General features: G+C 30.2%; 49 protein-coding genes, 1 other RNA gene and 1 pseudogene (1 of these 51 running past the window's edge). 28 read left to right on the top strand and 23 right to left on the bottom strand.

All coding sequences use genetic code 11. The features are described 5' to 3' along the window. Positions 1 to 139, bottom strand: the beginning of a protein-coding gene (locus KO494_RS11420; protein WP_215967742.1) for an HD family phosphohydrolase. The gene continues 1,910 nt to the left of window position 1, outside the view; 139 of the gene's 2,049 nt are visible here — the first part of the coding sequence; it begins with the start codon at positions 137 to 139; its stop codon lies off the left edge, out of view. Between the two features lie 123 nt (positions 140 to 262). Here KO494_RS11420 and KO494_RS11415 point away from each other — a divergent pair, with 123 nt between their 5' ends. Both KO494_RS11415 and KO494_RS11410 read left to right on the top strand, forming a co-directional pair. Next, positions 263 to 1,441: an acetyl-CoA C-acyltransferase gene (locus KO494_RS11415; RefSeq protein ID WP_215967741.1), complete on the top strand. Its 1,179-nt coding sequence runs from the start codon at positions 263 to 265 to the stop codon at positions 1,439 to 1,441. 60 nt (positions 1,442 to 1,501) lie between these two features. Continuing rightward, positions 1,502 to 2,251, top strand: a complete 750-nt coding sequence (locus KO494_RS11410) for a C40 family peptidase (RefSeq protein ID WP_215967740.1) — start codon at positions 1,502 to 1,504, stop codon at positions 2,249 to 2,251. A gap of 59 nt (positions 2,252 to 2,310) precedes the next feature. Here KO494_RS11410 and KO494_RS11405 read toward each other — a convergent pair whose 3' ends face one another. Next, a complete protein-coding gene (locus KO494_RS11405) occupies positions 2,311 to 3,555 on the bottom strand; it encodes a lipopolysaccharide assembly protein LapB (protein ID WP_215967739.1) in 1,245 nt (414 codons plus the stop codon). 30 nt (positions 3,556 to 3,585) lie between these two features. Beyond that, positions 3,586 to 6,135, bottom strand: coding sequence for a DNA gyrase subunit A (gene gyrA, locus KO494_RS11400; RefSeq protein WP_215967738.1), 2,550 nt, complete (start codon positions 6,133 to 6,135; stop codon positions 3,586 to 3,588). Positions 6,136 to 6,397: 262 nt separating this feature from the next. On the opposite strand from gyrA, the gene KO494_RS11395 reads away from it, so the two are divergent. Then, entirely contained in the window at positions 6,398 to 8,941 is a 2,544-nt protein-coding gene (locus KO494_RS11395) for an ATP-dependent Clp protease ATP-binding subunit (protein WP_215967737.1), read from the top strand. Between the two features lie 83 nt (positions 8,942 to 9,024). Next, positions 9,025 to 9,420 (top strand): hypothetical protein, encoded by a 396-nt coding sequence (locus KO494_RS11390; protein WP_215967736.1) that lies wholly within the window; start codon positions 9,025 to 9,027, stop codon positions 9,418 to 9,420. Here KO494_RS11390 and hutH read toward each other — a convergent pair. Continuing rightward, on the bottom strand, positions 9,417 to 10,943 hold the full coding sequence (hutH, locus tag KO494_RS11385) for a histidine ammonia-lyase (RefSeq protein ID WP_215967735.1): 1,527 nt from the start codon (positions 10,941 to 10,943) through the stop codon (positions 9,417 to 9,419). The two genes, KO494_RS11390 and hutH, sit on opposite strands and share 4 nt — an antisense overlap. Before the next feature lie 205 nt (positions 10,944 to 11,148). Between hutH and KO494_RS11380 the strand changes: the two genes are divergently transcribed. Continuing rightward, positions 11,149 to 12,198, top strand: coding sequence for a TlpA disulfide reductase family protein (locus KO494_RS11380; RefSeq protein ID WP_215967734.1), 1,050 nt, complete (start codon positions 11,149 to 11,151; stop codon positions 12,196 to 12,198). Positions 12,199 to 12,281: 83 nt separating this feature from the next. Here the strand turns inward: KO494_RS11380 and KO494_RS11375 are convergent, their stop codons facing one another. Continuing rightward, positions 12,282 to 13,841 (bottom strand): NAD(P)H-hydrate dehydratase, encoded by a 1,560-nt coding sequence (locus KO494_RS11375; protein WP_215967733.1) that lies wholly within the window; start codon positions 13,839 to 13,841, stop codon positions 12,282 to 12,284. Between the two features lie 123 nt (positions 13,842 to 13,964). Here KO494_RS11375 and thrA point away from each other — a divergent pair, with 123 nt between their 5' ends. From thrA to KO494_RS11305, 14 genes are all read left to right on the top strand, one after another. Then, positions 13,965 to 16,409, top strand: a complete 2,445-nt coding sequence (gene thrA, locus KO494_RS11370; RefSeq protein ID WP_215967732.1) for a bifunctional aspartate kinase/homoserine dehydrogenase I — start codon at positions 13,965 to 13,967, stop codon at positions 16,407 to 16,409. Between the two features lie 76 nt (positions 16,410 to 16,485). Next, complete coding sequence (locus KO494_RS11365) at positions 16,486 to 17,415, top strand: homoserine kinase (protein WP_215967731.1); 930 nt, start codon at positions 16,486 to 16,488, stop codon at positions 17,413 to 17,415. 86 nt (positions 17,416 to 17,501) lie between these two features. Further along, the gene (gene thrC, locus KO494_RS11360) at positions 17,502 to 18,794 is read left to right on the top strand and encodes a threonine synthase (protein ID WP_215967730.1); all 1,293 of its coding nucleotides are present in this window, start codon (positions 17,502 to 17,504) and stop codon (positions 18,792 to 18,794) included. Positions 18,795 to 18,877: 83 nt separating this feature from the next. Beyond that, positions 18,878 to 19,678, top strand: a complete 801-nt coding sequence (locus KO494_RS11355) for a DUF1853 family protein (RefSeq protein ID WP_252730377.1) — start codon at positions 18,878 to 18,880, stop codon at positions 19,676 to 19,678. Between the two features lie 124 nt (positions 19,679 to 19,802). Then, positions 19,803 to 20,573: an SDR family oxidoreductase gene (locus KO494_RS11350; protein ID WP_215967728.1), complete on the top strand. Its 771-nt coding sequence runs from the start codon at positions 19,803 to 19,805 to the stop codon at positions 20,571 to 20,573. 182 nt (positions 20,574 to 20,755) lie between these two features. After that, positions 20,756 to 22,225, top strand: coding sequence for a potassium/proton antiporter (locus KO494_RS11345; protein WP_215967727.1), 1,470 nt, complete (start codon positions 20,756 to 20,758; stop codon positions 22,223 to 22,225). A gap of 151 nt (positions 22,226 to 22,376) precedes the next feature. Continuing rightward, complete coding sequence (gcvT, locus tag KO494_RS11340) at positions 22,377 to 23,447, top strand: glycine cleavage system aminomethyltransferase GcvT (RefSeq protein WP_215967726.1); 1,071 nt, start codon at positions 22,377 to 22,379, stop codon at positions 23,445 to 23,447. 1 nt (position 23,448) lies between these two features. Beyond that, entirely contained in the window at positions 23,449 to 24,363 is a 915-nt protein-coding gene (locus KO494_RS11335; protein WP_215967725.1) for a glutaminase, read from the top strand. Positions 24,364 to 24,379: 16 nt separating this feature from the next. Next, positions 24,380 to 25,207 carry a sugar nucleotide-binding protein gene (locus KO494_RS11330; RefSeq protein ID WP_215967724.1) on the top strand — a complete coding sequence of 276 codons (828 nt, stop codon included), beginning with the start codon at positions 24,380 to 24,382 and terminating at the stop codon, positions 25,205 to 25,207. A 13-nt stretch (positions 25,208 to 25,220) separates the two neighbouring features. After that, a complete protein-coding gene (locus KO494_RS11325) occupies positions 25,221 to 25,520 on the top strand; it encodes a 4a-hydroxytetrahydrobiopterin dehydratase (protein WP_215967723.1) in 300 nt (99 codons plus the stop codon). Positions 25,521 to 25,543: 23 nt separating this feature from the next. Then, complete coding sequence (locus tag KO494_RS11320) at positions 25,544 to 27,586, top strand: carboxy terminal-processing peptidase (RefSeq protein WP_215967722.1); 2,043 nt, start codon at positions 25,544 to 25,546, stop codon at positions 27,584 to 27,586. Positions 27,587 to 27,591: 5 nt separating this feature from the next. After that, positions 27,592 to 28,629, top strand: coding sequence for a hypothetical protein (locus KO494_RS11315; protein ID WP_215967721.1), 1,038 nt, complete (start codon positions 27,592 to 27,594; stop codon positions 28,627 to 28,629). Between the two features lie 77 nt (positions 28,630 to 28,706). Continuing rightward, positions 28,707 to 29,429 (top strand): YebC/PmpR family DNA-binding transcriptional regulator, encoded by a 723-nt coding sequence (locus KO494_RS11310; RefSeq protein WP_215967720.1) that lies wholly within the window; start codon positions 28,707 to 28,709, stop codon positions 29,427 to 29,429. A gap of 167 nt (positions 29,430 to 29,596) precedes the next feature. Continuing rightward, entirely contained in the window at positions 29,597 to 31,087 is a 1,491-nt protein-coding gene (locus KO494_RS11305) for a carboxypeptidase-like regulatory domain-containing protein (RefSeq protein WP_215967719.1), read from the top strand. A gap of 254 nt (positions 31,088 to 31,341) precedes the next feature. Here KO494_RS11305 and KO494_RS11300 read toward each other — a convergent pair whose 3' ends face one another. The 12 genes from KO494_RS11300 to KO494_RS11245 all read right to left on the bottom strand — a co-directional run bounded on the left by KO494_RS11300 (position 31,342) and on the right by KO494_RS11245 (position 43,265). Further along, positions 31,342 to 31,788, bottom strand: coding sequence for a hypothetical protein (locus KO494_RS11300; RefSeq protein ID WP_215967718.1), 447 nt, complete (start codon positions 31,786 to 31,788; stop codon positions 31,342 to 31,344). Beyond that, complete coding sequence (locus KO494_RS11295) at positions 31,779 to 32,927, bottom strand: beta-ketoacyl-[acyl-carrier-protein] synthase family protein (RefSeq protein WP_215967717.1); 1,149 nt, start codon at positions 32,925 to 32,927, stop codon at positions 31,779 to 31,781. Before KO494_RS11295 ends, KO494_RS11300 begins: the two co-directional genes overlap by 10 nt. After that, complete coding sequence (locus KO494_RS11290) at positions 32,914 to 33,150, bottom strand: acyl carrier protein (RefSeq protein WP_215967716.1); 237 nt, start codon at positions 33,148 to 33,150, stop codon at positions 32,914 to 32,916. Before KO494_RS11290 ends, KO494_RS11295 begins: the two co-directional genes overlap by 14 nt. Next, positions 33,147 to 34,094 carry a C25 family cysteine peptidase gene (locus tag KO494_RS11285; RefSeq protein ID WP_215967715.1) on the bottom strand — a complete coding sequence of 316 codons (948 nt, stop codon included), beginning with the start codon at positions 34,092 to 34,094 and terminating at the stop codon, positions 33,147 to 33,149. Before KO494_RS11285 ends, KO494_RS11290 begins: the two co-directional genes overlap by 4 nt. Then, entirely contained in the window at positions 34,072 to 37,128 is a 3,057-nt protein-coding gene (locus KO494_RS11280) for a phasin family protein (RefSeq protein ID WP_215967714.1), read from the bottom strand. The genes KO494_RS11285 and KO494_RS11280 overlap by 23 nt, the downstream gene beginning before the upstream one ends. Positions 37,129 to 37,407: 279 nt before the next feature. Then, positions 37,408 to 37,917, bottom strand: coding sequence for a 1-acyl-sn-glycerol-3-phosphate acyltransferase (locus KO494_RS11275; protein WP_252730376.1), 510 nt, complete (start codon positions 37,915 to 37,917; stop codon positions 37,408 to 37,410). Positions 37,918 to 37,969: 52 nt separating this feature from the next. Then, positions 37,970 to 39,052 carry an iron-containing alcohol dehydrogenase family protein gene (locus tag KO494_RS11270; RefSeq protein WP_252730375.1) on the bottom strand — a complete coding sequence of 361 codons (1,083 nt, stop codon included), beginning with the start codon at positions 39,050 to 39,052 and terminating at the stop codon, positions 37,970 to 37,972. A gap of 46 nt (positions 39,053 to 39,098) precedes the next feature. Beyond that, on the bottom strand, positions 39,099 to 39,716 hold the full coding sequence (locus KO494_RS11265) for a CatA-like O-acetyltransferase (RefSeq protein ID WP_215967712.1): 618 nt from the start codon (positions 39,714 to 39,716) through the stop codon (positions 39,099 to 39,101). 3 nt (positions 39,717 to 39,719) lie between these two features. After that, positions 39,720 to 40,421 (bottom strand): HAD family hydrolase, encoded by a 702-nt coding sequence (locus KO494_RS11260; protein ID WP_215967711.1) that lies wholly within the window; start codon positions 40,419 to 40,421, stop codon positions 39,720 to 39,722. A gap of 35 nt (positions 40,422 to 40,456) precedes the next feature. Further along, positions 40,457 to 41,185: a 3-deoxy-manno-octulosonate cytidylyltransferase gene (gene kdsB, locus KO494_RS11255; RefSeq protein WP_252730374.1), complete on the bottom strand. Its 729-nt coding sequence runs from the start codon at positions 41,183 to 41,185 to the stop codon at positions 40,457 to 40,459. Between the two features lie 46 nt (positions 41,186 to 41,231). Beyond that, positions 41,232 to 41,798 (bottom strand): DUF4126 domain-containing protein, encoded by a 567-nt coding sequence (locus KO494_RS11250; protein ID WP_215967710.1) that lies wholly within the window; start codon positions 41,796 to 41,798, stop codon positions 41,232 to 41,234. Between the two features lie 36 nt (positions 41,799 to 41,834). After that, positions 41,835 to 43,265: an ATP-dependent RecD-like DNA helicase gene (locus KO494_RS11245; protein ID WP_215967709.1), complete on the bottom strand. Its 1,431-nt coding sequence runs from the start codon at positions 43,263 to 43,265 to the stop codon at positions 41,835 to 41,837. A gap of 125 nt (positions 43,266 to 43,390) precedes the next feature. Here KO494_RS11245 and KO494_RS11240 point away from each other — a divergent pair, with 125 nt between their 5' ends. The 4 genes from KO494_RS11240 (at position 43,391) to KO494_RS11225 (ending at position 46,367) form a co-directional block, all read left to right on the top strand. Continuing rightward, positions 43,391 to 44,128 (top strand): hypothetical protein, encoded by a 738-nt coding sequence (locus KO494_RS11240; RefSeq protein WP_252730373.1) that lies wholly within the window; start codon positions 43,391 to 43,393, stop codon positions 44,126 to 44,128. Further along, positions 44,112 to 44,930 carry a DUF3822 family protein gene (locus tag KO494_RS11235; RefSeq protein WP_215967708.1) on the top strand — a complete coding sequence of 273 codons (819 nt, stop codon included), beginning with the start codon at positions 44,112 to 44,114 and terminating at the stop codon, positions 44,928 to 44,930. Before KO494_RS11240 ends, KO494_RS11235 begins: the two co-directional genes overlap by 17 nt. Next, complete coding sequence (rsmD, locus tag KO494_RS11230) at positions 44,930 to 45,487, top strand: 16S rRNA (guanine(966)-N(2))-methyltransferase RsmD (protein WP_215967707.1); 558 nt, start codon at positions 44,930 to 44,932, stop codon at positions 45,485 to 45,487. The genes KO494_RS11235 and rsmD overlap by 1 nt, the downstream gene beginning before the upstream one ends. Positions 45,488 to 45,620: 133 nt before the next feature. Continuing rightward, positions 45,621 to 46,367, top strand: coding sequence for a hypothetical protein (locus KO494_RS11225; RefSeq protein WP_215967706.1), 747 nt, complete (start codon positions 45,621 to 45,623; stop codon positions 46,365 to 46,367). A gap of 61 nt (positions 46,368 to 46,428) precedes the next feature. Here the strand turns inward: KO494_RS11225 and rnpB are convergent. After that, positions 46,429 to 46,743: RNase P RNA component class A (gene rnpB, locus KO494_RS11220), an RNA gene on the bottom strand. Between the two features lie 275 nt (positions 46,744 to 47,018). Here rnpB and dnaX point away from each other — a divergent pair. The 3 genes from dnaX to KO494_RS11205 all read left to right on the top strand — a co-directional run bounded on the left by dnaX (position 47,019) and on the right by KO494_RS11205 (position 49,970). Continuing rightward, entirely contained in the window at positions 47,019 to 48,743 is a 1,725-nt protein-coding gene (gene dnaX, locus KO494_RS11215; protein WP_215967705.1) for a DNA polymerase III subunit gamma/tau, read from the top strand. Between the two features lie 77 nt (positions 48,744 to 48,820). Further along, entirely contained in the window at positions 48,821 to 49,387 is a 567-nt protein-coding gene (locus KO494_RS11210) for a hypothetical protein (RefSeq protein WP_215967704.1), read from the top strand. A 1-nt stretch (position 49,388) separates the two neighbouring features. Beyond that, positions 49,389 to 49,970: a tRNA-(ms[2]io[6]A)-hydroxylase gene (locus tag KO494_RS11205; RefSeq protein ID WP_215967703.1), complete on the top strand. Its 582-nt coding sequence runs from the start codon at positions 49,389 to 49,391 to the stop codon at positions 49,968 to 49,970. A 57-nt stretch (positions 49,971 to 50,027) separates the two neighbouring features. Here KO494_RS11205 and KO494_RS11200 read toward each other — a convergent pair whose 3' ends face one another. From KO494_RS11200 to KO494_RS11180, 5 genes are all read right to left on the bottom strand, one after another. Further along, complete coding sequence (locus KO494_RS11200) at positions 50,028 to 50,555, bottom strand: porin family protein (RefSeq protein WP_215967702.1); 528 nt, start codon at positions 50,553 to 50,555, stop codon at positions 50,028 to 50,030. Between the two features lie 70 nt (positions 50,556 to 50,625). Continuing rightward, positions 50,626 to 51,159 (bottom strand): porin family protein, encoded by a 534-nt coding sequence (locus KO494_RS11195; RefSeq protein WP_215967701.1) that lies wholly within the window; start codon positions 51,157 to 51,159, stop codon positions 50,626 to 50,628. A gap of 159 nt (positions 51,160 to 51,318) precedes the next feature. After that, positions 51,319 to 52,224, bottom strand: coding sequence for a Ppx/GppA phosphatase family protein (locus KO494_RS11190; protein ID WP_215967700.1), 906 nt, complete (start codon positions 52,222 to 52,224; stop codon positions 51,319 to 51,321). Next, entirely contained in the window at positions 52,225 to 54,282 is a 2,058-nt protein-coding gene (gene ppk1 / locus KO494_RS11185; protein ID WP_215967699.1) for a polyphosphate kinase 1, read from the bottom strand. A 72-nt stretch (positions 54,283 to 54,354) separates the two neighbouring features. Next, a complete protein-coding gene (locus KO494_RS11180) occupies positions 54,355 to 54,840 on the bottom strand; it encodes a histidine phosphatase family protein (protein ID WP_215967698.1) in 486 nt (161 codons plus the stop codon). A 343-nt stretch (positions 54,841 to 55,183) separates the two neighbouring features. On the opposite strand from KO494_RS11180, the gene KO494_RS11175 reads away from it, so the two are divergent. After that, positions 55,184 to 55,666, top strand: a complete 483-nt coding sequence (locus tag KO494_RS11175) for a hypothetical protein (RefSeq protein WP_215967697.1) — start codon at positions 55,184 to 55,186, stop codon at positions 55,664 to 55,666. Between the two features lie 10 nt (positions 55,667 to 55,676). Then, positions 55,677 to 57,671 (top strand): annotated as a pseudogene (locus KO494_RS11170) (hypothetical protein); the annotation flags it as partial.

Genomic DNA, 57,671 nt, shown 5'->3' with positions numbered 1-57,671 from the left:
GTTTACCTTGTTCAAAATTATATTTAAATTTTCCTTGTTTCGGAAACAAATAAACAATAAGTATGGTTGCACTAATAAAAAGCAGCACTTTATAAATTAATGCGTGATTTTTATATAAATTATTAATAAGGTCTTTCATAGAGATAATACTATTTTCAAATGTAATAAAATATCCTTTTTAAATACTTATAAAATGCGAATCGTATTCATTTATGCCAAAAAATGATTAATTTCGCAATAATAAAATTAAAAGCACATAATTATGAGTAAACAAGTAGTAATAGTATCTGCTGCAAGAACACCAATTGGTAGTTTTTTAGGAGCGTTATCTACAGTACCTGCGCCAAAATTAGGAGCAATAGCAATTAAAGGAGCTTTAGATAAAATAAATTTAAAACCAGAAATGGTAGATGAAGTTTTAATGGGTAATGTTGTTCAAGCAGGAACAGGACAGGCTCCAGCAAGGCAAGCTGCTATTTATGCTGGTATTCCAGATAATGTGCCTTGTACTACTATTAATAAAGTTTGTGCTTCTGGTATGAAAACCGTTATGCAAGCTGCACAAGCTATTGCCTTAGGCGATGCCGAAGTTGTGGTTGCTGGAGGTATGGAAAACATGAGTTTAATACCACATTATTTTCATGCAAGAACTGCAACCAAATTTGGTCCTGCAAAAATGGAAGATGGTATGCAACGTGATGGATTAGTAGATGCTTATGACCAAAATGCAATGGGTGTTTGTGCCGATGCCTGTGCCACAGAATATAATTTTTCTAGAGAAGATCAAGATGCTTTTGCTGTACAGTCTTACAACCGTTCTGCTGCTGCTTGGGAAGCTGGAAAATTTGATGAAGAAGTTGTTCCTGTTGAAGTACCGCAAAGACGTGGTGAACCTGTTATTGTTAATAAAGACGAAGAGTTTACCAATGTAAAAATGGATAGAATTCCTACCTTACGTCCTGCTTTTACTAAAGAAGGAACAGTAACAGCTGCTAATGCTTCTACTATTAATGATGGTGCTGGTGCCATGGTTTTAATGAGTAAAGAAAAAGCGGAAGCTTTAGGTTTAAAACCTTTAGCAACTATAAAAAGTTATGCTGATGCTGCTCAAGAACCAAAATGGTTTACAACTTCTCCTTCTAAAGCGTTACCAAAAGCTTTAGATAAAGCTGGGTTAACAATAGATGATGTAGATTATTTTGAGTTTAACGAAGCTTTTTCTGTGGTTGGTTTAGCAAACATGAAAATATTAGGTCTTGAAGATAGTAACGTAAACGTAAATGGTGGTGCTGTTTCTTTAGGACATCCCTTAGGATGCTCTGGAGTACGTATTATTATAACCCTATTAAATGTTTTAAAACAAAACAATGCCAAAATTGGTGCTGCATCTATTTGTAATGGTGGTGGTGGTGCTTCTGCTGTTGTTATTGAACGTTTGTAATAACTATATTTACCCAATAAATAAAACACTAATCAAGATACCTAACATCTCTATTTATTAATGCAATACGGAATTTGTAACTTAAGCATTGTTCCTTTAAGACTTGAACCTTCAGATAAAACCGAACTTGTTTCGCAAGTTTTGTATGGTGATTATTTTAAGGTTTTAGAACAACGTAAATCTTGGAGCAGAATTCGATTAGCATTTGACAAATATGAAGGTTGGATTGATAACAAACAGTATGTAGAAATTACCGAAGAGCAATACTATGGCTTGCATCAAGAATTTCCTATTCTGTCTAATGATTTAATTGAATTTGTTCAAGATAAAGACAAGCAATTATATCCTGTTACTTTAGGTGCTTCGTTAAACGGTTTACATCTTTTAGAACACACTTTTGATGGCTCTAAAATAAATACAATTTGCCCTAAAGAGCATTTAATAAATACCGCATTTTCATTTTTAAATGCTCCATATCTTTGGGGAGGAAAAACACCTTTAGGTATTGATTGTTCTGGATTTACACAAATGGTTTATAAACTTAATGGTTATAAATTATTGCGTGATGCTTCACAACAGGCAACACAAGGTGAAGCTTTAAGCTTTATAGAAGAAAGTGAACCTGGTGACTTAGCATTTTTTGATAATAATGAAGGAGAAATAATACATGTAGGTATTATCATGAAAGATAATTATATTATTCATGCGCATGGCAAAGTACGTATAGATAGAATAGATCATTCAGGTATTTACAATGCAGATAAACGCATGCATACACATAGACTACGAGTAATTAAAAAGATTATATAATTAACAAAAAAAGCCACTTTAAATAAAGTGGCTTTTTTTATATGTAATTGTTATAATTCTTAGTTTTCTATAGAATCAAGCAATGCTTTTATTGCATTTAACTTTTCCGTTTCACCAATAGCACCATAAATATTTAATAGTGTTTTAGCTACTTGAGAATTGTTAGGTTCTACTTCAATAACAGCCTCTAAATAAGGAATTGCACTTTCATATAATCCGGTACGTTTTTCTTTTAACTCATCATAACGAATGTTATCTGCATTAGAAGTACCAAGACCATTCATTTCATCAATTAATGCGTTTTCTTGTCCTAAAATTAATGCTGCCATGTTAGTAAGTGCATTAACATTTTTTGGCTCTAAAGAAATTACTTTATCATAGTATTCTTTAGCTTTTTCAATTTCTCCATTTTCTGAAGCTACAACACCTAAGTTAAATATTAAATCTGTATTTTCTGGATCTAACTGAATGGCTTCCTCAATTAGTTTTTTGTACGTTTCTTTATTACCGTTTTTATACTGTAAGTTCGCTTCAGACAAAATTAAATTAGAGTCTGTTGGGTCCATTTTTCTAGCTTCCTGAACTGCTGCTAATGCTTTTTCAGACTCTCCGTTATTTAAGTAAATAAATGCAAGATTTTTAACTATTTCTGCCGTTTTAGATTCTGAAACTCTTTCTGAAGGTTTTATATGTGAACCAGCTTTAACAAATAAATCTCTTTGTGATTTAGAAAACGCTTCTACTTCTCCTGTTTCTACATTAGTAGCTACATATTGTTTTTCAATTCCTGTATAGCCTAATTCTAATAATTTTTCGTAGTTTTTTATAGCAGAATCATAATCTTTTCCTGTAATAGCACTAGAAGCTGCATAATATAAATACGTAGTATCTGAAGGAATTAATTTATATAATTTTTCAAATCCTTTAACCGCATCTAAATATTGAGCAGATTGGTATTGCTCGTTAGAATCTGTTAAAAGTGTATTAATTAAATTTTGTTTAATTTCTCCTATTTCAACTTTATAAGAATCTTTTACATTATCAAAATTCTCAATTGCTAAATCTATATCTTCATCACTTCCTGCACCATTAGCATAAAATGCTTGACCTTTAAGAAAATAATATTTGTCTTTATATTTATCTTCCATGCCAGAAAGCATTGGGTCTAATTGTTCTAAAAGAGATTTAGCTACAGAAAAGTCATTATTTTTAACAGCTTTTTCTACAGTCTTAAGCTCTTTTTTTTGTGCAAAAGTAAATACACTAAACGCTAGTGCTAAAGCTACAATTACTTGTTTTTTCATTTTTTAAATTTGTTTTATTGTTCGTTTTATTTATTCTTCTTCACTAGTATCAAGAGTTATGCCATCTTCATTATCATCAGTAGGAGTAATAACTTCTGGAACTATTACATTTCCTTCTTCATCTAATTCTACTTCTTCTTCATCTTGCATTACTTTTGCAACTGCTGCAATAGAGTCATTTCCTTTTAGATTAATAAGTTTAACTCCTTGTGTTGCTCTACCCATTACTCTTAAATCTTTAACAGCCATTCTAATAGCAATACCTGATTTATTAATAATCATTAAGTCATCAGAATCTGTTACATTCTTGATTGCTACTAAGTTACCTGTTTTTTCTGTAATAGAAATAGTTTTTACACCTTTTCCTCCTCTATTGGTAATTCTGTAGTCTTCTAAGCTAGAACGTTTACCATAACCGTTTTCAGAAACCACAAGAATATTGCTTTCCATATCGTTTACAGCAATCATACCTATTACTTCGTCTGTTTTTTCGTCTTGTAATCTTATACCACGTACACCAGATGCGTTTCTTCCCATTGGTCTAGTTTTGGCTTCTTCAAAACGAATTGCTTTACCAGATTTAAGCGCTAACATTACCTGGCTTTCACCTGTAGTAAGTTTAGCTTCTAGTAATTCGTCATCCTCCTTAATAGTAATCGCATTAATACCATTAGTTCTTGGTCTAGAATATTGCTCTAAAGAGGTTTTTTTAACCTGACCTTTTTTGGTAGCCATGATTACATAATTACTATTAATGTACTCTTCGTCTTTTAAATCTTGGGTACAAATAAAGGCCATTACCTTATCATCTTGCTCAATATTTATAAGATTTTGTATTGCTCTACCTTTAGAGGTTTTACTTCCTTCAGGAATTTCATAAACACGCATCCAGAAACATTTTCCTTTTTGTGTAAAGAATAACATGTATTGGTGGTTTGTACCAACAAATAGGTGTTCTAAGAAATCTTCATTTCTTGTAGTTGATGCTTTTTGCCCAACTCCTCCTCTATTTTGTGTTTTGTATTCTGTAAGTGATGTACGTTTAATATAACCTGCATGCGAAATAGTAATTACTACTTTTTCATTAGGTATCATATCTTCAATGCTTAAGTCTCCTCCTGCATATTCAATAACCGAACGACGTGCATCTCCATATTTATCTTTTACTACTTGAAGTTCCTCTTTAATGATATCCATTCTACGTTCTTTCTTATCAAGAATGTCTTTAAGGTCTTCAATAGTTTTCATGATCTCTTCATACTCACTACGCAGTTTGTCTTGCTCTAAGCCTGTTAATTGGCGCAGACGCATTTCTACAATTGCTTTTGCTTGTATTTCTGAAAGTTTAAAACGCTCTATTAAATTAGTTCTAGCTTCATCTGCGTTAGAAGATGCACGAATAATTGCAATTACTTCATCTATATTATCAGAAGCGATAATTAAACCTTCTAATATATGTGCTCTTTCTTCTGCTTTACGCAACTCATAAGTAGTTCTTCTTACTACTACATCATGCCTGTGCTCTACAAAATAATGAATCAATTCTTTAAGATTCAATAATTGCGGTCTACCATCTACTAAAGCAATATTGTTTACACTAAACGATGATTGTAAAGCAGTATACTTGTATAATTTATTAAGTACAATGTTTGGTATTGCATCTCGTTTTAAAACGTAAACAATACGCATTCCGTTTCTGTCTGATTCATCTCTAATAGTAGAGATACCTTCTAGTTTTTTATCATTTACCAAGTCTGCAGTTTTCTTAATCATATCTGCTTTATTGACTTGATACGGAATTTCTGTTACAACAACACATTCTCTACCATGAACTTCTTCAATATTGGCATTACCACGCATAACAATACGCCCTCTACCAGTATGAAAAGCTTCTTTTACGCCATCATAGCCATAAATAGTTCCTCCTGTAGGAAAATCTGGAGCTTTAATGTGCTGTATCAGTTCATCAATTTCTATATCATTATTTTCTATGTAAGCAATAGTACCATCTACAACTTCTGTTAAGTTGTGTGGAGGCATGTTAGTTGCCATACCTACTGCAATACCAGATGCTCCGTTTACCAATAACCCAGGAATACGCGTTGGTAAAACGGTTGGTTCTTCTAGAGTATCATCAAAGTTTAATTTATGGTCTACCGTTTCTTTGTCAATATCTGCCAACATGTCTTCAGATATTTTACGCATTCTCGCCTCTGTATAACGCATTGCTGCAGGACTATCTCCATCTACAGAACCAAAGTTTCCTTGACCATCTACTAACATGTAACGCAAACTCCATTCTTGAGCCATACGTACCATTGCATCATAAACCGAAGTATCTCCATGCGGATGATACTTACCTAAAACTTCACCAACTATTCTTGCAGATTTTTTATGTGCACTACTTGCTCTAACACCTAATTCATGCATACCGTAAAGTACACGTCTATGCACAGGCTTTAAACCATCTCTTACGTCTGGTAAAGCACGTGACACAATGACTGACATAGAATAATCTATGTAAGCCGATTTCATTTCATCTTCAATGTTAATAGGAATGAGTTTTTCTCCTTCTGCCATATATATAAAATATTAAATTATTTTCTTGTTTTCAAAACACGCTAATATAAAACTTTCATTAGTCATAGTAAGACTTTCAATCGTATTTTTTAAGACTTTTTATTAACAATTTAGATTACTTTATTAGTTAATAAGTAAGCTGTTAATTATTTTGATTTTATAAACTTTTTTTCGTCTATTAGCATATATCCTATAATTTAAGGTATAGTTTTTGATTTTAGTAATAGGATTTTAGTATTTTTAATGAAGAAAGGAACAATTTATGGATGATAATTTTTCACCAAGAGTAAAAGATGTAATTGCATTTAGTAAAGAAGAAGCACTGCGCTTAGGCCATGATTTTATTGGTACTGAGCACCTAATGCTTGGTTTATTAAGAGATGGTAATGGTAAAGCTATTAATATTTTAAATGCATTAGAAATTGACTTAAACCATTTAAGACGTAAAGTCGAAATTTTAAGCCCAGCAAATCCTAGTGTAGCAGTAGTTTCTAATGAAAAACGAAACTTACATCTTACAAGACAAGCAGAACGTGCTTTAAAAACAACTTTTTTAGAAGCAAAATTATTTCAAAGTACGTCTATCAATACAGCACATTTATTATTGTGTATTTTAAGAAATGAAAATGATCCTACTACCAAACTTTTAAACAAGCTTAAAGTGGATTATGATAATGTTAAAGAACAATTTAAACTTATGATTACAAACGATGATAACTATATAGAACCAAAATCAGAATTTCCTGATGAAGATACTTCTTCTTCTGAAGATGCGTCTAAAGACATATTTAATACGCCTACTAGTAAATCTAACAAAAAATCTAAAACGCCTGTGCTAGATAATTTTGGTAGAGATTTAACAGCTATGGCAGAAGAAGGAAAACTAGATCCTGTGGTTGGTCGCGAAAAAGAAATTGAGCGTGTCTCACAAATCCTAAGTCGTAGAAAGAAAAACAACCCATTGCTAATTGGTGAACCTGGAGTAGGTAAATCTGCAATTGCAGAAGGTTTAGCCAATAGAATTGTAAGCAAAAAAGTATCGCGTATTCTTTTTAATAAACGCGTAGTAACTCTTGATTTAGCAAGCTTAGTTGCAGGTACTAAATACAGAGGACAGTTTGAAGAACGCATGAAAGCCGTTATGAATGAATTAGAAAAGAATGATGATATTATTCTTTTTATAGACGAAATTCATACCATTGTTGGTGCTGGTGGTGCAACAGGAAGTTTAGATGCTTCTAATATGTTTAAACCAGCTTTAGCAAGAGGAGAAATACAATGTATAGGTGCTACTACTTTAGATGAGTATAGACAATACATAGAAAAAGATGGTGCTTTAGAACGTCGTTTTCAAAAAGTAATTGTAGAGCCTACTACTGTAGAAGAAACTATTGAAATTCTTAATAATATTAAAAGTAAATACGAAGAACACCACAATGTAGAATATACTCCTGAAGCTATTGAAGCATGTGTGAAGCTTACCAGTAGATACATGACAGAACGTTTTTTACCAGACAAAGCTATTGATGCTTTAGATGAAGCTGGTTCTCGTGTACACATTACTAACATAGAAGTACCTAAACAAATTCTAGAATTAGAAAAACAACTAGAAGCTGTAAAGGAAACCAAATCTTCTGTTGTTAAAAAACAAAAATACGAAGAAGCTGCAAAGTTACGTGATGACGAAAAACGCATTGAAAAAGACCTAGCCATTGCTCAAGAAAAATGGGAAGAAGACACCAAATTACATCGTGAAATTGTAAACGAAGAAAACGTTGCAGATGTAGTTTCAATGATGACTGGAGTGCCTGTAAATAGAATTGCACAAACAGAAAGCAATAAATTAGCCCAATTACCAGAGCTTATAAAAGGTAAAGTAATTGGTCAAGACGAAGCTGTTGCAAAAGTTGTTAAAGCAATACAACGTAATCGCGCAGGACTTAAAGACCCTAATAAACCAATTGGTTCTTTTATATTTTTAGGACAAACAGGTGTTGGTAAAACCCAATTAGCTAAAGTTTTAGCTAAAGAATTATTTGATAGCGAAGATTCTTTAATTAGAATTGATATGAGTGAATACATGGAAAAATTTGCTATTTCTAGACTTGTTGGTGCTCCTCCAGGATACGTTGGTTATGAAGAAGGAGGACAACTTACAGAAAAAGTAAGACGTAAACCTTACGCTGTGGTTTTATTAGACGAAATTGAAAAAGCACATCCTGATGTATTTAATATGATGCTTCAAGTACTTGATGATGGTTACCTAACAGATAGTCTTGGCAGAAAAATAGATTTTAGAAATGCCATTATTATAATGACATCTAATATTGGTGCTCGTAGACTCAAAGATTTTGGGTCTGGTGTTGGTTTTGGTACTGCATCACAAAAAGCACAAGAAGACGCTAATGCTAAAAGTGTAATTCAAAATGCGCTTAAAAAAGCTTTTGCTCCAGAATTTTTAAATAGAATTGATGATGTAGTTGTATTTAATGCGCTTGAAAAAGAAGACATTAATAAAATTATAGATATTGAATTAGAAAAACTACTATTAAGAATTAAAGGACTTGGCTATATTTTAAAATTAAGCAAAGCTGCAAAAGAATATATAGCAGATAAAGGTTTTGATAAACAATATGGAGCAAGACCATTAAAACGTGCTATACAAAAGTATGTTGAAGACACTTTAGCTGAAGAAATTATTACTTCTAAACTTGAAGAAGGAGATAAAATAACGATGGATTTAGACAAAGACACTAATGAGTTAATTGTAAAAATAGAAAAAGCGGAAAAGCCAACAGAATCTTAATCTGTTTTTTTAACAACTATAAAGAGGTTAATTATTTGTAGTTAACCTCTTTTTTTTATATTATATAGTACCTTTTTATTAAAATGCCTAAAAAAGAAATGCCTAAAGTAGCACATATTGATATTGGTGTAGGATATGTTAATATCCATGAAAATTATTTGATAATGGAGATAAATCCAGACATAACTTTAACCGTTAAAGACAACGAAATACTTTTAAACTTAGTAGAAACATTTTATAAAGATAAAAATTTTGTGTACATCAGTAATCGTGAAAACTCATACGCTATTGACCCTATTGTATATTTTGAAGTTCAAAAAATAAAAAACTTAATAGGACTAGCTATTGTTTCAAAAAAGGAAATAACAAAATTCAATGCCTCTGTAGAAAAGCATTTTTTTAGTAAACCTTTTGAAATATTTAATAACCTAGACGAAGCTACTTCTTGGGCAAATAATCTTTATGCAGAACACAGCTAAACCCCATAATTATTTAAAAACAACTCTTCAATTTCTATATCAACATCATTTAAAAATGCAATAGACGCTTCTATATCATCATGCAATACTCTATCTTTTTTTACATAAGAAACTTCTTTTCGGTATAACTCTAAAAAAGACTCTAAAAAAGGAGATGTTTTTAAAGGGTTTCTAAAAGCAATAGCCTGACTTGCATTCATTAGTTCTATAGCTATTACACGATCTACATTTTTAATTAATCGATATGCTTGGGTTGCAGCATTTGCACCCATACTTACGTGGTCTTCTTGCCCATTACTAGAAACAATACTATCTACACTTGCAGGTGTTGCTAATTGCTTGTTAGCACTTACAATACTTGCTGCTGTGTATTGCGGAATCATAAATCCGGAATTTAAACCAGGATTATCTACTAAAAAGGCTGGTAATCCTCTTAAACCAGATACCAATTGAAATACGCGTCGTTCTGAAATATTACCTATTTCTGCCATTGCTATTTTTAAATAATCTAAGGCTAAGGCTAATGGTTGTCCATGAAAATTTCCACCAGAAATAATTAAATCTTCTTCCGGAAAAATATTAGGATTATCTGTAACCGAATTAATTTCAGTTAAAATCACTTTTTCAACAAAATCTAAAGTATCTTTAGTTGCACCATGTACTTGTGGTATGCATCTAAATGAATAGGGATCTTGTACATGTTTCTTTTCTCTGGCAATTAAGGCACTTCCTTTTAAAAATTCATTAAAACGTCTGGCAACTTTTAACTGTCCTGCATGCGGACGTACTTGATGTACTAAATCATGAAATGGCTCTATTCTTCCATCAAAGGCATCTAAAGAAATACTTGCTATAACATCTGCTAAATACGATGTTTTATGAGACATTAATAAAAGATACACACCATAAGCACTCATAAATTGTGTTCCGTTTAAAAGAGCTAATCCTTCTTTAGCTTCTAATTTTATAGGTTGCCAATCAAACTTTTCTAATATTTCACTTGCTTGTAATTCTTCATTATCATGTACTACTTTTCCTTTTCCTAATAATGGTAAAGCCAAATGTGCCAAAGGTGCTAAATCACCAGAAGCACCTAATGAACCTTGTGTAAATACAAACGGAAAAACATCATTATTAAAAAAGTCTATTAAGCGGTTTACTGTTGCTAGTTGCACACCACTATGCCCATAACTTAAAGATTGTATTTTTAAAAGCAACATCACTTTTACAACACTTTCTGGCACACGTTCCCCTGTTCCGCAAGCATGTGACATTACTAAATTTTCTTGTAGTTGCGTTAAATCTTTTTTAGAAATCTCTACATTATATAAACTACCAAAACCAGTATTTATACCATAAAAAGGCTTTTCTGCCTCACTTAATTTAGTGTCTAAATATTTTTTACAGTTTACTATTTTTTGAATAGAATCTTCAGACAATTTTAATTTCTTATTGTCTTTAAAAATATTATAAATAGTTACTATGTCTAGCTTTTCTGATGATATATAATGATATGTGCTCATGCTTTTTTTTAAGTGATTCAAAAATGATAATTCAAAATTAGTTATGCAACTATTGTTAATAATTTATTACATGCTTTACTAAATAATTATTCCTATTTTTGAAAACAAGAAAGTATAGCTGTATAAAAAAAGAAAGCCAAAACTAATCTTTAGTACAAGATTTTTTTATGCAAATTATATAAATAGAAAACCCAAAAAGAACACCATGAAAAAATTATTAATTGCCTTATGCGCAATAAGCATAGTTGCTTGCCAAGAAGAACCTAAAGATTTTGTAACCTTTTCAGGAAAAATCACAGATAAAAATAGCGATTCTATTATTTTAAGATCTAAAAAGTACACAAAAACCATTAAGGTTAATGAAGATGGTACATTTAGTGACACCTTAAAGGTTGCAACAGGTATATATAATTTTTATGATGGTGGTGAAAGCACCAATGTGTACTTAAAAAATGGATATGATCTTAGTATGACATTAGATACCAAAATGTTTGATGAAACCATTAGCTATACAGGAATAGGAGATAAAACAAATAATTACTTAGCTAAAAAAGCTTTATTTGAAGAAACACTCTTCCCTCCTAGTCTTTTTGATTTTGAAAAAGAAAACTTCAAAAAAACCATTTCAGAAATTAATACAAAGCGTAAAGCTTTTTTAGAGGAAAACAAAGATATAGATCCTGAATTTTACCTTACTGAAAAAGAAGATGTAGATGGTTTTGAACAAAAAATGTTAGGTTATTTTGAAAAAAATATAGAAAGAGCTAAAGCTAGAGCTGAAGAATTTGCCGCTTTTATAGATAAACCTTCTCCTGTTTTTGAAAATTATGAAAACCAAAAAGGAGGTACAACGTCTTTAGAAGACCTAAAAGGCAATTATGTATATATAGATGTATGGGCAACTTGGTGTGGACCATGTTTAGCAGAACTTCCAGCCTTAAAACAAGCAGAATTAGACTACCATGATAAAAAAGTGTCTTTTGTAAGTATTTCTGTTGACGACGGTAGAGGTTATAAAAACAGATCTTTTGAAGCTGCTAAAAAAGGTTGGAGTAAAATGATTGATGAAAAAGAAATGGGAGGCATTCAATTACTTTCTGATAAGAACTGGAAATCAGATTTTATAACTGCTTTTAAAATTAATAGCATTCCTAGATTTATATTAATAGATCCTAATGGTGTGGTTGTTAATGCAGATGCACCTAGACCTTCTAGCCCTAAATTTAAAGAGTTATTTTCTTCTTTATCTTTATAATAAAAAAAAGCCACTCTAAAATAACTTAGTTAAGTCATTCTGTAGAGTGGCTTTTTTTTTATTTCTTTATCTGTCTTTATCTTTTATTCCTTTTTATTTGGCTCTGCTTCCTCTTCTACTTGTGGTTGTTCTGGTTGCTTAAATAAATCAATATAAGCTTCGCCTAAAGTTTCAATTACATGACTTGCAATTAAACTTTGATAGCCTAAACCTTCAACTGCAATATCTGCAGATTTTCCGTGTAAATAAATAGCAAAAAGTGTGGCTACTAATGGTTCATATCCTTGAGCAATTAATCCTGTAATAACACCTGTAAGCACATCTCCTGTTCCTGCAGTTGCTAATCCTGGATTTCCTGTTGTATTTACATACCCTTTGTCTTGATAAATAGTAATGGTATTTGCGCCTTTTATTACAATAATAAGGTTATACTTTTTTGAAAGTGCTTTTGTTTTTTCTAATTTATCAAAATCACCATCCCATTTTCCTATTAATCGTTCTAATTCTTTAGGATGTGGTGTTAAAACCGTTTGTTCTGGTAGTAACTTTAATAATTCCTTCTTTTTAGCAAGAATATTTATTCCGTCAGCATCAATTACTAATGCTGTGTTATTAGACTTTAAAAAGCTTTCAAAAGCAGTAATTGTTTTAGTTTCTGTACCAACTCCTACTCCAAAAGCAATTACATTAGGTTGTATATTAAACTCGATATTGGTAAGTATTTCTTCGTTAGTATCTGTAAGTACCATAGCTTCAGGAAATGAAGATTGTAAAGCTGTATAGCCACATTTTGGCACATAAGCAGTTACCAAACCTGCTCCAGAAGATAATGCTGCTCTACTTGCTAATGTAACAGCTCCTATTTTACCATAACTTCCTCCTACTAATAATGCATGACCATAGCTTCCTTTATTAGTAAATTTTTCTCGTGGTTGGTACACAGGAAGCATTTCCATTTTACCTATTAATTCATAGTCTGTTGGTGTGGTATGTAAATATTCGGTATCAATACCAATATCTAAAACTTCCCATTGTACGGTATATTTTGCTGTATCTGGTAAAAAGAAAATTAATTTTGGGGTTTGAAAACTTAAAGTATGTGTTGCCCAAACAACATCTTTATCACTTTCTGGTACTTGATCTGGATATAAACCAGAAGGCAAATCTATAGCTAATGTAAATGCTTTAGATGCTTTTAAATGTTGAAACAGTGTTTTTACCCAATCTACAACAGGTCTGTTTAAACCAATACCAAAAATGGCATCTACAATAATATCATCTTGTTTAATTTCTGGAAGTTCGTTGGCATCTGTTAATAATAAAGGCCAATCTTTAGATACATTTTTAATTCTATCATAATTAATTAAAAAATCTTTAGATCGTGTGTCGCTATAATTTACCACATACATTTTTACATTATAACCATAAGTAATTAAATGCCTTCCTAGCACTAAACCATCTCCACCATTATTTCCTATACCACAAAAAACGTGAATAGGTACTTGTGCACCTTGCATACGTAAATGCATCCAATTAAAAATTTGGGTTGCGGCACGTTCCATTAAATCTGTAGAAGTAATTTCTTGCTTTTTAGCAGTTAGTTTATCTCCTTCGTAAATTTGCTCTTTCGAAAATATTTTCATTTTAATAATTATCTGTATCTTATTTTACTAATTCCTTAAAAATAGCGTTTTAATATTTTTTTAGAAGTAAATGTAATACTTTTGAAACGTATTATAAAACTTAAATAATCTAAGTAAAAACCAATGAAAGTATTAAAATTTGGAGGAACTTCTGTAGGTAGTTCTACAAACATCAATAAAGTGATAAGCATTTTAGAAAACTATTCTAAAAAAGATGCCATTATATGCGTAGTTTCAGCTGTTGGTGGTATTACAGATAGGTTATTAAAAGCTGGTGAATTAGCAAATAATAAAGACAAAGCATATACTAAAGAATTTGAAGCAATTCAAAATTCTCATTTTAGTATTATAACCGAGTTGGTTCCTAAGCAAAATAAGGCAATAATTAGTCATGTAGAAAATATGCTACAAGATTTAAAAAGCTTATTAGATGGAATTTACTTAATTAATGAGCTGTCACCTAAAACTTCTGACAAATTAGTAAGTTTTGGCGAATTATTGTCTTCTTATATTATTGCCGAAACTTTAAAAAGCAGAAGTATTAATGCGCAGCTAAAAAACAGTCAGGAGCTTGTTGTCACTAATTCTAATTTCACTAAAGCTGAAGTAGAATATGATACTACAAATAAAAATATTAAAGACTATTTTAATACAGCAAATCAAAAAATAACCATACTTCCTGGTTTTGTTTCTAAATCTAAATTAGGCGAAATAACTACACTTGGTCGTGGTGGTTCAGACTTTACTGCTGCAATAATTGCCGCTGCTTTACAGGTAGAGCAATTAGAAATATGGACAGACGTTAGTGGTATGTTTACTGCAAACCCTAAGTTGGTAAAACAAGCTTTTCCTATAGACAAAATTTCATATCAAGAAGCTATGGAGTTGTCACACTTTGGAGCCAAAGTATTGTATCCTCCAACAGTGCAACCTGTTTTAAATTTAAATATTCCTATTCATATAAAAAACACGTTAAAACCAGAAGAAACAGGTACTGTTATTTCTAAAAATGCTTCCGCAGGAAATTCTCCAATAAAAGGGATAAGCCATATTAGTAATATTGCTTTACTAACCCTTGAAGGTAGCGGAATGATTGGTATTCCTGGTTTTTCTAAACGTTTGTTTGAAACGCTAGCACAAGAAAAAATAAACATTGTACTAATCACACAGGCATCATCAGAGCACTCTATTTGTTTAGGTATTGAAACTAAAGATGCTGAAACTGCTAAAGAAGCTATAGATACCGTTTTTGAAAACGAAATATCCTTACATAAAATAGAACCTTTAGTGGTAGAAAAAGACCTGTCTATTATTGCTCTTGTTGGTGATAATATGAAAAGTCATCAAGGTATTAGCGGAAAAATGTTTAGTGCACTTGGTAAAAATAATATTAATATAAGAGCGATTGCTCAAGGTGCATCAGAAAAAAATATCTCTGCTGTAATAGCAGATAAAGATGTAAAAAAAGCATTAAATACCTTACATGAACGCTTTTTTGAAGAAAACACAAAACAGTTAAATGTATTTATTACAGGTGTTGGTAATGTTGGCGAAAAGCTAATAGACCAAATTCAGCAACAACATACATTCTTAAAAAAGAATCTTAAAATTGACGTTAGAATTGTTGGAATGGCAAATTCTAAAAAAATGATTTTTAACGAAAAAGGTATCGATTTAAAAAATTGGGCAACTCAATTTCATCATGCTGAAACATCAAGCTTACAAGGCTTTTTAAATAAAGTAATATCCCTAAATTTACGTAATAGTATTTTTGTAGATATCACTGCTAGTGAAGCTGTTTCTAAATTATATGCAGACTATCTTAAAAACAGTATTGCTGTTGTTGCATGTAATAAAATTGCATGTTCTAGTGTCTATGAAAACTATAAAAAACTACAAGACTTATCGCTAAAATATAATGCTCCTTTTTTATATGAAACTAATGTTGGTGCAGGGTTACCAATTATAAGTACCTTAAAAAACTTAGTAGCATCTGGAGATAAAGTAGTTAGTATACAAGCGGTTTTATCTGGAAGTTTAAATTTTGTTTTTAATAACTTTAATGATAAAAAGAACTTTCATGATACTGTAAAACAAGCACAATTTGAAGGGTATACAGAACCTGATCCTAGAATTGATTTAAGCGGTATTGATGTAGCCAGAAAAATATTAATTCTTGCTCGTGAAAATGGTGGTAAAATTGAAATTGAAGATATTAAAAACGATTCTTTTTTAACCAAAGCAAATTTAGAAAGTGATTCTGTAGATGATTTTTACGAAACTTTAATAGCAGATGAACCACACTTTCAAAAACTATATGCTTCTGCAAAAGCAAATAACTGTCAATTAAAATATGTTGCAGAATACAATAAAGGAAAAGCTAAAGTTGGTTTAAAAGAAATTCCTGAAGGACACCCTTTTTACAACCTTGAAGGAAAAGATAATATTGTAATGTTTTACACGCAACGCTATCCAGAACAACCCTTAATTGTTAAAGGAGCTGGAGCTGGTGCAGACGTAACTGCTTCTGGTTTATTTGCAGATATTATTCAAATTGCTAATAAATAAAAACTAAGAATAAAGAAAAGAGAATAAATACAAAACAAGTAGTCTATTTTCTTTTCTCTATTCTTTTCTATAAAAAATGAATCAAATAAAAATATTTTCTCCTGCAACTGTAGCAAACGTTTCCTGCGGATTTGATGTGCTTGGCTTTTGCTTAGAAACAGTTGGTGATGAAATGATTATTAGAAAAACCGTTGAAAAAGGTATAAAAATCACTAAAATTGATGGTTTTGACTTGCCTTTAGAAACCAAAAAAAATGTTGCTGGAGTTGCAGCATTGGCTTTGTATAACCATGCCAATCCAGATTGCGGATTTGAAATAGAAATCTATAAAAAAATTAAACCTGGAAGTGGTATTGGTAGTAGTTCTGCTAGTGCTTCTGGTGCTGTTTTTGCTATCAATGAGTTATTAGGCAAACCATATAATAAAACACAATTATCTGATTTTGCCATGAAAGGAGAAGCCGTTGCTAGTGGTAGCGAACATGCAGATAATATTGGTCCCGGAATTTTTGGTGGGTTTACTTTAGTAAAAAGTAATAAACCGCTAAAAATACTAGAGCTGCCTACTCCATCTAATTTATATGCAACCCTAATTCATCCGCAAATTGAAATTAAAACTGCAGATGCCAGAAACATTTTACCTAAAAATATACCTATGCAAGATGCCATTACACAATGGTCTAATGTTGGTAGTTTAGTCCATGCCTTACACACTAATGATTATAATTTATTAGGAGAAGCATTACAGGATGTTGTTGTAGAACCTTATAGAAGTACATTAATTCCGCATTATACAGAAGTAAAAAAAGCAGCAATACAAAATGGTGCTTTAGGAAGCGGAATTTCAGGTTCTGGTCCTTCTATTTTTTCTTTATCAGAAAGTTTAGAAACTGCCAAAAAAGTAGAAAAAGCAATACAAGAAGTATATGCTAAAACCGAAATTGAATTTTATACATTTACATCTAAAATTAATGCAGAAGGTATTAAAATCATAGAAAGTAAATAAGAAACACACTTGTCACACTAGGCCTGCTAAAGTGATATAAAAAAGATTAAATAATTAAAAGATTACCGCTTTCGCGGAAAACAAGCATGAATTACTACAGTTTAAACCATAAAGCACCAAAAACATCATTTAAAGATGCTGTTATAAAAGGATTAGCACCAGATAAAGGATTATATTTTCCTGAAAATATTACACCTTTACCACAATCTTTTTTTGATAATATAGACAATTTATCTTATGCTGAAATTGCTTTTCAGGCTATTAAACAGTTTGTTTCTCCAGAAATACCTGAAGCTATTTTAAAAACTATTGTTGAAGAAACACTTGCTTTTGATTTTCCTGTAGTACAACTAAACGATCATATTTCTACTTTAGAATTATTTCATGGTCCAACTATGGCTTTTAAAGATGTTGGTGCTCGTTTTATGGCAAGATGTTTAGGGTATTTTAACCAAAATAACACCAATGAAGTTACTGTTTTAGTTGCTACTTCTGGTGATACAGGAGGAGCTGTAGCTAATGGTTTTCTTGGTGTAAAAGGAGTTAATGTAGTAATATTATATCCTTCAGGAAAAGTAAGTGATATACAAGAAAAACAATTAACTACTTTAGGGCAAAACATTAAAGCTTTAGAAGTAGATGGTGTTTTTGATGATTGCCAAGACATGGTTAAACGTGCTTTTTTAGATGATTCTTTAACTAGTAAAATGCAATTAACTTCTGCAAACTCTATTAATGTTGCACGTTGGTTGCCACAACTTTTCTATTTTATGTTTGCCTATAAACAGCTACATAAAACGTATAAAGAGATTGTTTTTTCTGTACCTAGCGGAAACTTTGGAAACGTTTGTGCAGGAATGATGGCACAACAATTAGGCTTACCAATTAAACATTTTATTGCTTCAAATAACGAAAATAATGTAGTTACTAAATACTTACAAACCAAAGATTATAACCCAAAAGCTTCTGTGCAAACTATTAGTAATGCTATGGATGTTGGTAATCCAAGTAACTTTATTCGTATTCAAGAAATCTATAAAAACAATTTTGAAAGTTTAAAAAACAATCTTTCTTCTTATAGCTTTACAGATGCTGCTACTAAAGAAGCCATGCTAGAAATTTATAACAATTATAATTATGTTGCAGATCCGCATGGAGCTGTAGGTTATTTAGGATGTAAATCGTACTTACAAGAAAACCCAAATGCACATTGTGTGTTTTTAGAAACTGCACATCCTACTAAATTTTTAGATGTTGTAGAAGAAGTTATTCCTCAAAAACAGGAATTGCCAGAACAAATTCAAGCAGTAATGCACAAAGAAAAAGAAGCAACCAAAATTAGTACCTATCAAGATTTAAAAGATTACTTATTGCAATAAGGAAATAAAGGGGCATTCCTATAAAAACAGGAATTCTCTAGAATATTAAAAAATACATTTCTGTTTTCATAGCAATGACAAAAATGAAAAACCTACAATTGCAATACCAAGGATTTCTAAACACACCTAATTTGTGGTTAAAAAATCACATATTGGGTATGCAACAATTTAAATTATTACATACCACTTTAAAAGTAAACGATTTAAATAATCATAAATTAAGACTTGGTAAATTAGTAGAACGCTTTGTTGGTTTACAATTAAAAGAAGACGACACTGTTACTATTTTAGCAGAAAATATTCAGATACAAAACGGAAAACGTACCATTGGCGAAATAGATTGTCTTTTAAAAAAAGAACAACAACCCATTCATCTTGAAATTATCTATAAATTTTATTTGTATGATGCATCTGTTGGCTCCACAGAAATAGAGCATTTTATTGGCCCAAATAGAAAAGATAGTTTTCTAGAAAAACTTACCAAACTAAAAGAAAAACAATTACCACTACTCTACCATAAACAAACAAAACCGTTACTAAAAAAATTAGGTATTCCTGCAGAAACAATACAACAACAAGTCTGTTTTAAAGCACAATTATACATGCCTTTTTCTGTTAAAAAAGCAGTAATTAACGTTGTAAACCCTGCATGCATACAAGGATATTACTACCAAATAAATCAATTAGAACAATTTGCTAATTGTAAGTTTTTTATTCCAGAAAAAAAAGATTGGTTAATTTATAAACCCAACCCAAATACTTGGCTTGATTACGCTTCATTTATAACCGAAGTAAAACTTCTTTTAAATCAAGAAAAATCGCCTTTATGTTGGATTAAAAAACCAAATAATGAAACCGAAAAATGTTTTGTGGTTTGGTGGTAATTTTTTTTAATTCGTTGTAATACTGTATGTATTAAATAAGAGCTTCCTTAAAATCTAAACCAAATTGCAGTTGTAACTATTTCAATTTTACTTATTTTACAAAACAAATAAACTAGTTTTTTTTATGGGTGTATTAAATCAATTTCAACTAAAAGGTAAAGTAGCATTAGTTACTGGTTGTAAAAGAGGTATTGGTAAGGCAATGGCAATTGCTTTGGCAGAAGCTGGTGCAGATATTATTGGCGTAAGTTCAAGTTTAGAAAAGTCTGGAAGTACTATTGAAAAAGCGGTTCAAAAATTAGGTCGTAAGTTTACAGCATATACTTGCAATTTTAGTAATACAAAAGCTTTATATACTTTTATTGAAGAAGTAAAAAAAGACTTTCCTGTTATAGATATTTTAGTAAATAATGCAGGAACTATACAACGTGCTCCTGCAACAGAACATAATGATGAAATATGGGATGAAGTCATTGCAGTAAACCAAACTGCGCCATTTATACTTACTAGAGAAATAGGAAAAGACATGGTATCCAGAGGTGCTGGTAAAATTGTTTTTACTGCATCATTACTCTCTTTTCAAGGCGGAATTACTGTACCCAGCTATGCCGCAAGCAAAGGTGCAATAGGACAAATAACAAAAGCATTTGCTAACGAATGGGCAAAAAGCGGTGTACATGTTAATGCTATTGCTCCTGGTTATATTAGTACAGATAATACCAAAGCATTACAAAAAGACAGCACACGTTCTCAAGCAATACTTTCTAGAATCCCTGCTGAGCGTTGGGGAAATCCTGAAGATTTTGCTGGTCCTATTGTATTTTTATGTTCAAATGCATCTAACTATATGCATGGTAGCATTTTACTTGTTGATGGAGGATGGATGGCACGTTAAATACCCATTTATAATACTTAATAAAAGGTTTAAAAATTTAAAAACACTTTATCTATTTACTTTTATATTTTTAATCTAAATCCTTTAATTAATTTCTTTAAAAAATTAAATCTACATTAATTTATTACGCTGCTTTAAACAACTAGCAGTATATTTACCTTATATTATTTTAATAAAAAAGAATGCAATTAACCATTGAAAACATATTACTAGTTGGCTCGCTATTACTACTTATTAGTATTATTGCAGGTAAAACATCTTATAAATTTGGTGTTCCTACATTATTACTGTTTTTAGCAATAGGAATGCTTGCTGGTTCTGATGGCATTGGTGGCATTCGTTTTGACGATCCTAAACTAGCACAATTTATAGGTATTGTATCCTTAAATTTTATCTTGTTTTCTGGTGGATTAGACACAAACTGGACTGCTGTAAAACCTATTCTTAAAGAAGGTATTGCATTATCTACATTAGGTGTTTTATTAACTGCTCTTTCGCTTGGTACTTTTGTATGGTTTATTACAGATTTTACCATTTATGAAAGTCTCTTATTAGGTTCTATAGTTTCTTCAACAGATGCTGCAGCTGTATTTTCCATTCTTCGTTCTAAAAGTCTTGCGCTTAAAACTAATTTAAGACCTACTTTAGAGTTAGAAAGTGGTAGTAATGACCCAATGGCATATGTACTAACATTGGCCTTTTTAACTTTAGTAATTAATCAAGACAAAAGCTTTTTATCTATTATACCTTTATTTCTACAGCAAATGATTTTAGGTGGTATTCTAGGTATTTCTTTTGGTATGCTTAGTAAATACATTATTAATAACATAAAATTAGACTTTGAAGGTTTATATCCTGTATTAGTAATTACCTTAATGTTCATTACATTTTCTGCTACAGATTTTCTTGGAGGTAATGGCTTTTTAGCTATTTACATATGTGCGGTATATTTAGGAAATCAAGACTTAATACATAAAAAAACCATTTTAAAAATGTTTGATGGTTTGGCTTGGTTAATGCAAATTGTATTATTCCTTACTTTAGGTTTGCTTGTGTTTCCTTCTCAAATTATTCCGTATATGGGAATTGGGCTACTTATTTCCTTATTTTTAATTGTTATTGCTAGACCTGTAGGTGTTTTTATAAGTCTTATGTTTTTCAAAATGAAAATGAAAAGAAGATTTTATATTTCATGGGTTGGCTTGCGTGGCGCTGTTCCTATTGTGTTTGCTACCTATCCCCTTTTAGCTGGAATTGATAAAGCAAATATGATATTTAATATTGTATTTTTTATATCTGTAACCTCAATATTAATTCAAGGTACTACATTATCTATTGTTGCAAAATGGTTAGATGTAGGTTTACCAGAAAAACAAAAAAAATTATCTGCTACAGATTTACTTTTAGAAGAAAACCCAAAAGCCGAAATGAAAGAGCTATTAATAACCTCAGATTGTTTTGCAGTAGATAAAAAAATTGTAGAATTAGGTTTTCCTAAAAACGCAATAATAGCAATGATTAAAAGAGGAGATTCTTATATTGTACCTAACGGTTTAACAATAATCAATGCAAAAGACACCTTAATTGTTCTTGCCGATAGACCTATAATTTTGGATGAAGTGTATAAAACACTAAAAAGAAAAAAGGATTAAAAGAATATTTTAAATGCTAATTTGCATTTGTATTTAAACTATAATTTAATCCTATTACTAAAAACCAACTCAATATTTTTCAATACTTTTGTTTTTCAATAATTCAATAACATAGGTTTCCGACTTCTCGGAAATAAAAAATATATTCTTTATGAAAAATACTGCATTAACTGCAACTCATGAAGCCCTAGGAGCAAAAATGGTTCCTTTTGCTGGTTACAACATGCCTATTCAATACGAAGGGGTAAACATAGAACACGAAACGGTAAGAAAAAGCGTTGGTGTTTTTGATGTAAGTCATATGGGAGAATTCTTAATTACTGGTCCTAATGCGCTTGCTTTAATACAAAAAACCTGTAGTAATGATGCTAGCAAACTTACTATTGGTAAGGCACAATACAGTTGTATACCAAATGATGATGGAGGTATTGTAGATGACTTAATTATCTATAAACTTAAAGAAGAACAATATTTATTAGTAGTAAATGCCAGTAATATTGAAAAAGACTGGAACTGGATAAGTTCTAAAAATGATGTTGATGCAGAAATGCGTGATTTAAGTGAAGACTACTCACTGCTTGCTATTCAAGGTCCTAAAGCTGTTGAAGCTATGCAAAGTCTTACAAGTCATGATTTAGCTGCAATTAAATTTTACAATTTTGAAGTTGGTGATTTTGCAGGAATTGAAAACGTTATTATCTCTGCTACTGGTTACACAGGAAGTGGTGGATTTGAAATTTATTGCAAAAATAGTGAAGTAAAGCAAATTTGGGATAAAGTTACTGAAGCAGGAGCTAAACCTATTGGACTAGCAGCAAGAGACACCTTGCGTTTAGAAATGGGATACTGTCTTTACGGAAATGATATAGATGATACTACATCTCCTATTGAAGCTGGTTTAGGATGGGTTACAAAATTCACTAAAGAGTTTACCAATTCTGAAGCTTTAAAAGAACAAAAAAATCGTGGTGTAGAACGTAAACTTATTGCTTTTGAGTTAGATGAAAGAGGAATTCCTCGTCATGGTTATGATATTGTAGATGGTCAAGGTAAAAAAATTGGTGAAGTAACCTCTGGAACCATGAGTCCAATGCTTGGTAAAGGAATTGGTCTTGGTTATGTCCCTACCGTTTTTGCTGACGTAAATAGCAAAATAAACATACAAATACGTAAAAATGCTGTTCCTGCAACAGTAGTAAAATTACCATTTTATAAAGGGTAACATGCAAGATTTTCAACAAGTAATTAATACCATTCACAACCAATTAAAAGATGAAATTAATCGTGGATTGGTTGCCAATTACATTCCGGAATTATCACATATAGATGTCAATAAATTTGGCATTCATTTAAGGTTAATTTCGGGGGAAAAGTTTTCGGTTGGAGACTCGCATGTTCCGTTTTCCATTCAAAGTATTTCTAAAGTGCTTTCCCTTTCTTTGGCTTTTCAATTGCAAGGAGATGCACTTTGGAAACGCATGGATGTAGAACCTTCTGGAGACCCTTTTAATCAGTTATCTTTACTAGAATTAGAAAACGGTATTCCTAGAAATCCTTTTATTAATTCTGGAGCTATTGTTATTGCAGATATTTTAGTTTCACAATTAAAAAAACCTAAAGAAGATTTTTTACATTTTGTTCGTGATTTAGCAAATGATCAAACTATAGATTATAATCCAGCAGTTGCAGCATCAGAAAAAGCAACAGGCTTTAATAATTATGCAGCAGCATATCTTTTAAAATCTTTTCACAATTTAGAAAATGAAGTAGATAAAGTACTTGATTTCTATTTTTATATGTGCTCATTACAAATGAATTGTGAGCAACTTACCAATGCCTTTTACATTTATGCTAACCATGGTGTTTGTTTACAAAACAAAACATGGTTAACCCAAAGCCAGATAAAACGTATTAATGCCATCATGCTAACTTGTGGTTTTTATGATGAAGCTGGTGAGTTTGCATTTGAGGTTGGTTTACCAGGAAAAAGTGGTGTTGGTGGTGGTATTGTTGCATTATTACCAAATAATTTTGTAATTTCTACATGGTCTCCAGGACTAAACCCAAGAGGAAATTCTAAAATTGGTATGCAAGCTTTAGAAGCTTTTACGACCAAAACTAAACTTTCTATTTTTTAAAAGATTTGCTCCATTCATGTTGCATAAAAAGAAACACAAAATACTTATACTTGGTGTAAATGGCTTTATTGGTAGTGCTATTTACAAAGAGTTATACGCCTATTTTAGAGTTTTTGGCACCTATGCAACACCTACAAATGGCTTAGAAAAAAACAAACAATTTTTTCACTATAATCACGAAGAAGATGATGTGGTAGAAATTCTTGAAGCCACAAAACCTAGTATTATTATTTCTACACTTCGCGGAAATTTTGCCACACAAACAATAGCACATCAACATATAGTAGAATATGTAAAACATCACGATTGTAAAATTATATTTTTATCTTCTGCAAATGTGTTTGATGCCTATAAAAACTACCCAAGTTACGAGTTAGATAAAACCTTAAGCTTAAGTATTTACGGCCATTTTAAAATTAAAATTGAAAATATGCTTATGCGTTTACCCAAACGTAAATGGGCAATTTTAAGAGTACCTATGGTTTTTGGGCAAGGCTCTCCTAGAATAGAAGAAATTAAAATACAATTAAAAGAAAAATTACCAATAGAGATTTTTCCTAATTTAATTATTAATGTCACTACAGACGATAAACTTTCGCAACAAATTCATTATATCATCAACAGAAGTAAATCTGGTGTTTTTCACTTAGGAAGCACAGATTTAATACATCATGATGAATTTATTAAAGAAATTGTTTCTTCATTAGTATTATACAAACCTGTTTACAAACAAGTTTATACTACTAATGACGATAGATATTTAGCAGTTTTACCAAAGAATAATTTATTACCAAAAAATTTACAGATAGAAAGTAAAGATGTTCTAAAAATGAGTATTTTGTAGTAAATAAAAAACTATGAAAACAGAAAAAATTTTAGAAGAAGACATCCAAAAACGTTTATTACATTTTCCAGATTGGGAGTATTTTGATAATGCGCTTCATGCAGAATTTGAGTTTGACAATTTTAAAGACTGTTTTAGTGCCATGAGCAGAATTACTTTTGAATGCGAAGCACAAAACCATCATCCTGAATGGAGCAATGTGTATAATATTTTAAAAATTACATTAACTACACATAGTGCTAATGGCGTTACAAAAAAGGACTTTAAACTTGCAGAAGCTATTGATGCTATTGTAGTGCCAGAAGACGAATAATTTACTATCTTTCTTTCATTTTTATGATTAAAAACCTACTTTACCCTTTTCTTCTTTGTATTCCTTTACTTACAAATGCACAAGATAATGTATTTTGTAATCAGTTAACAACCATAGATTCTTTAATAAAAGTAGCACATTACAAACCTAAAGCTACTAATGATAGCCTTTCTAAACATGTTTTCAATTTATTTCTAAAACAGTTAGATGCAGACAAACGTTATTATACAAAAAAAGATATTGCAACATTTAAGATAGATCAGTTTCAAATAGATGACTACATAAAAAATAAAAATTGCAGTTTTATAACTAAATATATTCAAGTATTAACACAAAGAATTGAGCAATCTATTCAGTATTTAGAAAACCTAAAAAAACAAAATTTAGATTATTCAGGAAAAGATATATTAAATTTTTCACAAGATGAAAATGCTGGTTTTTATAAAAATCATGAAGAATCACAAAAATATTGGTCTAAAAAAGTAAGATATTTATTAGTTATAGAAGCTTTAGAACAGGATTCTATTTTAGAAAATGCAAAAGCAAATTTTAAAACTTTTGAAAGTTTAAACAAAGAAAAAGTAATAGATAATCAAATCTGTTTGCTGTATGAGATTTTAAACCAAGATGGAGGTATTACTAATTTTGTTACCGAGAATTTCTTGAATGCTTTTATACAATATCAAGATCCAAATTCTACTTATTTTAATGAGACCGAAAAAACAGTTTTTGAAAATTCTTTAGCCATTCAACAAGAAACATTTGGTATAATAACTAAAAAAACAAAAAATGGAGAAATTGTAATTAGCCATATTATTCCAGGAAGTTCAGCGTTTAAAAATGGCTCTTTTGAAAAAGACGACGTTATTAAATCCTTAACCTCAAAAGTCAGTAACTTACAAATTCATTGCACAAAAAATGAAGACGTAATTCGTTTTTTAAATAATAGCGACAATAAAACCGTAACTTTTAAAATAAAGAAAAATACAGGCTCCATTTTAGATATAGAAATTAGTAAAACCGCTTTAAAAGTAGAAGAAAACTCTATAACAGGATACATTATTGGAGAGGATACTACCTTTGGCTATATTAAAATACCAAGTTTTTACACCAATTTAGAATCTTATAATAAAAGAGGATTAACTGCTGATTTTGCAAAAGAGTTATACAAACTTCAAAAGGAAAATATTAAAGGACTTATTATAGATTTAAGGTTTAATGGTGGAGGATCTATGCAAGAAGCCATAGAGCTAAGTGGTATGTTTATAAACAAAGGCCCTGTTTCTATTATTAGAGATAATAAAAATGAACGTTTTACCTTTAGAGATCCTAGTCGTGGTACTTTTTTTAATAAGCCAATTGTAATACTAATTAATAATTATAGTGCCTCTGCTTCTGAGTTTTTTGCAAGTACCATGCAAGATTATAATAGAGCAATTCTTATTGGTTCTACTACACATGGTAAATCTAGTGCGCAAGTTATTCTTCCGTTAAGCGAAAAAAATAATTTAGGCTTTAGCAAAATTACTACCGAAGTATTTTATAGAGTAACAGGAAAAAGTTTACAATCTAATGGTGTAACTCCAGATATTGCATTACCTTCTATTTATGATGGTTTTAAGTTTAATGAAATAGATAAACCTTATGCATTAAACAACGACACCATTCAAGCAACGCTTAAACATATACCACTTCCAAAAATAAATTTCACAAATCTAATTACCAAAAGTAAAGCTCGTGTAAATAATAGTGCTGATTTCGCTTTAGTAAAAACCGCAAATAAAAAACTATTAGAAAATTACTATAATGAAATTTCCTTTGCTTTAACATTAGATAATATCTATAAACACCAGCAAGAATACAAAACCATGTGGCAATCTATTTTTGGTAATAACAAAACAAGACCAAAAATTACAGTCACTAATACGCTTTCAACAAATGAAGTATTAAGCTATAACGAAAACGAAAAAACAAATAACCAAAAGCTATTAGGCAGTTTATCTAAAGATATTTATATTCACGAAGCATCTTTAATTCTTACCAATTTTATCAATTCTAACCATTAAATATTATGAACAACTTTACTAAAATTTTTATTGTCATTCTTTTATGTTTTTCAACACTTAATACTACAGCACAAAAATTTGACAACCCTTCTGATTACTTAACATTTGTAGGAGATGAACTAGAAGTTATAGCAAAAAACAATTGGAAATACACAAAAGCAATTGCCCATAGTAAAAACGATAAAAATATTGCTAGCAAACGTAAAGTGTTATTAAAATCTGTAGAAAGAGCGTTTCTTAAAGTACAAAAAGCAGAAGGTTATGATGGTGACGAATATAAAAACCAAGTACTAAAACATTTAACCTTTAATAAAAATATTTTAAATAATGATTATGCCGAAATTTTAGATATGAAAGCTATTGCAGAGCAATCTTACGATTTAATGGAAGCATACATTCTTGCTCAGGAACTGGCAGATGAAAAAATGGAGCAAGCTCAGGCAGAATACGAAAGCAACTTTTATGCTTTTGCTAAAAAACACGATATCAATATTATTGAAAGTGATTCTGATTTAAGTAAAAAAATGAAAATTTCTGGTGAAGTTTTTAATCATTATAACGCATTGTATCTTATCTTTTTTAAAGTATACATTAATGAAATTTATTTAATGGAAGCATTAGAAAAAAATGATATTAGTGCCATTCAACAAAACACAAATGCCTTAAGTCAATCTGCAAAAGAAGGTCTTACCATTCTTGAAAATGCTACATTGTATAAAAATGATGCTTCTATTGTAAATGCTACAAAAGAAATTTTTAATTTCTTTATTGATGAGGCAGATAATAAAATGCCACAACAATTAGATTTTTTAGTATTAAACGACGATATGGAAACGATTAGTAATACCTTAGAAAAAACACCAGAAAAAAAACGTACTAAAAAGCAAATTGACGATTATAACGAAAAAGTAAAGCAGATAAATAAAGCTATAAAAAACTATAATAAAGTAAATACAGAGTTAAATAACAATCGACAAAAAGCATTTAATGCATTAGATATTACTAAAGATAAATTTTTAGACAAGCACATTCCTAAGGATTAAGCTTTTTTTTTAAATTTGTACAACTAAATAATTAATTAAATTTTTCGCTTTCGCGGAAACCAAAAAATAATATTAAAATGGGAAGAGCTTTCGAATTTAGAAAAGCACGTAAAATGAAACGTTGGTCTGCAATGAGCAAAGCCTTTACACGTATTGGTAAAGACATTGTAATGGCAGTTAAAGAAGGAGGTCCAGATCCTGATAGTAATTCGCGTTTAAGAGCAGTTATTCAAAACGCAAAGTCTGTAAACATGCCTAAAGACAACGTAGAGCGCGCTATAAAACGCGCAAGCGATAAAAGTCAAGGTGATTATAAAGAAGTTATTTTTGAAGGTTATGCACCTCATGGTATTGCTGTTTTAGTAGAAACTGCTACAGATAACAATACTCGTACTGTTGCAGATGTAAGAAGTTATTTTAATAAATGTGATGGAAGTTTAGGTACTTCAGGTTCTGTTGTATTTATGTTTGACCATACTTGTAATTTTAGAATTAATGCCGAAGGATTAGATCCTGAAGAATTAGAATTAGAATTTATTGATTTTGGTGCAGAAGAAGTTTTTGCAGATGATGACGGAATTTTAATCTACGCTCCTTTTGAAAGTTTTGGTGCTATACAAGCAGAATTAGAATCTAGAGGAATTGAAATCTTATCTTCTGGTTTTGAACGTATACCTCAAGTAACCAAAAAACTTACCGCAGAAGAAGCTGCAGATGTAGAAAAACTTCTAGAAAAACTTGAAGAAAATGATGATGTGCAAAACGTATATCATACAATGGAAGAATCAACAGAAGAGTAAAAAAAATTACAACAAAATACACAACAAGCTATTTTGTAGCTAGTTACAAAACCTGTATAATGCTAACAAGCAAAATATTATTGTAATTTAATAAAACCTAAACAAATTGTTTAGGTTTTTTTTTGTAACATTATATGCAATAAAACGTTTTAATAAAAAGTACGTCTATGAAATTTAAATACCTTCTATTTTTTATCTCTATTAGCACTTTTTATAATCAAACTACGCAAGCCCAAATTATCTCTGGTACCATAACTTCTAACAGCAATGAAACTGTGCCTTTTGCAACCATTCAAATTGGTGATGAATATGGAGTAATCTCTAATGAAGAAGGTAATTTTTCAATAGACACCAAAGGTTTTAAAGAAACAGATTCTGTAACTATTTCCTGTTTAGGTTTTGAAAAAAACGCATTTTTACTTAAAAATTTCACTTCTAAAGAATATGTTTTATCCGAAAAAATAAATGAACTTTCTGAAGTGTTTTTAAACCATACCGCTTTATCTGTAGACTCTATAATGTACTATACTAAAAGTAATATTAAAAACAATTACAGATTAGATTTAACTGAATTTAAAATATTTAGTAGAAAAACCGATTATATTATTGGGGATAATGCCGATTTTGAAATTAAAAAATCTACTGGTTTTAAAAGAAAACAACTACAAGCTTTTAATGATGATTTTGATAAATTAGAAACTTCTTTAGTAAATAACAAATCAAAACAATACACAGATTTTGTTGGTAACTTAAAGGTACTAAATAAAGAAAAAGCAAAACTTGAAGTTGAAAAAGCTATTAGTTTACGTGATGAAAAAAACAATCAATCTATGGAAAGTCTTGCAGAACGCGGACAAGAAATAGTTATGAAACATCTAGATAAAGACAAGGTGTATACTGTTAAATCTGGTTTTTTTAAAGTAACAGATTCTGCCTCATTAAATAAAGAAGAAATAAAAAAAAGACAAGATACTATTAATACATTACGGCATGCTAAAAACGAAAGTTTTAACCTAATTAGCAATAGTAATTTTGCAAATCCAGATGCTAGTTTAGACTTTGTAAAAAATACTAATAAATACAAATACACACTTAAAGATGTTACTTTTTTAGACAATGAAATGGTTTATATTATAGATTTTAAACCTAAAAGATCTTCTGCCTTATACACAGGAACCATGTATGTATCTAATGAAACTTTTGCAGTAATTAGAGCAGACTATACCTTTTATGAAAACAGAGTTGGTGATAAACTAAATTTAAGACTTTTGTTTGGTATTAAGTACATTGAAAAAAACCAAAAAGGTATTGTAGTTTATAAAAAAGCTTCAGATAATTATTACTACCCAAGTTATATAAACAAACAAATAGATAGATATTTTTATGTTAACAGACCTATTAAATTTATAGAAAATGATAATTCTAGAAATAAAGTAGCTTTTAACTTTAAAATTGAAGGAACTTTTAAAGGAAAATCTGAACTTTTAATTCTTTCTAAAAAAGAGATACAGGCTAATGATTATAATGGCTTTACAGAAAAAACTAAAATAGATTATGAAAACCCTAAAACCTATGATGCTGCTATTTGGGCAGACTATAATGTTTTAGAACCTTTAAACGATATGAAAAACTTTAAAGTAGAACCAGAAGTGAATTAAAAAAAGCTACTTTAATTACCATTAAAGTAGCTTTTGTAAGTAGAAGCTAATGTTTCTTTTTAGGGACTTAAAGTTTACTTTATGTTTCATTAGTTGCTACACCAATTATAATTTCAAAAATGATGCCAAAAACAAATGGCAATACAAAAAAAGATATGCTATAAAAGTCTGTTTAGTAGTATTAAAAAAATCAAAGTGAACATTAATTATTTTAACTTCCTTACAGGTAACAGTATTTTGTAATTTTTAAATTCTTATTGCAAAATAGTCCATTTTGCCAGTACAGAAAGTAGGTTCTTTACAACTTTTATTTCCCATTGTACACAAATTGCATTTTTAAGTTGGTACTTTAATTTATCTGTTTTGTAATTAGAAATTAACTGTTCTCTATTTAAACAAGGTTCAATAATGGTATAATTAGGTCCTGTAATACCAAATTGCCTAGCAATATAACCAGACGTAGCATTTGCTAGTGTCCAAGGAAAAATACCTGGATTAGCAAATCTGGGGCTATGTTTTAAAGCATTTTCCCAAAATGCTATAGATGAAAAGTTTCCTGCATTAGTAGAAATAAAATACACAGCAGATTGGTTTTTATAAAACTTTAAATTCTTTTTAGCTTTAATAAAAGTAACAAACTGTGCTGCTATATCTGCTTCAGAATCACCTATGGTTTCAAATGTATTCCATTTTAATTCCATGATGAAAATAGTGTTATAGAGTTTAAACCTCCAAAGGCATAACCACAATTTAAAACCTTATTTACTTTTGTTAAAACAGGTTTTTTCGGAATAAGAATATCAAACTCTGCGTCTTTATAATTTATGGTATGCGGAATGGTTTGGTGTTGTATAGATAATACAGAAACAATAGCTTCAATAGCTGTTGCTGCACCTAATGTATGCCCTATTTTGGGTTTTATACTAGAAACATAAGGTTTATGTGTTGTAAACACTTTTGCTATTGCTTGTGCTTCCGATTGGTCAGAAAGTTTAGTTCCTGTTCCATGAGCAGAAATCCAATCTATTTCAGTAGGATTTAAATTATTTTTATTTAATAGTTGCGTAAAGCAATCTATAATACCAGAAGAATCTGGTTTTGGAGCAGTAGGATGATAAGCATCACAAGACAAAGCACAATCTTCTAAAACAGCAAGAATATTAGCATTTCTTTGGGTTGCGTTTTGTACTTTTTCAAGTACAAGAAAACCTGCTCCTTCTCCTAAAACCATACCATCTCTATGTACATCAAAAGGTTTACAAATTCCTGAAGCACTCATGGCTCTGCTTCTACTAAAACCTGTCATAGCAATTCTTGAAAAAGGATCTACTCCTCCAACTATAGCAATAGAAACTTCATCTTTTTGTAATGCTTCTATTCCTGCTTTTAACGCATAATTACCAGCAGCGCAAGCTGTAGCAAAACATTGAAATATCTTTATTTTAGGATATTTTTTGACCAAACGTTTACAAATACCAAAACCCGTATATTCTTCAGGATTTAAGGTTTGCCTTTTTTCTGCCATAGCTTCAAAAGCAGCACTCTCTCCCATAGTAGTTCCTAAAAATAATCCCCATTTTTGGGTAGATTTGCAATTAGCCTGTGTTATAGCTTGTTCTATGGCTGCAACAGAAAAATGAAACCCTCGATGCAAGGGATCACATTCAAAATCTGTTACGCGGCAAGCATGTATATATTTAAAATCTGCATGTTTTAAATCATCCCAATTTTTAATGCTAGAATTTTCTGTTTGTAAAGCGTTCCAAAAATCATTTATAGTATTAGCTATTGCACAAACTACACCTAATCCAGTAACTGCTATTTTATTAGTTACCTGCATTACGTATATATTCTGCCAGTAAATTTACAGTAGCTATTTGTGGCCAATCTGCATCTGGAATTTCAATTCTATATTCTTGTTCAATTCTAGCTATAAACTCTGCCATATCTAAAGAATCTACACCTAATTCCTGTTTAAAATGAGCATCATTAGACGCTATTTTAAGCTTGGGTTTTACATCTTTAAAATGCAATAAAATAGTATTTATTATTGTGTTTTTCATGGATATATTTTTACGTTATTAGCAAATAATGCGGCTTCATTAGAAGAATAAATTGGAGCTAAAGGATCACCAATTAACCTATAATGTGTATATGCCGATACGTTTTTAGGGCTAGCCTCTATTATTAATTCTGCAATAGTACTAGCTCCATTTAATAATGCTTTGGTAATACCAACAGACCATCTTGTATTATCTGTATGCAACGTACTATCAACAGCACCAAACGCAACAGCTGTTTTTCCATCTAAAACCAATTGCTCACAAAAGGAAACTGAAGTATTTTTTCTGCTAGCTGTTTTACAACATAATGAAAGTAATGCTCCAATAGGTTTTGCGTTTTCCGTATCAAAATGATGCGAACGTAAACCATAATAACCTACCCAACCAATAGGTCTTCCATGCCCAAAATAAGTAGCTAATCCGAGCCCATTTTCAAGACCTTCAATCATGTTTTCTCTTAACAGCAAATCACTACTCCATTTGTATGGTAATACATTAGGTGTTTTTAAAATAGTTGCCATTCTATCAACAATTCTAGTAAATCTAGGATGCCTTTGTGATAATAGTGCTATAGCACAATGATCTTGTTTTCTGCTATGTACTTGATATACTGTTTTAGTAAAGGTTAGTAAATCTTTACTATTTCTAAAAGGAAGCCAAGAAATAGGTATTTTCTTATTTTCAATAGTTTTAATAAATGGGTATTTTAATGCATTTTTTGGATAACATTTTGCATCACCAATTAATAAAACAGCGTCTTGATTTTTTACTTGACTCTGAATTTTAGTATACTCAGGAAGTACATCATACTCTATAACCTGTACATCAATACAATGTTTTTGGTAACTGTTTTTAAGCAAGAGAAAGTTTTCTTCCGAGTGGATATCGGAAGAAAACTTTGGTTTTACAATTAATATTGTTTTATGCTGCTGTTTTAACTTCATCTACAAAGGGTTGAAATCTATTAATATCTGTTCCTGTTTGACCTAATAAACGAGCTCTAACAAAATATTGCATTAAAACCTGACCTTGCTGCTCGCCATTAAAATCACTAAAAGAAGCAGCATTTTCTAAAACAGTCTCTCCTCCCTCTCCTGTCCAAAAACCTTCAGAAACATTACTCATATTTCTTGAAGGAGGTGTACCTACAGGAGTATAAAAAGCATTAGGAATAGTTATAGTTACATCTGCTACACCTTCATTATATCCATAGTTATAACCAGAACCTATTTGTGCTCCAATAGCATGTGCTAAATATACAGGACCAACATTTTGGTTTTGCCAAACGTGGGTTAATTCATGAATTAATGTACCTCTGCTAAAGTTATCATCTACATCAAAGTTGATTAAATTACCTGTTACAAATGCACGTGAATCTGGATTTCCGGTAAAGAAATCTTGAATACCAAAAACAATATCGTTTAATGGACCTTCTTTTGCAATAAATGTATTATTCCAATCAATAGCATCACCAAAAACAAATTGGCCATCTGCTATTTCTTCTGCTGTTAAATTTCTATATGTACCAAGCATTTCGAATAACACAGAGATTGTTGCTCCTAGCATTCCTGCACCTACTTCAAATACAGCTTCAAGCATTTCTTCTACAGATTCTCCTATCTCACGAAGTGTTTGCGTTACTTCTTCTAAAAACTCTTCTCCTGTATCTTGAACTGCTGTATAAATATCTTGTATAGTATTACCTATATCTCTTGCAGCAGCAATAAAATTATCTAAAGCTTGGTCTGGATGTAACATGATTTCGGTTAATAAAGTAGCTAATATAATTCCTGCGGCTAAGGCTCCTAAAACCACTTCTTTCATGATTTCAAAGGTTTTATTAGCAACCCAAGCAATTAAACCTGCTAATGCTGAAGCAGCTTTTAATGCACCTTCAACAAATTTTCTAATTCCTGGAATAAAATCATTTTCTAGATAATTAAGAACATAACCTATAGAATTACCTATTCTTTCTGTAGCTTCACCTAAAAACTCTAATGCAGCATCACCTACAGCAATTGCCCAATCAATAACTTCTGAAATTCGGCTTCCTATGTCTTCTACAAGTTCTAAAATTGTATCAAAAATAGCATCAACTTGCTCTAAAGCCCAATCCATAATTTCTGTTATAGATTCTTTTACAAATCGAATTGCCAGAACGGTTTGCCTCCATAACTCTGATGCTAAATCTTCCCCTCTTTCTATTAACCATTCAAAAACATCACCAACAGGACCTAATGCTTGTAAGATGCCGTTTACTATTTTTCTAAACACAAAATAAGTTTCTTCAATAACAGATTCTAATATTTCTGCAATAGTTGCTCCTGCTGCAAGAGCAGCCTCAATAAGTCTTGCTGCACTTTTATAGGTAAACTCTATCATGGCTTTAGTAAACTCTACAATTTGTCTACCAATTTCTAACATTGCTTTTATGGTTTCTTTTAATAAGTCTACAGTGAGTTCAAACACATCTTTTAAAATGTTTACCATAGATTTACCAAGCTCAAAAGCCGCTTCTACAATTTTTTTAATAGCAGCAATACTTTTAGTTGCTATGGTTTGCACCAATTCTAATAAGGTTCTACCAGCAGCAAGTAAACCATCAACAATTTTTGTAGCCAATTCTTTTGTGGTAGTAATTACAAAATCTGTAAACTCTACCAATGCCGTACCAATAGCAGCAGCAGCTCTAACCACCTCTTTTACAAAGTCTGCAGCAGCATCTACTGTTTCTTGAATAATGTCTGCTAAAGTGTTTCCTAATTCGGTAAAAGCTCTTACAACTTCGTTTAGTAAATCTCTAGGACGTGTTACTAAAGTAACTAGTATAGAACCTATAGTTTCGCCTATTTCTAGGAGTACTCTAACGGTATTTCTAATAAGTGTTATACCAAATTGAAGTGCTTGATTTAAGATGTTACCAATGGTTTTACCAATACTAATTAAAGCTTCAACACCAGCTTTTATAAACTCGTAGGTTTTTGTAGCGAGCCATTTTAATAAATCTGCAAAAACTTCACCTAATTGATCAATGGCTTTTATTACAGCTTCTATTATTTCTTTAGCAAAAGCAAAAACATCTTCCATAATTTCAATAAATGTTTTTCCAATAAGCTGAATGGCTTCTACAAACTTTTTAACCACAGAAAAAGTGTATTCTGCTGCAGCTTTTAAGATTTCCCAAATTTGTTTTCCTGCCTCTACTAAAGCTCTGGCTAAACTTGCTATTTCTTCAACCACCCAATTTATCACATCTGCAATAGCTTCAGCTAAATCTGTAAAAAACTCTGTAATTCCGTCTACAATTGCAGTAACTGCATCTGAAATTGCATCTGCAACATCTTCAAAAAACTCTACAACAGCATCGTCTGTTTCACCATCTGGAAAAACAGGAGTATGACCTTCAATTTTTCGCATTTGCGCTCCTGCATCTCGAAGCCATACCATTACTTCATTAACACCTTGTTTATCTTTTTTACCTTTATCATCAAATACAAAATCTTGCATTAATGTTCTGCATTGTTGCCTTGGTAATTGGCTCATAGCATGTACAACACCTCTACCTTGGTTTGCATTTCTGTAGCCTTTAATTACTGCACGTCTTTCTTTTTTATCCATTTGTGCTACACCCTGAAAAAACTCTCTGTGCTCTTTTGGCTCTTTAATAGTTTTTGCATAAGATTCTGATAGTTTTACTGCTTTGTTTTCGCTTTCTTTAAACATCATTCTTACTGCTGGAGCAAGTTCTACTGCTTTGTACTTACACTTTTTTACAGCATCTGTAATGGATTTTTTACTTCTAAAAGAAGCAGATTCAAGTGCTGTTAAAATGGAATTTTTACCAGTAACAAACTTGGTTTTACTAAGCTCTTTTTTTCGAGTTTCAACTTTCTTTTGTAATTCTGCTTTAGATAGTTTTTTAGAAACTGTCTTTTTTACTGGAGCAGATTTTTTTGATGTGGTTTTTTTCTTTCCCATTGGTTTATGGTTTTAAAAATTAATGCCACTAAAAGAAATATCAGTATATGTAGTATTTTAGGAAATACTAGTAGTCATTAGTATTAGGAAGATTACAAATGTAATAAAACCAAAATTAAAAACAAACATAATTAGCTAATAATCAAACAATTAAAAGCTGTTTAGGTTTTACAAAATGGAATACCTTTGTAAAACCAGAAATATTTACTGTTAATTTGAAGAAATGTAATAAGAAATAATTACACTATTTAAATAGAAAAGAATAAATAAAATAGCTGCTTATTTAAAAGATTTTTCAGGAATTTTGCCTTTTACACCTTTAAAAAAGGCATACATAAAATCAAAATCTGCTTCTATATTATCTGTAGGATAAAAGGGTTTTGAAATTTTGTTTTGTTTATTGGCAAAATCAAAAGTTACCATAACAATTGGTACGTTTGCTGCTTTTGCAATATGATAAAAACCTGTTTTCCATTCAGATACTTTTTTACGAGTACCTTCTGGAGCTAATGTTAATCGTAATTCTTCTTTAGTTTCAAAAAGTTTGGCTATGGCTTCTACTTTGTTTTGACCAGGAGTTCTGTCTAAAGCAGTACCTCCTACTGCTCTAAAATAGTAACCAAAAGGCCATAAGAATAGCTCTTTTTTTCCTAAAAAATTAATTTTTGTATTTGTAATTCTTCGAATAAGCAAACCAATATAAAAATCATGCCAACTAGTATGTGGTACTGCTATAATAATATATTTTTTTAAATCTTTTGGAAACTCGCCAATGAGTTTCCATTTCATTATTTTAAAATATATAAACTTGTATATAATAGTTAGCATATTAGAAACGGAATTACATTTTTAAATATAAAGCTTTAAGCTTATCTCTTGTAATTGTTTTTTTCCAGTTTTTACCAATAGCATTTTCCCAAAGAGGCTCTAAACTTAAAGCAACATCTATCATGATATCAAATTCTTTATCACTTAAGTCTGCACAAATACCTTGCGGAATTTTAATATCATGCTTTTTACGCATAGCTTTATACATTGCTACACCTTCTGGATAGTATTCTTCAAGATGTTCAAAAACAATACAGTTACCAACACCATGTTTTACGCCTAGCAAATAGCCTAAACCATAACTCATAGCGTGTGCAACACCTACTTGAGAGTAAGCTATACTCATACCTCCATGCCAAGAAGCCATCATTAATTTATCTGCAGCTTCTTTTTCTGTTAAGGTGTCTTCAAGAAAAATTTCTTTACAAAGCTCTAATGCTTTTTCACCATAACTTTGGCTAAATGCATTTAAATAGGTTCCGTTTAAAGACTCTATACAATGTACAAAACAATCCATACCTGTATAAAACCACTGGTCTTTTGGTACGTCTTTAGTTAATTCTGGATCTAATATAACTTGATCAAATGGAGTATAATCACTATTTATTCCTAATTTTCTAACAGGACCTGTTAAAATAGTAGTTCTAGATACTTCTGCACCTGTTCCAGAAATTGTAGGTATACCAACATGGTAAATTGCTGGATTTTTAATTAAGTCCCAGCCTTGATAATCTTTAGCTTCTCCTTTATTTGTAAGCATTAAAGCAACAGCTTTTGCTAAATCTAAAAGCGTACCACCACCAATACCTATAATACCAGATGGCGTTTCTTTATAGTCAAGAATAATTTGCTCTACCAATGCATCTACTTGTGATGTTTTTGGTTCTTCTTCTGCAGAGATGTACAATAATTTATCATCATAAGACAGCGGTATTCTAGAGGTTAACCAAGATTTACCTTTAAATACGTCGTCTACTAAAAATATAAATGGTGCTTTTACGTTTTTACGTTTAGGCGATAGAATATCATTTAACTGATTAAAACTTCCACGTCCATAAACTACTCTGGACACCATTGGGTAATTTTTATAACTCATTTATTATAATTGTTTAACAAAAATAGAAATACTATTGTTTTAATTCCTACTGATTTAAAAAATATTGAAATTTTTCAGAAAATAAACCAACATGATAGCCATCTACCAATGTATGATTCACAGTGATTGCTACATTCATGCTTAACTTTTTATTTTCTCTAATTACTTTACTAAATGCAATTTTGGGTACAGAATCTTTTTCTCCGAAAAACGGTTCTTTATGTCCTGAAAAATTTAACCAAGGTAATGCGGAACAATGTATGCAATCTAATCCATTTCTTTCTGGAAACAAATTAGTTGAGGATTCAATTCTTGATTTTTCAGATTCTAAATTCTTTAAAAACACATCTAAATTCTCATCAAAATGGATGAATGAAAATCCGAAGGTTTTATCTTTTCGCATAATGGTAGCAGATGCATGAATAATATCATAAGCCACTACTTCATTGTCAATAATGCGATATTTTAAATTATCTACACTGTTCATGGCTTGCATACAAGCATGTAAATATTTACCAAAGAAACTGATTTCATTCTCCTTAGAAAATTGATATGCCTTGGTAACATCAAACGGAATAGTAACCCCAAAATAAGGATCAAACATTTTATTAAAATGCTGAAACTGCTCTGCTCTATTCCATGTTTTTAAATTAATCTTTTTCAAATTCTATAATAGATCTAAAACTTCTTTTAAACTTTTTACGGTTTTATATGCTTTACCATTGGTTTCTTTTTCAGTTACTTGTTCGTGAGCCCAAGTGGTATGAAAAGGAACATGTACAGCATGTGCTTTAATATTTATTAATGGTAATATATCTGATTTTAAAGAATTACCTACCATTAAAAATTCTGAAGGATTTATATCTAAATGGTTTAATAATTTAGAATAATTTTCTTCTTTTTTATCACTTAATACTTCTATATGATGAAAATAATCTAGTAATCCTGACTTTTCTAACTTTCTTTCTTGGTCTAATAAATCGCCTTTTGTAGCAACAATTAGTTTATATTTTTTAGATAATGCCTCTAAAGTTTCTTCTACGCCATCTAATAATTCTACAGGCTCATTAAGCATCTGTTTACCTATGTTTAAAATCTGTTCTATCGTTTTATTAGAAATGGTGTAGTTAGATAATTCTAAAGCCATTTCTACCATTGATAAAACAAATCCTTTAACTCCGTAGCCATACAAAGGTAAATTCTTCATTTCCATTTTAAAGAGTTCTTGATCTACTTTATTAGCCGTTTCAAAACCTGCTAAAAGCTTTGCAAATTCTAACTCTGCGTCTCGAAAATAGGTTTCGTTTACCCAAAGTGTATCGTCTGCATCAAAGCCAATTACTTTTATATTTTGGTATTCTTTATTCAATTATTTTAAATTTTTCATTTACAATGAAATTTCTATTACTTCCAAAGTTTTTTAGCTCTTTCTAAATCTTCAGGTGTATCTATTTCTACTCCTTGCACATTGGTTTCTACCATTTTTATACGTTTACCATATTCTAAATAGCGAATGCATTCAATTTTTTCTGAAGCTTCTAATGGTAGCATTGGCAATCTGTAAAAATCTAGTAATGCTTCTTTTCTAAAAGCATAAACACCTTTATGTTTGTAGTATTTTGCTCCTACATCTGTTGCTCTTGGATACGGAATTGGGCTACGTGAAAAGTATAAAGCAAAGTTATTTTGATCTACAATTACCTTTACTGTGTTTGGATTTTTTATTTCTTCTTGGTCTGTAATATGTACCATTAAGGAAGCTAAATCTACTTGTTTGCCTGTATCCTTTTTAAAAACATCTATTAGTTTTTTTAACGAAGCTACTTCTGTAAAAGGTTCATCACCTTGTACATTTACAACAATATCAATATCTAAATTTTCAACAGCTTCAGCAATTCTATCACTACCACATTCATGTTCTTTTATGCTCATGATTGCTTTTCCGCCATGACTAGTAATTTCTTTAAAAATGATTTCGCTATCTGTTACTACAAAAACATCATCAAATAAATTGGTTGCCTTTGTAGCTTCATAAGTACGAAGAATAACCGTTTTGCCATTTAGGTCTTGCATAAGCTTACCTGGAAAACGAGATGCACTATAACGTGCAGGAATCATGGAAATTATTTTCATATTCAATAATAATATTGATACAAAAATATAACATTTAAAATAGATTTTATGCCTTAGTAGATTTAAACTTTTTATAAAGCCTATAAATTATAAAGAGAATAATGATAACAAGTATTATGGCTAAAACAGGAAGGACTAAAGAAATAATAGACATTGTAATAGCAGTACCTGTTTCTAAAGTAGAAATTACAGGATTTGCAACTCCAGCTGTTGTAGTTGTAGATGCTAACCTTGTAACACTTGAGGTTCCTGCAACTGCTGCTGCTGTACCACCTCCTGCTATTATAGCTAATGCCCAGGTTATTACAGGACTTAAATCTGCAACTGTTGAAACCATAACTGCAGTTCCTGCTATAGCTGCTAATGGCACAGCTATAGTATCTAATAGATTGTCTACTAACGGAATATAATACGCAAAAATCTCTACTACAGTAGCAATACCAAGGGTTAGTACTGCTGCTAAACTACCAATCCATTGCCAAGATGCATTAAGTTCCCAAACATTAAAATGTGCTGCTAAGCTTAATGCAAATAATGGTACAAAAACTCTAAAACCTACAGATGCTGCAAGTCCTACGCCTAAAAATATACTTAAAACAGCTTCTGTAGTCATATACTTTATTGTTTTGGTTGTTTGTTTCTAGCTGGTTTAATACGCTTCCTGAAAAAACTCATCTTTAAAACCGATAAGATACAATTTTTCTTTAGCTCTAGTAATTGCGGTATACAACCAACGTAAATAATCTGTATCAATACCGTTAGGTAAGTATGGCTGTTCTACAAAAACGGTATTCCATTGTCCACCTTGTGACTTATGGCAAGTTATAGCATAAGAGAATTTTACCTGTAAAGCGTTAAAGTGTTTATTCTGTTTTATTTTTAAAAACTTTTTATAGTTACTGGTTTCATCTTCAAAATCTTTTTGCACTTCTTGGTACAATCGGTTAGAGTCTTCATAAGCTAAAGAAGGTGTTTCTGCTGTAATGGTATCTAAAAGTAAGACGGTTTCAAAAGGTTTCATTTTTGGGTAATCTACCATTCGTATTTTTACTTCGGCAAAGCGAAAACCATATAATTCTTGAATAGAGAATATTTCTAATATTTCAATAATATCTCCATTTGCTATAAAACCAGCTTCGGTTGTAGGCTTAAGCCAATAATAATTATTTTTTACTACCATTAAATAATCACCTGCAGAAAGTTCGTTTTCATTAAATAAAATACGCTCTCTAATTTGTTGGTTATATAGGTTTGCTCGTTTGTTGCTTCTAACAATAATGGCTGTTTCTTCATTACCAAGGTTACTATAAGAATCATTAATAGCATCCATAATTTCATAACCATCTACAAGACGAATAATATCTTTAAAGGATTTTAGTTCAAACTTAAAGGTTTCTACAAAAGCACTAGAAAGAGCTTCACGTAAAATGGTTGCATTTTCTAGAATACCAGAATCTTGTTCTTGACGTACTACTTCATCCAGCTCCATTTTAATAACGTCTTTATCATAACTTAAACTTAAAGTGTTTTCATCAAGAGCAGGACTTATATCTAATTTTACAGGAGGTAATTGTGCTGTATCACCTATTAATAATAGTTTACATTGATGCCCAGAATATACATAACGCATTAAATCATCTAATAAAGAACCATTTTCATAAAGTTTAGAATCACTAGCAGTATCTGAAATCATAGAAGCTTCATCAACGATAAAAATGGTGTTTTTATGCTTATTTGGTTGTAAAACAAAGTTTACTCCACCTCCTTTATTTTTTTTAGGAAAGTATATTTTTTTATGAATAGTAAAGGCTTCCTTTTTAGCATAATTAGAGATTACTTTTGCCGCACGACCCGTTGGTGCCATTAGCACTGCGCTTTTTTTAGCTTTCCATAAATGCGTAACAATAGTACCAATAATGGTGGTTTTTCCTGTTCCTGCATATCCTTTTAATAAATATAACGCATTTGGTGATTTTGAAAAAATAAACTCAGAAAGTTGCAATAAAACAATATCTTGTTTTGGCGTTGGTTTAAATGGAAACTGCTGTTTTATAAGGGAATAAAATTGAGATGCGTTCATTAATTTGGTCTATCGAATAAAATTTCATCAAATATAGTAATGATTTTTATGCACTTTGGTTTTAACGATTAAAAAAAAATTGTAGATTTGCGAAAGACCTTTATTAAAAATTAATTAATCATACTATGAATTTAATATTAATTGCAGTTGCAGTAATACTTTTAACAATTGGGTTGGTTTGGCTTATAGATAAGTTTATACCAACTAAATTAAGACCTGTTATAATGATAGCACTTTGGGCTTTAATAGCCTTTTTAGGTTATCAAACTTTTAATTCTATTTATGAACCTATTAAGTTTAATAAAGTAAAACAAAAACGTTACGCTGCTGTTATTGAAAAAATGGTTGACGTAAGAGATGCACAATTAGCGCACAGACAAGTAACAGGAACTTTTGCACCTAACTTTGATAATTTAATTAAATTTATTGATACTGCTAAATTTACAATTACACAACGTAGAGTAGAAACTGTTTTAGACGAAGAAAAAACAAAACTTTTTGGTGGTGTTGAAACCATGAAAGATATTACGGTTATAGATACTTTAGGATATGTTTCTGTAAAAGATTCATTATTTAAAAATTCAGATAGATATAAATCTATGATGAATATACCAAGTATTGAAGGAGCAAAAATAGAAATGAAATCTGGCTTATTAGGAGAAGAAGGAGAAACTAAAATTCCTGTTTTTGAAGCTAAACTATCTAAAAATGTAATCTTAGCAGATCAAAATAAAGACTTATTAGCACAAGAAAACGAAACCGTTTCTGTAGATGGTGTTAATGGAGATGCAATTAGAGTTGGATCTTTAAACGAAGTAAATACTAGTGGTAACTGGCCAAAAACTTATGGCGATAGCGAGTAAACAAAAAAAAACACTAACTAACCAAGAATTGTCCATTCAAATAAGTTTGAATGGACTTTCTTTTTGTATTTTAAAATCAAATACAAATATAATTAGCTGCTGCAAACATTTTGCTTTTACACAAAAGCAAACCCCTTATCAAGTATTACACGATTTAAAAACAATATTTGATACCATTCCAGAATTTCAAGGCCATTTTAATACCATTCATGTAATTTATATAAATGAGCTTTCTACACTTATACCAAAGTCTTTATTTAATGAAGATGCCATTGCAGATTACTTAAAATTTAATTCTAAAATTCTGCAAACCGATTATATTGCACATGATGAAATTGCAATAAATAACAGTATTAATGTATATGTACCTTATATAAATATTAATAATTATTTATATGACAAGTTTGGCACATTTGCATACAAGCACTATTCTACCATTTTAATAGAAGAAATACTTCTGGCAGAAAAAGATGCACAGGATCAAAAAATGTATGTGCATGTAAATAAAAATCACTTTGAAATAGTAGTAACCTATAAAGGGGAATTAATACTTTACAATACTTTTACGTATATTACTAAAGAAGATTTTATATACTATATCTTATTTACTGCAGAGCAATTACAACTAAATGTAGAAACATTAAAACTTTTACTTTTAGGTGATATTGTAGAAGATGATGCACTTTATAATATAGTATTTAAGTACATAAGACATGTACAATTTGGTAAACCCAATACCAATTACATAACCGAAGAAGAAGAGATAATACATTATAATTATATTTTAAAGCATAGCTTTTAATGCGAATAATTTCAGGTACCTATAAAGGCAGAAGAATAACTGCACCAAAAAAATTACCCATAAGGCCAACTACAGATATGGCCAAAGAATCTTTATTTAATATTTTAAATAATCAGTATTATTTTGATGATATTTCTGTTCTAGATTTATTTAGCGGAAGCGGAAACATAAGCTATGAGTTTGCTTCTAGAGGAACCAGTGATATTACAAGTGTAGACGCTAATTTTGGTTGTATTAAGTTTATAAACGAAACTGCAGCATCCTTTAATATGCCAATACAAACTATAAAAAGTGATGTATTTAAATATTTAGAGAAAACCACTACTCCACATACCATTATATTTGCAGATCCTCCTTATGATTTTTCTATTGAAGAATTTTCTAAAATTCCAGAATTAATTTTTCAAAATAACTTATTAGAAGAAGAAGGTTTACTTATAGTCGAGCACTCTAAACATACAGATCTTTCTCATTTACCTAACTACTCCCATTCTAAAGGTTATGGTGGAAATATGTTTAGTTTTTTTGAAATATCTAATAATGATGAAACAGAATAGTTAATATTCTGCATTTATTTTCTCACGTAAAAACACTGATTACCAGTGACTTATTGTTTTTTCACGTTTTTTTTCACTAATTTAGGAGTATTCAATTTTATTAATAAGCTATTAATTAAATAATCCAAAAATTATGAAAACTTTAAAAAAAACGATTGGTTTAGTATTATTCTTGCTATTATTAACCAATTACACGAATGCACAAGATATGTATCTTGTACATCAAGACAATGTAAAACCTTCCATGGTTTGGGAATACGAAGAAGTTGCCAAAGAATTTAACCAAGCATGTGTAGATAACAATCCACAAACTAGTTGGATAACTGTTAGTACATCAGATTTTGTTTATTTGTATGTAACACCTATAGAAAATTTTGCAGAAATAGATAATACCCCATTTAAAGACATGGCAGAAAAAATGGGTGACAAATGGAACAGTATGTTTGATCGCTTTGATACTTGTTATGATTCACATAGTGATTATGTAGTTATGTTAGATAGAGAGCTCTCATACATGCCAAATGGAATAACACAAACCCAAGAAGGTGAAAACTATCGAGACTATATATATATTTACTACAAACCTGAAAATGCTAAAAAAATAAAAGAAGGTATTAAAGCCATTAAAACCATGTATGCAGATAAAGGTTCAAAATCTTATTATCGCATATATAAAAGTGACTTTGGTACAAGCCAAAACTATTACATGGTTGCCATCTCCTCTAAAGATGATATAGATTCTGCTCAAAAAAGTAAAGCAACTAGAGAGCTTTTAGGTCCAGAACGTTTTGAGGTATTTAAAAAATTAATGAATTATGCTACACGTATGGAAAGTACTACAGCAGAAATGAGACCAGATCTTGCATATTCACCTAAGTAAAGTATAGAAAAATTATGTTGACTAAAAAATAAAGCCCTTAGCATAAAGCAAAGGGCTTTTTTGATGAAGTATATCTATAAGCCGAATTCTGTACTCTTTCTATAAAGAAAAAGCCCTTATCATTTATCTACGTGCATTGTTACCAATACACTTTAGCTGCCTACCCTCTAACATCGCGCGTGCACGCTCAAGCATTAGTTTACATGACATTGCACCACATAGAGTTTACCTGGTTTCACTACAGCATTACCTGTACATACTTTCTGTTGCACTTTTCCTAGCCTCACGACTGGTGGCCATTAACCACTATGTTGCACTATGGTGTTCGGACTTTCCTCCATTTTATTACTAAAACAGCGATAAGGCGAAATACTTACCGCAAATGTACAATTAACAAAATTTAAAAACTACAATCCAAATTCTAAATTTATCGTAATACTAAAAAAAAGAGTAATTACCACAAGTATATACTACTACTACATTTTATACTAAAACACCATCCTTTATAAATAAAGACACTAAAAAATGTTAATAACTCCTATTAAAATTAGCATTCAATATTCTATATATTACACTTAATTTTTAACTTTGTTATATATAATATATCATTCATTAATTAGCATCAATAGATGCAGTAATATTTAGTATCATTTGGAACACTTTGTAGTATCAGCTAGAAAATACAGACCACAAACATTTAAAGATGTTGTTGGTCAGCAAGCTATTACAAACACTTTACTAAATGCTATTGATAATAATCACTTAGCCCAAGCTTTATTATTTACAGGTCCTCGTGGTGTTGGTAAAACAACTTGTGCACGTATACTTGCTAAAATGATAAATAGTGATGGTACAGAAACAGATGAAGATTTTGCTTTTAATATTTTTGAATTAGATGCAGCTTCTAACAACTCAGTAGAAGATATTAGAACTCTTACAGATCAAGTACGTATACCACCACAAGTGGGTAAGTATAAAGTATATATTATTGATGAGGTGCATATGCTCTCACAAGCAGCTTTTAATGCCTTTTTAAAAACTTTAGAAGAACCACCAAAGCATTGTATATTTATTCTTGCTACCACAGAAAAACATAAGATTATACCAACTATTCTATCTCGTTGCCAAATATTCGATTTTAAAAGAATAACCGTTACAGATGCTAAAGAATATTTAAAATATATAGCGCAAGAACAAGGTATAGAAGCAGAAGATGATGCGCTACATATAATTGCACAAAAAGCTGATGGAGCAATGCGTGATGCGCTTTCTATATTTGATCGTGTTGTAAGTTTTGCTGGTAAAAAATTAACACGTCAAGCAGTAACAGAAAACCTAAACGTTTTAGATTACGAGACTTATTTTACAAGTACAGATTATATTCTTGAAAATAAAATTCCTGAACTGCTAATACAATTTAACAATACCTTATCTAAAGGATTTGATGGTCACCATTACATTGCTGGTTTAGCAAGTCATTTTAGAGATTTAATGGTTTGTAAAAACGAACAGACTGTAGCGCTTTTAGAAGTTGGTGAACAAACCAAAGCAAAATATTTAGCACAAAGTAAAAAAGCATCGCAACCCTTTTTATTACAAGCTATAGAACTCTCTAACGATTGCGATTTAAAATATAAAAGCAGTAAAAACCAACGACTACTCGTTGAACTAACTTTAATGAAACTTGCCTCTATCACTTTTGATGGAGAAAAAAAAAATAGCAAAAACTACATAATTCCAGCGTCTTACTTTGCTAAAAAAGGAATAACACCAATTCCTGTACAAAAACCAACAAAGCAAACGCAAACACTTTCTAAAAAGGAAGAAAATAATGCTGCAACACCAAATAGCCCAAAACCTGTTGCACCAAAACCTACTATTTTAAAACAACCTAGTATACCTTTAAATGCTAGAAAAAAATCTTCTTCAGGATTATCTTTACGTAGTATTCGATTAAAAAAAGAACACCAAATTAAACAAATGGAAGTTGTTCATGACGAAGAAGACCTACCTAAAGACCCATTTACCGAAGAAGCTGTAATAGACGCTTGGTATACTTACGTGAAGCTTATTGAAGAAAAAGGGCAATTTAACCTAGCTTCTATTTTATCTATTGATAAACCAAAAATTAAAGGAACTACCATACATGTAGAATACCCAAATGCTACCAATAAGATTGAAGTTGAAAGACAGCAATATCCTTTATTAGGTTATATTAGAAAGAAAATTAATAACTTCGATATAAATTTAGAAGTTACTGTAAATGAACAATTAGAGAAAAAGTACGCTTATACTCCACAAGATAAGTTTGAAAAGCTAGTGGAGAAAAATTCAAACATTGAATTGCTAAGAAAAACTTTTGATTTAGATATTTAAATCACTGTGTGGTTAAAACAGAACCTAAGATTATTTATCTATAAATACTTATATTTTAATAGTTTTAAATGTATTACATGAATAGAATACTAATGGTACTCCTTTTTTTATGTGTATCTTTTATTAATTGTGATGGACGTGATAAAGCAAAAAGAACTGCACAACAAGATTTTAGAGATAGCACTATTTTAAATACTTTTAACGGTTCTATTAAATATTTTCCAGAAAAGTATACAGAAGTAGTTACAGATACTACTTTAAGTAATGGATTTAAAATAAACATAAAAACATATACAGATATGAATAATAGTGTTTTAAATACCTTTAAAACAGGCACTATTAAAAACAAACATTATTATAGAGATGCCATTTCAAATATAAAAGTATCTAAAAATGGTGAAATTATTTTTTCTGAAAGAATAGATAAATCATTCTTTTTAAAATTAGACAAATCATTAAAAGATTATTTTAAAGTAGCTAATTTAACTGGCGTTTGGTTGCAAGATGAAAAGGAAAATTTAAAGAATAGCATTAGCATCTATATTATGTTTGCTAAACCTGAAACAGACTATTATATGTTAAACAAAATGACTATTGATACAAAAGGTAAGTATACAATAGAAGAAATAGAACAAGTAAATTAATATGTTAGGACTAAAACTACCAACAGATCCTCGTTGGGTAAATATTGTAGAAAAGAATATAGAAGATATTCTTACAGATCATGCTTTTTGTGAGCAAAAAGCAACAAGTACAGCAATTTCATTAATTGTGAGCTTTCCAGAATATACCGAGTTGGTACAAGAAATGGTAGCTTTAGTAAAAGAAGAAATTAGCCATTTTAAAATGGTACATGATCTTATTCTTGAAAAAGGATGGACATTAGGTAGAGACAGAAAAGATGAGTACGTAATAGCACTTTTAAAGTTTTTTCCTAAAGGAGGAAGCAGAACTACGCAATTAGTACATAGGTTGCTTTATGCTGCTTTAATTGAAGCTAGAAGTTGTGAACGGTTTAGGTTACTATCTGAAGAATTAGAAGACAAAAAACTAGCTACTTTTTATAAAAATTTAATGGTTAGTGAAGCAAACCATTATACGATGTTTTTAGGTTTTGCTAGACAATATGGAGACCGAAAAGAAGTAGATAAAAAATGGCAAGATTTACTAGATTTTGAAGCAGAAATAATGAAAAAATTAAGTAAAAGTGAAACCATACATGGTTAACAAAAAAAGCCTTCCAATTAATTAGAAGGCTTTTTTTATACTATTACTTTGTATTACTTATATTTTTAAGCCAATACCTAATTGAATCGTTGAGTTTTTAGCTTCCATATCTCCAGAAGTATCATCTAAAATATCTGTAAATCCGTAGCTATATCTTGCATCTATAAAGAAGTTTTCAAATAGATCATATTGTAATCCTCCTACTCCTGAAAAAGTAAATGTTTCATAACCATCTTCATAATCCCAAATCTTTAAATTTGCTTGTGGTCCAACACCTATAGATAGGTTACCAATATGAAAACGTAATGTAATAGGTAATTGTATATAATTTGCTCTTAAATTTCTTTCTTTACCACCTTCTGCAGAAAACATTAATTCTGGCATTATAGATAATTTTTCAGAAAACGCATAATCTACAAAAGCACCAACGGCAACACCATTTCTATGTGTATTGCTAAAAGTAGGGTCTGGATCAAAATCTAAATTAGAAATATTTAAAGCAGCACGAACTCCAGAGGTTACATTTTGGGCTTGCACAAAAAATCCTGCAAACAATAAAGTTAATAAAAGTAAATTTTTTCTCATAATTATAAATTGAATATTAAAAAATTAAAGTAGCGAATGTAATAATAAAAATGTTTATAAAAGAATAAAATTATATTTTATAACCAATTCCAAATTGAATATTTGTTTGTTTTACTGTGTAATCTGATTCTTTATCTATTTTATTAGTAAAACCATAACTGTATCTTACATCAACAAATATTTCACTTGTAATCATATATTCTCCTCCAATAATACCAGACAAGGCAAAGTTTTTAAATCCATCATTTTCTTCATGAATTTTTACTCCAACTAATGGGCCTGCTCCAGCAAATAGCTTATCACTAATTCTGTATTTAAATAAAATTGGTGCTTGAATATAATCTAAACGTATCGATTTTTCTTTAGCTCCTTCTGCAGAAAACTGTAATTCTGGCATAAGTGAAATAGCATCACTTAATTCAAATTCTCCAAAAAATCCAAAAGCAAAACCATTTCTATGATCATTGGTAAATTCTGGTGCTGGATCAAAATCTAAGTTAGAGATATTTAATCCTGCTCTTACGCCATAAAGAACATCTTTTTCTTGCGAAAAACCGTACATACAACTAAAAAAAAGAGTGATAATTAGTATTGATTTTTTCATATTTATAATAGTATTAATAAAGGTTTGAAGTATTGTATTTTTTTAAGTTTTATAAAATAAACTTCATCATTTAGTTTAGCATATAAATTTAATTATATGTTGGATAAATATAAATTAAAATACTAAAATTCAACTATATAAAAGATAAAAAGCAAATTTTTACTGTATGTTGCTAGAAACAGTATCATAATACATGCTCTTTATAATACCATCTGCTAATCCTATTTTTGGTACGTATAAATCTTTTGCTCCACTCCATTTCATAGCAGACAAATAAATTCTTGTAGCAGGAATAATTACATCTGCTCTATCTTGATTTAGGTTTAGTTCTGTAATACGCTCTTCATAAGAGTAAGTTTGTAGCATATTATAATAACTGGTTAAGTAAAAATAAGTTAATGGTTTACCCATTGCTTTACCAGATATTTTAAAAATTTTATTAATGTTACCACCAGAACCTATAAGGTCTATTTTATCATAAATAGACGTTTTTTCTTTAATCCACGCTTCTAATTCAAACCAAGTTTCTTTTTTAACTATATCATTTAATAGTCTTACTGTACCTATTTTAAAAGATCTTGAAGTAACAGATTCTCCGTTTTTTATGATTGTAAATTCTGTACTTCCACCACCTACATCAACATATAAATAGGTTTTATTTTTATCTATAAATGCATGTAAATCTGTTGCAGCAATAATTGCAGCCTCTTCTTCTCCATCAATAATATCTATTTTTAAATCTGTTTGTTCTAAAATAAGTGCGCTTAGTTTTTCTCCATTTGCAGCTTCACGCATTGCAGAAGTTGCACATGCTTTATATTTTTCTACTTTATGCGATTGCATTAGTAATTTAAAAGCTTGCATAGTATCAAGCATACGTTTTGTGTTTTCTTTAGATATTTTTTGCTTTATAAAAACATCTGCACCTAAACGTATTGGCACACGTACTAATGAACTTTTTTTAAATCGTGGATCTTTTCCTTTTTCTTCTATAATATTTGCTATTAATAGTCTTACAGCATTAGAACCTATATCTATTGCAGCATATTTTTTTATAGATAACATTTATTGTTTGTTTTTGTAATAATTGTAAGTTTCAAATTGAGCGCGAACCTTTGGTTTATTATTACGTTTGTATTTATTGTTTTGATTTTCGTTTAATATTCTTGCTTTTACATTATCATTCCAACATATATTATAGGTATCAATTAATTCTTGCTTTATTTCTTCATCATAAATTGGGCAGCTTACTTCTACTCTATTTTCTATATTTCTTGTCATCCAGTCTGCAGAAGAAATATATACTTTTGGGTTATTGTTATTACAAAAAACTAACAATCTTGTATGTTCTAAAAACTTATCAATAATACTAATAACCTCTATATTTTCACTCATTCCTTTTTGACCTGGAATTAAACAACAAAGCCCTCTTATTATTAATTGAATTTTAACACCTGCTCTACTAGCTTCGTATAATTTATCTATCATTTTATAGCTAGACATGCTATTCATTTTAAGCCTAATATATGCAGGTTTTCCTTCTTTTACATTTTGTATTTCTTTATCTATTAATTTAAAGAAAGCAGATTTTGTATAATGTGGTGATTTTATAATGTGTTTATATCTATACACACGATAGTTAGTATCAAAAAAACTAAAGACTTTATTTATATCTTTTAGTATTTTTTGGTTAGATGTAAATAGTGTGTAATCTGTATAAATTCTTGCTGTAGACTCATTAAAGTTTCCTGTACTTATAAATCCATATCGTACAGTTTTGTTCTTTTCTTCACGTTCAATTACGCACATTTTACTATGCACTTTTAAACCAGGAACACCAAACAAAAGATTAATGCCTTCTTGTTCCATTTGCTCTGCATAATCTATATTTGCTTGTTCATCAAACCTTGCTCTTATTTCAATAGATACAGTTACTTTTTTACCGTTTTTAGCAGCATTTATTAGGGAACTTGCAACATGTGAAATTTGAGCTAATCTATAAATAGTTATTTTAATAGTTTTTACTGCAGGATCTAATGCTGCTTCACGTAAAAATTTAACTACATATGAAAAGGTATGATAAGGAGCATAAAGTAAATAATCTTTTTTAGCAATTTCGCTAAAAATACTCTTTTCAAGACTTAATCCTTTAATTGGTAGCGCTTCAATTTCATCATAAAGTAGGTCTTTTCTTCCTAAGCTAGGAAAACTCATATAATCTCTTCTGTTATGATATCTACCTCCAGGAATAATACTATCTGTGTTTTCAATATCCATTTTAGTCATGAAATATTGAAGTGTATTTTTGTCTATTGTTTTATCGTATACAAATCGTACAGGATCGCCAATTTGTCTATCTTTAACACTGTCTGATATTTTTTCAATAAAACTTTTACTTAAATCACTTTCTAAATCTAACTCACCATCTCTGGTGATTTTAATCATATGTGCAGAGATGCTCTTATAATCAAAAATATTAAAGATATCATCAAGGCAATAACGCAGTAAATCGTCTACCATAATAATGTAATTTTTGTCTTCCTGTTTAGGTAAAACAACAAATCTATCCATAGCTTTAGATATTTCTATTAAAGCATATTGATTTTCATTACTTTTTAATACCATATTTACTGCTAAATATGCAGCACTATCTTTAAGATTTGGTAATTTAACAAATTCATTAAGCACAATGGTTACAAGGGCTGGACTTACTTTTTGAATAAAGTAATTTTTAATAAATTTATGCTGATCTTCATTAATTTGAGTTTCATTAATAATAAATATTTTTTCAGATTCTAACTTTTTCTGAATAACATTTAAAATTTTTAAACTTTCACTTTGCTGTTTAATAACTATTTGTGTTATTTCTTCTAACAACGCACTAGCTTTTACACCTCCAAGTTCGCTTTTACCACCTTTTCCTGCTTCTACAATACGCTTTACAGTAGCATAACGTACTTTAAAAAACTCATCTAAATTATTAGAAAAAATACCTAAAAATCGTAGTCTTTCAATTAAAGGAACGTCCTCATCTTCTGCCTCTTGCAAAACTCTTGCATTAAATTGCAACCAGCTAACTTCTCTATTAATGTATATGTTTTCTATTTTTTCAGGCTTAGTCATTTAGTAGTGTTTTCTATAACAAATATAAATTAATTAATAATTTATTTAAGTTCAAAAGGTAATAGATTTTAGTTATTTTAAATCCTTAGGAAAAATTTTTAAAATTGTTTTTCCTGGTATTAATTTTTTCCAATTATCAATATCAAATTCTATACTTACCAATCCGCTAGTAGGAATATTATCATATAACACAGAACCATAGATGTTTACAAAAGAAGTTATTGCATAATTATGACCAAAAAGCATTAAATGATTTATATCCTGACTACAATTTTTTATAGTATGTATTAAGTCTTCACCAGCAAAATCATATAACTTGTTATTTAACTGAAATGCAACCTCTTGAAAACCTAGGTTTTTAATAAAAATTCCTGCTGTTGTTTTAGCTCTATTTGCATCGCTAGAAAGAATTAAATCGGGCTTAAAAATTTTAGTTTTTGCATATGTTGAAACTAAAACAGCATCTGCTAAACCTCGCTCATTCAAAGGTCTTTCAAAATCAATTACTTGATATTTCCAAGAAGATTTTGCATGTCTAATAATTGTTATTTTTTTCATTTTATTATTCGTTTAATTAATACATTTGTACGATTAAATGTAAGCGGTTTTCATTTTGTCGAATTTATAAGTTAGTCAACACTTTTATTTGATGAAAATAGAAAAAGACTATTAATTTGTTATATAAGCTATTAATTGATAACCCAAATTTAATGATTGAACTTAATCTATACTCATTATAAAAATAATGTACTTCCCTCTCTAAAGATTATTATTTTACATTTTGGTTATTTTAATTTTTTAAAAACATACAAAAGTTAAAAGTAACTTTTTAAATGTAATTAATTTTAAACATTGTTAATAGCAGTGTAATTATTGAAATAAAAAATTAAGATTTTATAATATGAAAAAAGTAATCTTATTATTTGTTGTAGCCCTTACATCACAATTAGCGTTTACCCAAGAATTAGTTAAACTAGATTTTTCAGATTTTGAAAATACTCAGTTAATGAAAACTAATAATTTAGAAAACTTTAAATACTTAGCCACAAAGGCTGAAGTTGGTGTAGCTTATTTAGAAGAAAATAAAATTAAGACTTATAATACTGAAAACGGTATTAAATTAATTCGTGTTACTAGCAATGCTATTGAAGGGTTAAACAAGTCTTTAAATTTTTCTAGTTCTGTTGAAATGATAATCATTGATATTCTAAAACCAAATTTTAATATTAAATCCATTGACTGTTCTAATTTAAAACAATTTGGAAATTTAAAATATATCTACTTTAGGTATCAAATAGATATTAAAAATAATAGTGAATTACAAAAGTTTGATTGTTTACCTGTTAACGTAAAACAGTATTACACTAAACAATTAGCTTCTTAACATACAGACTATGAAAACACATACCAAATCATTTATTAAAACAATTGTAATTATATGCTTGTGCTTTTTTAGTTTTAATGAACTATATAGTCAAGTTAGAGTTCCATTTACACAAAGAACAGCAGCAGAAACTCCTGGCCAAACAGTTTATAGTATAAAAGGTGATTTTACCTTAATTGGTAATACCAATTTAATGCTTCAAAACTATGGCCTTAATACTAATAATAGTAATAACACTATGGTTGCTGTAGATATTGATGGAGATGCTAGCACATCTAATTCTTCCTCTGCAACTTTAAATTTTAGCACAGAAAACGGAGCTATTCCTGACTGTTCTAACATTATTTATGCAGGTTTATATTGGACAGGTAGAACCTCCAATTCAAATGTAACCTTAGATAAACGAAGTGTAAAGTTTAAACACGCTAATCAAACAAGTTACCAAGATATTGTAGCAGATGTTAATGATATTTATTTTCCTGGTGACAATAATATGTATGCAGCTTATGCTGAAGTTACAGAAATTGTAAAAACTAATGGTACAGGTCAATATTTTACAGGAAACGTAGAAGTTTCTACAGGAAATGGTGGTACCACTGGTTATTATGGTGGTTGGGGCTTAGTTGTTGTCTATGAAAATGACTTAATGGAATGGAGAGATATTACTGTTTTTGATGGTTACGCTTATTTAGTTGGCTCACAAACAACAAGTAATCAATTAGATGTTAATGGTTTTAATGCAATAGAAAATGGCCCTGTAAATGTTAAACTTGGTGTTATTGCTGGTGAAGGTGATAGAGGAATTGCAGGAGATTATTTAGAAATATGGGAAGATAAAGATAATGATGGTGTTATAGATACTAGTGTAATTCCTTCTATAGACGAATGGACAACTTTATCGCATTCTGGAAATTCAACTTTAAACTTTTTTAATTCTTCGATTGAAACTGGAGGTAATGCTAGAAACCCAAACTTAACAAACAATACTGGTTTAGATATTAGTATGTTTTATATTGATAATACTGATAATGATATCATTGATAATGGAGCAACTAATACTAGTTTTAGGTATGGTTCCATTCAAGACACCTATATCATTTTTAATATTGCAATGGCTATTGATGCATTTGTACCTTCAATTGATGGTCAAATTGATATAAATAACATCGCTGGTGATAATACAGTTACAGAACCATATACTATTAATCCAGGAGAAACTGTACAATTTGATATTGATATTTATAATAACGGTAACGAAGCACTCGAAGATTTTTTAATACAAATCCCAATTCCTGATGCAGGCTTATTTGTTCCTGGTAGTATTCAATATCAAGTAAATGCTCCTGCTAGTACTACAACTGTTCCTTATTATGATGCATCTTTTGGTAATAACGGAGGTATTATTTGGAATTTTGGAGATTTACCTGAAGCTACAAGTATTAGTGATGTTTTAGGTTCACTATCCTTTGAGGTACAAGCGTCTACAAACTGTGAAGCCTTTAACCCTCCAAACTGTAATCCTGTTATTACTTTAGCAAGTGCTTTAATGACTGGTACTGGAGCTGTTTCACAAAGCCCTTTCTTTATAAAGTTTAATAGTGGTTATCAAGAAGCTCCCTGTCTTGCGTATCCAATTACAGAACCAATAGTAATATCTGTTATTCCTTCTCTTGAAATTGATAGTGCTGCTTCAAATCTTACTGTAGAATGTGATGGATCAGGAAATACTACAGCTGTAAATGATTGGTTAGCAACAGCTGGTGGGGCAACTGTTGTAGGTGATTGTGATATAACTTGGACTAATAATTATAGTGGAGTATCAGAAAACCAATGTGGTGCTGCAGGATCTACTACAGTAACTTTTACAGCTACAGACTCTTGCGGAAATACTACTACTACTTCTGCTTTACTTACTATAGAAGACACTACACCTCCAGACTTATCAAACTGTTCTGTTACAAATGAAACTCTAGAGTGTAATGGTACAGATAATGAAACCATTGCT

Source organism: Lacinutrix sp. C3R15 (assembly GCF_018860825.1).
Classification (GTDB): Bacteria; Bacteroidota; Bacteroidia; order Flavobacteriales; family Flavobacteriaceae; genus Oceanihabitans.
The sequence above is the reverse complement of the archived record's forward strand: the minus strand, read 5'-3'. Positions and strand labels throughout refer to the sequence as shown.

Excerpts from the sequence above, each read along its gene's own strand:
- KO494_RS11415 (WP_215967741.1), top strand. The coding sequence starts at position 263 with ATGAGTAAACAAGTAGTAATAGTATCTGCTGCAAGAACACCAATTGGT.
- KO494_RS11410 (WP_215967740.1), top strand. The coding sequence starts at position 1,502 with ATGCAATACGGAATTTGTAACTTAAGCATTGTTCCTTTAAGACTTGAA.
- KO494_RS11405 (WP_215967739.1), bottom strand. The coding sequence starts at position 3,555 with ATGAAAAAACAAGTAATTGTAGCTTTAGCACTAGCGTTTAGTGTATTT.
- gyrA (WP_215967738.1), bottom strand. The coding sequence starts at position 6,135 with ATGGCAGAAGGAGAAAAACTCATTCCTATTAACATTGAAGATGAAATG.
- KO494_RS11395 (WP_215967737.1), top strand. The coding sequence starts at position 6,398 with ATGGATGATAATTTTTCACCAAGAGTAAAAGATGTAATTGCATTTAGT.
- KO494_RS11390 (WP_215967736.1), top strand. The coding sequence starts at position 9,025 with ATGCCTAAAAAAGAAATGCCTAAAGTAGCACATATTGATATTGGTGTA.
- hutH (WP_215967735.1), bottom strand. The coding sequence starts at position 10,943 with ATGAGCACATATCATTATATATCATCAGAAAAGCTAGACATAGTAACT.
- KO494_RS11380 (WP_215967734.1), top strand. The coding sequence starts at position 11,149 with ATGAAAAAATTATTAATTGCCTTATGCGCAATAAGCATAGTTGCTTGC.
- KO494_RS11375 (WP_215967733.1), bottom strand. The coding sequence starts at position 13,841 with ATGAAAATATTTTCGAAAGAGCAAATTTACGAAGGAGATAAACTAACT.
- thrA (WP_215967732.1), top strand. The coding sequence starts at position 13,965 with ATGAAAGTATTAAAATTTGGAGGAACTTCTGTAGGTAGTTCTACAAAC.
- KO494_RS11365 (WP_215967731.1), top strand. The coding sequence starts at position 16,486 with ATGAATCAAATAAAAATATTTTCTCCTGCAACTGTAGCAAACGTTTCC.
- thrC (WP_215967730.1), top strand. The coding sequence starts at position 17,502 with ATGAATTACTACAGTTTAAACCATAAAGCACCAAAAACATCATTTAAA.
- KO494_RS11355 (WP_252730377.1), top strand. The coding sequence starts at position 18,878 with ATGAAAAACCTACAATTGCAATACCAAGGATTTCTAAACACACCTAAT.
- KO494_RS11350 (WP_215967728.1), top strand. The coding sequence starts at position 19,803 with ATGGGTGTATTAAATCAATTTCAACTAAAAGGTAAAGTAGCATTAGTT.
- KO494_RS11345 (WP_215967727.1), top strand. The coding sequence starts at position 20,756 with ATGCAATTAACCATTGAAAACATATTACTAGTTGGCTCGCTATTACTA.
- gcvT (WP_215967726.1), top strand. The coding sequence starts at position 22,377 with ATGAAAAATACTGCATTAACTGCAACTCATGAAGCCCTAGGAGCAAAA.
- KO494_RS11335 (WP_215967725.1), top strand. The coding sequence starts at position 23,449 with ATGCAAGATTTTCAACAAGTAATTAATACCATTCACAACCAATTAAAA.
- KO494_RS11330 (WP_215967724.1), top strand. The coding sequence starts at position 24,380 with ATGTTGCATAAAAAGAAACACAAAATACTTATACTTGGTGTAAATGGC.
- KO494_RS11325 (WP_215967723.1), top strand. The coding sequence starts at position 25,221 with ATGAAAACAGAAAAAATTTTAGAAGAAGACATCCAAAAACGTTTATTA.
- KO494_RS11320 (WP_215967722.1), top strand. The coding sequence starts at position 25,544 with ATGATTAAAAACCTACTTTACCCTTTTCTTCTTTGTATTCCTTTACTT.
- KO494_RS11315 (WP_215967721.1), top strand. The coding sequence starts at position 27,592 with ATGAACAACTTTACTAAAATTTTTATTGTCATTCTTTTATGTTTTTCA.
- KO494_RS11310 (WP_215967720.1), top strand. The coding sequence starts at position 28,707 with ATGGGAAGAGCTTTCGAATTTAGAAAAGCACGTAAAATGAAACGTTGG.
- KO494_RS11305 (WP_215967719.1), top strand. The coding sequence starts at position 29,597 with ATGAAATTTAAATACCTTCTATTTTTTATCTCTATTAGCACTTTTTAT.
- KO494_RS11300 (WP_215967718.1), bottom strand. The coding sequence starts at position 31,788 with ATGGAATTAAAATGGAATACATTTGAAACCATAGGTGATTCTGAAGCA.
- KO494_RS11295 (WP_215967717.1), bottom strand. The coding sequence starts at position 32,927 with ATGCAGGTAACTAATAAAATAGCAGTTACTGGATTAGGTGTAGTTTGT.
- KO494_RS11290 (WP_215967716.1), bottom strand. The coding sequence starts at position 33,150 with ATGAAAAACACAATAATAAATACTATTTTATTGCATTTTAAAGATGTA.
- KO494_RS11285 (WP_215967715.1), bottom strand. The coding sequence starts at position 34,094 with ATGAAGTTAAAACAGCAGCATAAAACAATATTAATTGTAAAACCAAAG.
- KO494_RS11280 (WP_215967714.1), bottom strand. The coding sequence starts at position 37,128 with ATGGGAAAGAAAAAAACCACATCAAAAAAATCTGCTCCAGTAAAAAAG.
- KO494_RS11275 (WP_252730376.1), bottom strand. The coding sequence starts at position 37,917 with ATGAAATGGAAACTCATTGGCGAGTTTCCAAAAGATTTAAAAAAATAT.
- KO494_RS11270 (WP_252730375.1), bottom strand. The coding sequence starts at position 39,052 with ATGAGTTATAAAAATTACCCAATGGTGTCCAGAGTAGTTTATGGACGT.
- kdsB (WP_252730374.1), bottom strand. The coding sequence starts at position 41,185 with ATGAAAATAATTTCCATGATTCCTGCACGTTATAGTGCATCTCGTTTT.
- KO494_RS11250 (WP_215967710.1), bottom strand. The coding sequence starts at position 41,798 with ATGACTACAGAAGCTGTTTTAAGTATATTTTTAGGCGTAGGACTTGCA.
- KO494_RS11245 (WP_215967709.1), bottom strand. The coding sequence starts at position 43,265 with ATGAACGCATCTCAATTTTATTCCCTTATAAAACAGCAGTTTCCATTT.
- KO494_RS11240 (WP_252730373.1), top strand. The coding sequence starts at position 43,391 with ATGAATTTAATATTAATTGCAGTTGCAGTAATACTTTTAACAATTGGG.
- KO494_RS11235 (WP_215967708.1), top strand. The coding sequence starts at position 44,112 with ATGGCGATAGCGAGTAAACAAAAAAAAACACTAACTAACCAAGAATTG.
- rsmD (WP_215967707.1), top strand. The coding sequence starts at position 44,930 with ATGCGAATAATTTCAGGTACCTATAAAGGCAGAAGAATAACTGCACCA.
- KO494_RS11225 (WP_215967706.1), top strand. The coding sequence starts at position 45,621 with ATGAAAACTTTAAAAAAAACGATTGGTTTAGTATTATTCTTGCTATTA.
- KO494_RS11210 (WP_215967704.1), top strand. The coding sequence starts at position 48,821 with ATGAATAGAATACTAATGGTACTCCTTTTTTTATGTGTATCTTTTATT.
- KO494_RS11205 (WP_215967703.1), top strand. The coding sequence starts at position 49,389 with ATGTTAGGACTAAAACTACCAACAGATCCTCGTTGGGTAAATATTGTA.
- KO494_RS11200 (WP_215967702.1), bottom strand. The coding sequence starts at position 50,555 with ATGAGAAAAAATTTACTTTTATTAACTTTATTGTTTGCAGGATTTTTT.
- KO494_RS11195 (WP_215967701.1), bottom strand. The coding sequence starts at position 51,159 with ATGAAAAAATCAATACTAATTATCACTCTTTTTTTTAGTTGTATGTAC.
- KO494_RS11190 (WP_215967700.1), bottom strand. The coding sequence starts at position 52,224 with ATGTTATCTATAAAAAAATATGCTGCAATAGATATAGGTTCTAATGCT.
- ppk1 (WP_215967699.1), bottom strand. The coding sequence starts at position 54,282 with ATGACTAAGCCTGAAAAAATAGAAAACATATACATTAATAGAGAAGTT.
- KO494_RS11180 (WP_215967698.1), bottom strand. The coding sequence starts at position 54,840 with ATGAAAAAAATAACAATTATTAGACATGCAAAATCTTCTTGGAAATAT.
- KO494_RS11175 (WP_215967697.1), top strand. The coding sequence starts at position 55,184 with ATGAAAAAAGTAATCTTATTATTTGTTGTAGCCCTTACATCACAATTA.